Here is a 56,947-nt window from a genome sequence, read left to right as displayed (position 1 = left end):
GCACGGTTGCTCTGGGTCGGCCGGCAGGCCGGCTGGGTCGTGCTGGGCATCTTCGTCTACTTCCGCGTGCGCAACCTCACGGAGGGGTCCCGCGCGGCCGCGGTCGACCACGCCCACGACATCATGCGCCTGGAGCGGTCGTTGGGCTTCGCGGTGGAGGAGGAGCTCCAGGCCCTGGTGGCTCCGTCGGCGACGCTGCGCACGCTCGGCAACTGGATCTACATCTGGGGCCACTGGCCCGTCATCGTCGTCGTCATGGTGTGGCTGGCGTGGCGGCACCGGCGCGAGTTCCTCAGGCTGCGTGACGGGATGCTGATCTCCGGGGCCGTGGGGATGGTGGTCTTCGCGACCTATCCGGTCGCGCCGCCACGCCTCGCGGACGGGTTCATGATCGACACCGTGACCGAGCACTCACAGGCGTACCGCGTCCTGCAGCCCCCGATCTTCACCAACCAGTACGCCGCCATGCCGAGCCTGCACGCGGGCTGGGACCTGCTCGTCGGCATCGCCGTCTTCACCGCCGCCTCGACGACGATCCTGCGGGTCGTCGGCGCGGCGATGCCGGTGTTGATGACGCTCGCCGTCGTGGCGACCGCCAACCACTACGTCCTCGACGTCGTCGCCGGGGTCGCGCTCGTGCTCGCCGCGCACGCGGGGGCCCTGCTGCTCGAGCGCCGCCGTGCAGCCCGACAACCCGTGGTGCGGGGGACCTGATGCGCGCCCTCGCGATCGCCCACCGGGCGGGGAACTCGCTGGCCGGCCTCCACGAGGCCAACCAGCTGGGCGTCGACGTGATCGAGTGCGACGTCCACCACCACCGCGGGAGGCTCGAGGTCCGCCACCTGAAGACCGCTGGACCGCTCCCCTTCCTGTGGGACCGGTGGGAGCTGTCATCGGCCTCCGCTCCGCGCCTGGGCCTGTCCGAGCTCCTGGAGGCGGGCAAGCACGGAACAATGTTCATGCTCGACCTCAAGGGGCGTCGTACGGCAGCCGCACAGTCGGTCGCCCGGCTCCTCCACGAGGAGGGACACCACGCCCCCGTCCTGTGTTGCGGACGCTACTGGCGTTCGATCGATGTCCTCGCCCGGATCCCCTACGTGCTGCCCGTGCTCTCAGCGCGCACCCGCGGTGAGCTGGCGCGACTGCAGGTCCGCGTCGCGCAGGGAGATCCCGTGCATGGAGTCTCGGTCCACCGTCAGCTCCTCGACCGCGACACCGTGGCCCGGTTGTCACGCCATGTCGAGGTGGTGATGACGTGGCCGGTCAACGACATCGCGACGCTGGACCGGATGCTCGGCCTGGACGTCAACGGGATCATCAGCGACGAGCCGGCCGTGCTCGCGGAGCTGCTCACGCGCTGAGTCCCACGGCGGGGCTCGTCGGGTCAGTCCGCGGTGCGCGAGCGGAAGGTGCGGATGGCGAGCGGCGCGACCACGGCCGTGATCACGATGATCCAGCCGATCGTGAAGACGACCGGGTACCGCAGCGGGAGCTCCGCGTCGGCGTGGAGCGGCATGTCGTTGCCCCAGAGCTCGCGCACGGCCTGGGTGAGCGCGGAGATGGGGTTCCACTCGGCGACGGTGCGCAGCCAGTCGGGCATGGAGTCGGTCGGGGCGAAGGTGTTGGCCAGGAAGGTGATCGGGAACATCGTGGCGAACATGACGCCGTTGACGGCCTCGACCGACCTCATGGCCGAGCCCACCCAGATGCCGACCCAGATCATCGCGAAGGCCCAGCCCACGAGGAGCAGGTAGCCGAGCGCGGCGCGGAAGACGTCGGTGTGGATGCCCCAGCCGATGGTGAGCCCGGTGAGCGACATCACCACCAGGCCGATCGAGGAGTGCGCCACGCTCGAGAAGGAGCGCCCCACGAGCACCGCGGCGGGATTGATCGGCAGCGACCGCATCCGGTCGACGATGCCCTTCTCGAGGTCGGCCGTCAGGCCCACGGCCACGATGAAGGACGAGAAGGCGACGGTCTGCGCCATGATCCCCGCGAGCAGGAACGCCTTGTAGCCCCCGTCGATCGGGATGGCGATCGAGCTGCCGAAGACGAAGGCGAACAGCAGCACGAACATGACGGGCTGGATGGTGACGTCCATCAGCATCTCGGGCATCCGCTTGATGTGGATGAAGTTGCGGCGCGCGATGGCGAAGGACTGGGTCAGCAGCCCGGTCTGCCGGATGTCGGGCCTGCTGATCTGCGAGCGGCGGGTGGTGGTGCCGGTCTGGTCGTTCACGATGCCTCCTCGGTCTGGTCGTCGGCGAGGGCGTCCTCGGCCCGGTGGCCGGTCAGGTGCAGGAACACGTCGTCGAGGCTCGGGCGCTTGAGCCCGATGTCGTCGAGCTCGATCTGGCTCTCGGCGAAGATCCCCGCGATCCGGGTCATGTGGGTCAGCCCCTCCGCCGGAGCGGTGAGCTGCCGCGCGCCGGGGTCGGTGTGCACCTCCGCGACGTGGTCCCTCAGCATCTGCTCGGCGATCCCGAGGTCCTCGGGACGCGAGACGGTCACGACGAGCGCGGCGGCGCCGGACTGGTCCTTCAGCTGCAGCGGCGTGCCCTCGGCGATGACGGTGCCGCGGTCGATCACCACGATGTTGTCGGCGAGCTGGTCGGCCTCCTCGAGGTATTGCGTCGTCAGCAGGAGGGTCGTCCCGTCGGCGACGAGCTCGCGGAGCACGTCCCACAGCTCGACGCGCGAGCGCGGGTCGAGGCCGGTGGTCGGCTCGTCGAGGAAGAGCACCGGCGGGGTGGCGATCAGGCTGACGGCGAGGTCGAGGCGTCGTCGCATGCCGCCCGAGTAGGTCTTGGCGGTGCGGTCGCCGGCGTCGGCGAGGGAGAAGCGCTCGAGCAGCTCGTCGCTGGCCCGGCGGATGTAGGCCGGGTCGAGGCCGTAGAGGCTGCCGATGAGGCGCAGGTTCTCCCGGCCGGTCAGCAGCTCGTCGACGGTGGCGGCCTGGCCGGTGAGGCCCATGCTGCGCCGCACGGCTGCCGGGTCGGCCAGGATGTCGTGACCGGCCACCCGCCCGGTGCCGCCGGTGGGGCGGGTCAGGGTGGTCATCATCCGGACGGTGGTGGTCTTGCCGGCACCGTTGGGGCCGAGCAGGCCGAGCACCGTCCCCTCCGGGACGACGAAGGAGACCCCGTCGACCGCCACGGTGTCACCGAAGTGCTTGACGAGGCCCTCGGCCTCGATCGCATGGGAGCGAGTCATGGCGTCACGCTAGTCGCGGGGACCGACAACCGCTCCTCATTAAGGCGCACCTAGAATCAGGACGTGCCAGCCTCCCCCGCCGTCGTCGTCGACGGCTTGGTGATGGCCTACGGCGACAAGGTCGCCGTGGACGGGCTGTCGCTCGAGGTGGCCCGGGGCTCGATCACCGCGGTGCTGGGTCCCAACGGCGCGGGCAAGACCACGACGTTGGAGACCTGCGAGGGCTACCGCGTCCCGCAGCGCGGCACGGTGCGGGTGCTCGGCCTCGACCCGCAGCGCGAGCGCGCCGCGCTGCTCCCCCGGATCGGCGTCATGCTGCAGAGCGGCGGGGCGTGGAGCGGCGTACGTGCCGTGGAGATGCTGGAGCACATGGCCGCGCTGCACGCCCACCCGCTCGACACCAACATGCTCGTCGAGCGGCTGGGTCTGGCCGACTGCGGACGGACCCCCTACCGCCGGCTGTCCGGCGGCCAGAAGCAGCGTCTCGGGCTCGCGATCGCCCTCGTCGGGCGGCCCGAGCTGGTCTTCGTCGACGAGCCGACCGCCGGGATGGACCCGCAGGCGCGGCGCACGACGTGGGAGATGCTCGAGGAGGTCCGCGCCGACGGCGTGACCGTCGTGCTGACGACCCACCACATGGACGAGGCCGAGCACCTGGCCGACCGGATCCACATCATCGACCGCGGCACGCTCATCGCCTCCGGCACCCCGGCCGAGCTCACCCGCGGCGGGCGCTCGGCGACCATCCGGCTGGTCGTCAACCGGCCGTTCCCCGACGGCGCTCCGGAGTCGCTGCGTGCCGAGCTGGGCCCGCTCACGGAGGTCCGGCAGCTCGACGAGGTGAGCATGCTCATCCACGGCCCCGCCGACGCCAGCACGCTCGGCCGCGTGTCGAGGTGGTGCGAGGAGCACGGCGTGCTGCCCCAGACGCTGACGCTGGGCCAGCGCACGCTCGAGGACGTGTTCCTCGAGCTGACCGGGCGGGAGCTGGCGTCGTGAGCACCCCGTCGTCCAGAACCTTCACCCCCGCACCCGGTGGCGCCGGCCTCGGCCCGATGGTCCGCGCGCAGGCGCGGATGGAGGCGCGGCTGATGCTGCGCAACGGCGAGCAGCTGCTGCTCGCGATCGTGATCCCGGTGATCGTGCTCGTGGGCGGCGTCGCCGCGGCGGGCCGCCTCGGCAGCACCTTCGAGGGGCACGCGCCGGTCGACCTCCTCACGCCGGGGGTGCTGGCACTCGCCGTGATGTCGACGGCGTTCACCTCCGTGGCCATCGCCACCGGCTTCGAGCGGCGCTACGGCGTCATCAAGCTGCTCGGGTCCTCCCCGCTGCCGCGCCACGGCCTGCTGCTCGGCAAGGTCCTGGCCCTGCTCAACGTCGTCGCACTGCAGCTGGTGGTGCTCGTCGTCGTCGCGCTCGCCCTGGGCTGGGAGCCCTCGCTCGCAGATCCGGTCCCGACCGTGCTGGGCGTGCTGCTCAGCGTCGCACTGGGCACCGCGGCGTTCGCCTCCCTCGGCCTGCTCGTCGCCGGGGCCCTGCGTGCCGAGGCGACCCTGGCCCTGGCCAACCTGGTCTACCTGCTCCTCATGGCCGGGGGCGGCGTGGTGCTGCCGACCAGCACCTACGGCGCCGCCGGCGGACTGATCCAGTGGCTGCCGTCGGGAGCGCTGGGCGAGGCGATGCGCTCCGCGTTGGTGCACGCCGACATCGACGGCCGATCCTTGCTCGTGCTGGCGGCCTGGGCGGCGCTCGGCACGCTGCTCACGGCCCGGACCTTCAGGTGGGAATGATGGGACGCTCCCTGCTCGACCGGCTCGCCCGGTACCTCTGGCCGCTCGCCGTGGCCAACCTGCTCGCCAACATCGGCATCGTCGTCACCGGCGCGGCCGTCCGGCTGACCGGCTCCGGGCTCGGCTGCCCGACCTGGCCGCGCTGCACCGACGCGTCGTACGTCGCCCACGGCGAGCTGGGCATGCACGGTGCCATCGAGTTCGGCAACCGGCTGCTGACCTTCGTCCTCGCCGCAGTCGCCGTCCTGTGCTTCCTCGCCGCCCTCGGTGCGAGGCACCGCCGCGCGACCCGGCTGGCGCTGGTGATCGGGCTCGGCATCCCGCTGCAGGCGGTGCTCGGCGGCATCACGGTGCTGACCGACCTCAACCCGTGGGTCGTCGCCGGCCACTTCCTGCTGTCGATGGCGATCATCATGCTCTGCGTCGCGCTGGTCGACGAGCTCCGCAGCCCCTCGCGCGACCTGGCGCCGTCGCTGCCGCGCGCGCTCGCGTGGGCGACGTTCGCGTCCGGCTGGGTGGTCCTCTACCTCGGCACGGTGGTCACCGGTGCCGGGCCCCACGCCGGTGACACCGACTCCCCGCGCAACGGTCTCGACCCCGCCGCCGTGTCGCAGGTCCACGCCGTGTCGGTCTACGTCCTCGTCGCGCTGACCGTCGCCCTGCTGGTCGCCGCGCTGCGTGGCGGGCACCACTGGCTCGCCCGGGTCACCGCCCTGGTGCTGCTGATCGAGGTGCTCCAGGGCGTGCTCGGCTGGGTGCAGTACTGGCTCGACCTGCCGGTCGGCCTCGTCGCCCTGCACATGCTCGGCGCGGGTCTCCTCGCGGCGGGCCTGGCGCGCATCGCCCTCGCGGTGCTGCCCCACCGCGGTGCGGACGAGGCTCGCGCCGATGGTGAGCCCCAGCCGTACGCCGCCACCCGGATCGGGTCGTCGTAGCGACCTCGAGCCGGGCGGCGACAGGGCTCGGGGGCTAGGAGCGCCCGATCTTGCGCGCGAAGACCACCGTGCGCCTGGAGTAGTCGTCGGCCTTGCAGCCGACGAGCACGATCCGGGCGGGTCCGGCGACGGAGTAGAGCGAGCCCATCCGTCGCGAGGCCGGCCAGTACTCGCGCCTGGTGACCTCGAACCGGCAGCCCGCGACCTTGATCACGTCGCCGCGGCGCAGCGAGCCCCAGCGGTCGGCCACGCCGTTGCCGGCGCGCCAGGCGTGTCCGGCGTAGACGGTGCTGCCGGTGGGGTCGCAGGGCGGGTCGCCCTTCGACCAGGTGTAGACGGCGCCGCGGAGCCGGTCGCCGACGGCCAGCGTGTCGTTGCGCGCCGGCACCTCGATGATCGCCGCGTCGGTGCCGGTGCGGGCGATCGTGAGCCGGTCAGGGGCGGCGTGAGCCGCGCCCTGACCGGCCACCACGGTCACGCCGACGACCATCGCGGCGACGATCCCGGCAGCGCGGGAGCGGGTCACCGCGACCCGGTGCTGGGTGCGACCTCCGGGGCGCTGGCGCACGGACGGGTGCGGAAGGTCATCCTCCACACCTGCTTGCCCTGCAGGCGGTAGGACGCGTCCGCCGCCTGGGCCCGCACGGTGACGCGCGCGGAGCGCGCCTTCAGCCAGACTCCCTGTCGCAGGACCTGGCCCTTCGACGTGTAGACGACGCCTGAGCGCTTGACGACCTTGTAGACGTCACCGCTGGTGCCGCACTTGTCGAGCTTGCGGGCCCGGGCCGACACGGCGCGCGCCTCGGCGGGCAGCACCTCGGGCGGGGCGACGACGGGCGGCTGCTCCACCGGCGGGGTCACCACCGGCGGGGTCACCACGGGCGGCTCCACCGGCGGCTCGACCGGCGGGGTCGGGCACGGCTCGTTGCTGTCGGCCGGCGCCGCGTAGGTGACGCTCGTCCGACCGCCTGGGAACTGGTGACCCGGGTTGGCCGTCACCGTGACGCTGCCGTCAGGGTTGGCGACGGAGGTCCAGGGCCCCTGGGGGACCTGCCCGTAGTGGGCGTTGCCCGGGCCACAGTCGTCGATCACCGGGATCGTCGGCGGCTCCACGGTCTTGACCGCACAGTCGACGGAGAACTTCGCGACGGGGATCGAGCCGGAGCTGGTGTTGGTGGCCCCGTTGTCCCACTTCGCCGACAGGGTCAGGGTCAGCGGCGCGGTCGGCCTGGTGCTGACCGTCTCGGCGAACGTGCGCGTCTGGCGCGACGTTAGCTGGGTGCCGACCGGGACGACGCCCGGCCGGTTGGACGCGGTGATCTGCTCGGTACGCGTCTCGCTGTTCTCGACGCTCCAGGTGACGGCCCAGCCGCCACCCTCCTTGCAGCTGACGGATCCGTTGATGGTGTTGTGGTGTGCGCTCGCTGCGCCGGCGACGCCGACGACGGCGAAGCCCACACCGAGGACGAGGGTCAGCGCCCTCGAGACCCCACGATGGATCGGACGGCGACGAACCCCCAGTCCGGCCGCTCCCCCAGCGGTCCGGTGTCGTCGCTCACGTGATGAAGACATGCAGAAATACCCCCTGCTCCCGCGGGGGCGACCCAATGCCTCCCCCTGCGAGAAGTCAACGGGAGATCGCGTCAGCGGACGCGGCACGTTGCCTCAAGATGGTCTCCAGACTTGCCGAACTCTCCTGAGAAGACCTTGGAGATGCGCTAGCGACCCAGCAGCGGGTCGAGTGCGACGGCGACGAACAGCAGGGAGAGGTAGAGGTTGGAGGCGTGGAAGAGCCGCATCGGGTTGATGTCGGTGAGGGCCTCCGAGCCCTTGGCACGCTTCCACATCCGGTGCGCCTCGACGAGGAAGACCGCACCCAGGACGGCGGCGGCGACCGGGTAGACCAGGCTCGTCCCGGCGACCGGCCAGAGCAGGAGCGAGGTCGCCACCATCACCCAGCTGTAGACCACGACCTGTCGTCCGACCTCGGCCGCAGGCTTGACCACGGGCAGCATCGGCACGTCGACGTTGCGGTAGTCCTCGCGGTAGCGCAGGGCGAGCGCCCACGTGTGCGGCGGCGTCCAGAAGAAGACCACCAGGAACAGGACGACGGGCGTCCAGGCCAGCTCGCCGGTCACCGCGGTCCAGCCGATGAGCGCCGGGAAGCAGCCGGCCAGCCCGCCCCAGACGATGTTCTGCGTGGTCCGGCGCTTGAGCAGGATCGTGTAGACGATGACGTAGAAGGCGTTGGCCAGCACCGACAGCGCGGCGGAGAGCCAGTTGACCCACAGCGCGAGCACGACGGTCGACAGCACGGCCAGCACCGTGGCGAAGACGAGGGCCGAGACCGGCGAGACGATGTGACGCGGCAGCGCCCGCCGACGCGTACGCCGCATCTGCTCGTCGATGTCTCGGTCGTAGACGCAGTTGAAGGCCGACGCGGAGCCGGCCGACAGCGCGCCACCGACGACGGTCGCGGCGACCAGGCCCAGCGGCGGGATGCCGCGCGCGGCGAAGAACATCACCGGCACGGTCGTCAGCAGGAGCAGCTCGATGACGCGCGGCTTGGTCAGTCCGACGTAGGCACTGACCACGTCGCGCCACGTCTTCGGCGCGTCGGGTGCGGCTCCGTCGTCACCCGTCGACGGCCCGGCGGACGCGGCTGCGTGCGGGCCGGCATGGGACACGGTGGAGAACCTCGGGGGGACGGGAGCGGATGGGACGCGGACAGCGAGGGAACTGAGGAGAACGGCCAGCTGTTCCGGCGTCCGGGACGACCCTCGGGCACGGTCGAGTCTACTCCGCCACGACGATAGGGTCGCAGTCGAGGCCACCCCTGCTGGGCTGTGATCCTGACTGCACCCGGTTGCACTCCACCGAGAGGAACTGCGTTGACCAAGAAGTCCGCCCTGCCCACCACCCTCGAGTGGGACGACACCGACCGCCGGGCCGTCGACACGTCCCGGGTCCTGGCGATGGACGCGGTCCAGAAAGTCGGCAACGGCCACCCCGGCACGGCCATGAGCCTGGCCCCGGCGGCCTACCTGCTGTTCCAGAAGGTGATGCGGCACAACCCCGCCGACCCGCACTGGACCGGTCGCGACCGCTTCGTCCTGTCCTGCGGCCACAGCTCGATCACCCTCTACACCCAGCTCTTCCTCGGTGGCTGGGGCCTCGAGATCGAGGACCTCCGCTCCCTGCGCACCTGGGGCAGCAAGACCCCCGGCCACCCCGAGTACGGCCACACCCCCGGCGTGGAGACCACCACGGGCCCGCTCGGCCAGGGTGTCGCCAACGCGGTCGGCATGGCGATGGCGGCCCGCCGCGAGCGCGGGCTGCTCGACCCCGACACCGACGAGGCCGACTCCCCCTTCACGCACCACGTCTACGCGATCTGCTCCGACGGCGACCTCGAGGAGGGCGTCAGCGCCGAGGCCTCCTCGATCGCCGGCACCCAGCAGCTCGGCAACCTCACGATGATCTACGACGCCAACCAGATCTCGATCGAGGGCGACACCGACGTGGCGTTCACCGAGGACGTGGGCGCGCGCTACGAGGCCTACGGCTGGCACGTCCAGCACGTCGACTGGACCAACGGCGGGTCGGAGTACGTCGAGGACGTCCCCGAGCTCTACGCCGCCGTGCGCGCCGCCGACGAGGTCACCGACCGACCGAGCCTGATCGTCCTGCACACCGTCATCGCCTGGCCCGCGCCCAACGCGCAGGGCACCGGCAAGTCCCACGGCTCCGCCCTCGGCGAGGAGGAGGTGGCCGCCACCAAGGAGGTGCTCGGCTTCGACCCCGCCAAGCACTTCGAGGTGCCGACCGACGTGATCGAGCGCACCCGCTCGCTCGTCGCGCGCGGCAAGGAGCAGCAGGCCGCGTGGGAGGAGCGGTTCGACGCCTGGAAGGCGGCGGCGTCCGACGACGTCGTCCAGACCTTCGAGCGGATGCAGACCCGCGCGCTGCCCGCCGGGCTCGCCGAGGCGCTGCCGACCTTCGACGCCGACCCCAAGGGCGTGGCGACCCGCAAGGCCTCCGGCGCCGTGATCAACGCCGTGGCCGGCGTGATGCCCGAGCTGTGGGGCGGCTCGGCCGACCTCGCCGAGTCCAACAACACCACCATCGAGGACGCCCCGTCCTTCATCCCGGCGAGCCGCTCGACCGACCAGTGGACCGGCGACCCGCTCGCCGGCCGGGTGCTGCACTTCGGCATCCGCGAGCACGGCATGGGCGGCATCCTCAACGGCATCGCGCTCCACGGCGGCACCCGCGTCTTCGGCGGCACCTTCCTGACCTTCAGCGACTACATGCGCGGGTCGGTCCGCCTCGCGGCGGTGATGGGCCTGCCCGTCACCTACGTCTGGACCCACGACTCCATCGGCCTGGGCGAGGACGGCCCGACGCACCAGCCGGTCGAGCACCTCGCCGCGCTGCGCGCCATCCCCGGCCTTGACGTCGTACGCCCTGCGGACGCCAACGAGACGGCTGCGGCGTGGCACGCCGTCCTCCAGCGCACCGACCGGCCCGCCGGCATCGCGCTGACGCGCCAGAACGTGCCGGTCTTCCCGCGTGGTGAGGAGGGCTACAGCGACACGTCCAACGTGCACCGCGGTGGCTACGTCCTGCTCGACGTGGAGGGGGGCGACCCCGACGTGATCCTCATGGGCACCGGCTCGGAGGTCCAGGTGGCGGTCGCGGCCCGCGAGCTCCTCGCCGCCGACGGCATCCGCGCCCGCGTCGTCTCGCTCCCCTGCCTCGAGTGGTTCGAGGAGCAGGAGGAGTCCTACCGCGAGACCGTCCTGCCGCCCACCGTGAAGGCGCGCGTCTCGGTCGAGGCCGGCGTCAAGCAGGGGTGGCGCGACTACGTCGGCGACCACGGCCGCATCGTGTCCATCGACCACTACGGCGCCTCGGCCGACTTCGCGCGGATCTACGCGGAGTTCGACATCACCGGCGAGGCGGTGGCCAACGCCGCCCGCGACAGCCTGCGCACCCTGACCGACTGACGTACGTCCCCACAGCCCCACACAGGAGGCACGAATGAACGATCGTCTCAAGGCCCTGGCTGACGCCGGGGTGTCCATCTGGCTCGACGACCTCTCCCGCGAACGACTGGAGACCGGCAACCTGGCCGACCTGGTGAAGAACAGCCACGTCGTGGGCGTCACGTCCAATCCGGCCATCTTCCAGACCGCCCTGGCCGACGGCGAGCGCTACGACCCGCAGGTCCGCGAGCTCGCGGCCGCGGGCGCCGACGTCGACAAGGCCACCCAGGTCATCACCACCGACGACGTGCGCGACGCCTGCACGGTCATGCGACCGGTCTTCGACGCCACCGACGGGGTCGACGGGCGGGTCTCGATCGAGGTGTCCCCCGGGTTCGCCCACGACACCGAGGAGACGGTCAAGGAGGCCGCCGAGCTCTGGCGGATCGTCGACCAGCCCAACCTCCTCATCAAGATCCCCGGCACGAAGGAGGGGTGGCCGGCCATCACGGAGACCATCGCGGCCGGCATCTCCGTCAACGTGACGCTGATCTTCGGCCTCGAGCAGTACCGCAACGTCATGGAGGCCTACGTCGCCGGGCTCGAGAAGGCCGCCGACAACGGCCACGACCTCGCCGACATCCACTCCGTGGCCTCCTTCTTCGTCTCGCGGGTCGACACCGAGATCGACAAGCGCCTCGAGGCGATGACCGACGGTCCGGGCACCGACCCCGACCTGCGGGGCAAGGCCGGCGTCGCCAACGCGCGGCTGGCCTTCCAGATGTACGAGGAGTTCTTCCGCGGTGAGCGCTGGGAGGCACTCGAGGCCAAGGGTGCGCGCAAGCAGCGGCCGCTGTGGGCCTCGACGGGCGTGAAGAACCCCGACTACGACGACACGATGTACGTCGTCGACCTCGTCGTCGAGGACACCGTCAACACCATGCCGCAGAAGACCCTCGAGGCGGTCGCCGACCACGGCGAGGTCCGCGGCGACCGGGTGCGTCCCTTCTACGACGACGCAGCGGCGCACATGAAGGCGCTGGCCGACGCGGGCATCGACTACGACGACGTCATCCAGGTCCTCATCAAGGAGGGCGTCGAGAAGTTCGTCGTCGCCTGGGACGAGCTGCAGACCACGCTCGGGAAGTCTCTCGAGGCCGCGCGGGCATGAGTGCGGCTGATCCCACCACGACCGAGGCGTGGGCGCGGCTCGACGCGCTCGCGACGTCGTACGAGCCCGACCTGCGCACCACGCTGACGCCGGAGTGGGTCGACCGCCACACCCTCACCGCCGCCGACCTCCACGTCGACCTGTCGAAGAACCTCGTCGACGGTGACGTGGAGGCGGCGCTCCTCGCGCTCGCCGAGCAGGTCGACGTGGCCGGACGCCGCGACGCGATGCTGGCGGGCGAGCACATCAACGTCACCGAGGACCGCGCCGTGCTCCACACGGCGCTGCGGATGCCCGCCGACGCGACGCTGGTCGTCGACGGGCAGGACGTGGTGGCCGACGTGCACGAGGTGCTCGACCGGGTCTACGCCTTCGCCGAGCGCGTGCGGTCGGGCGAGTGGACCGGCGTGACGGGCAAGCGCATCGAGACGGTCGTCAACATCGGCATCGGCGGGTCCGACCTCGGGCCGGTGATGGCCTACGAGGCGCTCGAGCCCTACCGCCAGGACGGGCTGGAGTGCCGCTTCATCAGCAACATCGACCCGACCGACGCCGGGCAGACGCTGTCGGGGCTCGACCCCGAGACGACGCTCTTCATCGTCTCCAGCAAGACCTTCGGGACCCTGGAGACGCTCACCAACGCCCGGCTCTGCCGGGCGTGGCTCCTCGAGCACCTGCCGTCCGGCGCCGACAGGGACGCCGCGGTCGCCCAGCACTTCGTCGCCGTGTCCACCGCGCTCGACAAGGTCGCCGACTTCGGCATCGACCCCGACAACGCCTTCGGCTTCTGGGACTGGGTCGGCGGCCGCTACTCGATGGACTCGGCGATCGGGCTCTCGCTCGTCGTCGCCGTCGGGCCGGAGCGCTTCGCCGAGCTGCTCGCCGGGTTCCACGCGATGGACGAGCACTTCCGCACCGCACCGCCGGAGTCCAACGTCCCGCTGCGGATGGGCCTGCTCAACGTCTGGTACACCAACTTCCTCGACGCCCACACCCACGCCGTGCTGCCCTACGCGCAGCTGCTGCACCGCTTCCCGGCCTACCTCCAGCAGCTGACCATGGAGTCCAACGGCAAGGGCGTGCGCTGGGACGGCGAGGCCGTGGGCTACGACACCGGCGAGGTCTTCTGGGGTGAGCCCGGCACCAACGGCCAGCACGCCTTCTACCAGCTCATCCACCAGGGCACCCGCCTCGTCCCGGCCGACTTCATCGCCTTCGCGCGACCGGCGTACGACCTCACCGACCGCACCGACGACGGCGAGGTCGACGTCCACGAGCTGCTGCTGGCCAACTTCCTGGCCCAGACCAGGGCGCTCGCCCTGGGCCGGACCGCCGACGAGGTGCGCGCCGAGGGCGTGGCCGACGAGCTGGTCCCGGCGCGGACCTTCCCGGGCAACCGCCCGACCACCTCGATCATGGCCCCGGCGCTCACGCCGTCGGTGCTCGGGCAGCTGATCGCCCTCTACGAGCACATCACCTTCGTCCAGGGCGCCGTGTGGGGCATCGACAGCTTCGACCAGTGGGGTGTCGAGCTCGGCAAGCAGCTGGCCCAGGAGCTGCGACCGGCGATCTCCGGTGACGCGTCCGTGGCCGCCGAGCAGGACCCGTCCACGCAGTCGCTGATCCGCTACTACCAGGAGAACCGAGGCCGATGATGCACGCCAACCCGCTGCGTGACCCGCAGGACCGCCGGCTCCCGCGGATCGCGGGCCCCTGCGGCATGGTGCTCTTCGGCGTCACCGGCGACCTGTCGCGCAAGAAGGTCATGCCCGCGATCTACGACCTCGCCAACCGCGGCCTGCTGCCGCCGGGCTTCAGCCTGGTGGGCTTCGCGCGACGGGACTGGGCCGACCAGGACTTCGCCCAGATCGTCCACGACGCCGTCAAGGAGCACGCGCGTACGCCGTTCCGCGAGGAGGTCTGGAACCAGCTGTCCGAGGGCTTCCGCTTCGTGTCCGGCGACTTCGACGACGACGCCGCGTTCGAGCAGCTGCGACGCACCGTCGAGGAGCTCGACCAGCTGCGCGGCACCGGCGGCAACATGGCCTTCTACCTCGCGATCCCGCCGTCGTTCTTCGGCACCGTCGTGGGCCAGCTCAAGGAGCACGGCCTCGCCGACCCCGGACCCGACCAGTGGCGCCGCGTGGTGGTGGAGAAGCCGTTCGGCCACGACCTGGAGTCGGCGCGCGAGCTCAACCACATCCTCGACCGGGTGTTCCCGTCCGGCTCGGTCTTCCGGATCGACCACTACCTCGGCAAGGAGACGGTCCAGAACATCCTGGCGATGCGCTTCGCCAACAACATGTTCGAGCCGATCTGGAACGCCAACTACGTCGACCACGTGCAGATCACGATGGCCGAGGACATCGGCATCGGCGGCCGTGCCGGCTACTACGACGGCATCGGCGCTGCCCGCGACGTCATCCAGAACCACCTCCTCCAGCTGATGGCGCTGGTGGCCATGGAGGAGCCGGTCGCGTTCGACGCCGAGAGCCTGCGCATCGAGAAGCAGAAGGTCCTCGCCTCGGCGACCCTCCCGCCGCGCCTCGACACCACCACCGCCCGTGGCCAGTACACCGCCGGGTGGGCGGGCGGCGAGAAGGTGCAGGGGTTCCTCGACGAGGACGGCATCAAGAAGACCTCGACGACCGAGACCTACGCCGCGATCACCGTCAACGTCGAGACCCGCCGCTGGGCCGGCGTGCCGTTCTACCTCCGCACCGGCAAGCGCCTGGGCCGGCGGGTGACCGAGGTGGCCATCGTGTTCAAGAGGGCTCCCCACCTGCCGTTCTCGCAGACCGCGACCGAGGACCTGTCCCAGAACGCGCTCGTGATCCGGGTGCAGCCCGACGAGGGCATGACGATGCGCTTTGGCTCGAAGGTGCCCGGCACCGCCATGGAGATCCGCGACGTCAACATGGACTTCGCCTACGGCGGCTCCTTCACCGAGGCCAGCGCCGAGGCCTACGAACGCCTCATCCTCGACGTGCTGCTCGGCGACCCGCCGCTGTTCCCGCGGCACGAGGAGGTCGAGCTCTCGTGGAAGATCCTCGACCCGGTCATGGCCCACTGGGCGAAGAAGGGCAAGCCCGAGCCCTACGACTCCGGCACCTGGGGCCCGTCGTCCGCCGACAAGATGCTGGCGCGCGACGGCCGCACCTGGCGGCGGCCCTGATGTCTGACCACGCCGCCGTGCGCCCCGCTCCGTCCGCCCACACCGTCGAGGGGAACCCGAGATGATCGAGCTCACCGACACCAACTCGTCCAAGATCGCCGCCGAGTTCATCCGGTCACGCACCCGCGCGGGCAGCCCGGCGATGGGCATGGTGATGACCCTGGTCATCGTCGCCCCGGAGGAGGACGCGGTCGAGGCGATGGCCGCCGCCAAGCGGGCCTCGCGCGAGCACCCCTCGCGCGTCCTCGGCGTAATCCTCGGTGACGCCCGCGGCGCCGGCCAGGTCAACGCCCAGGTCGGCAGCGGCGACGGCTGGGGCGGTGAGACCGCCCTCATCCGGCTCAAGGGCGAGGTGGTCAAGCACGCCGAGTCGGTGGTGCTGCCACTGCTCCTGCCGGACTCCCCCGTCGCGATCTGGTGGCCGACGTCCGCACCGACCGATCCCGCCACCGACCCCCTCGGCGCGCTGGCGCAGCGGCGCATCACCGACTCCTCCGCCGTCCCGCGCGGCAAGGCCACCGCGATGCTCAACCAGTGCCGCACCTACGCGCCCGGCAACACCGACCTGAGCTGGACCCGGCTCACGCCCTGGCGTGCCCTCCTCGCGGCTGCGTTGGACCAGCACCCGCTCAAGGTGACCGGGGCCAAGGTCACCGCCGAGCGGGTCAGCCCGAGCGCCGACCTCCTCGTGGCCTGGCTCAGCGACCGCCTCAAGGTCGACGTCGCCCGCGGCACCTCCGACGGCCCCGGCATCACCGAGGTCAGCATGGACACCAAGGAGGGCCCCATCCGCATCGCGCGGGCCGACGGCCGGCTCGCGACGTTCACCTCGCCCAACCGCCCCGACCGACCGGTCGCGCTCAAGCGCCGGGAGGTGCCGGCGCTGCTGGCGGAGGAGCTGCGCCGCCTCGACGAGGACGACGTCTACGCCGAGGTCACCGCCCACCTGGTCAAGATGAGGAGCACGAAGTGACCGACGTCCACGTCCGCCGCCACGACGACGCCGACGTCCTCGTCGGCGACGTCGCCTCCGCCCTCCTCGACCGGCTCGAGGCCGCGCAGGCCCGCGGCGAGGTGCCGCAGATCGGCCTCACCGGGGGCAGCATCGCCGAAGAGCTGCACCGCGAGCTCGCCCGCCGCGCCCCCGACTCCGCCGTCGACTGGTCCCGGGTGGTCTTCTGGTGGGGAGACGAGCGCTTCGTGCCTGCCGACTCCCCCGACCGCAACGCCCGCCAGGCGCGCGAGTCGCTCCTCGACCACGTCCCCGTCGACCCGGCCAACGTCCACGAGGTCCCGGCGAGCGACGAGGTGGCGACCGCGGAGGACGCCGCCGCTGCCTACAGCGAGGCGATGCGCGAGCACGGCGTGGGATTCTTCGAGGTGCTGATGCTGGGCATCGGTCCCGACGGGCACTGCGCGTCCCTGTTCCCCGGCCATCCCGCGCTCGAGGCGGGCGACGCGATTGCCGTCGCCGTCCACGACTCCCCCAAGCCACCGCCCGACCGGGTCAGCCTCACCTTCGAGGCCATGGAGCGCTGCCGCGCGGTGTGGTTCATCGCCAGCGGCGAGGGCAAGGCCGAGGCCGTCGCGCGCGCCCTGGCCGACGACGGTTCGGTGACCGAGACGCCCGCCCGCGGCGTACGCGGTGACGAGACCGTCTGGTGGCTTGACGAGGCCGCCGCCTCCGCCCTCTGACACGCCGACCGGGCACTTCCTCGCGCTAGTGCACGCTGACCGGGCACTTCCTCGCGCTGGCGCACGCTGACCGGGCACTTCCTCGCGCTGGCGCACGCCCACCGGGCACTTCCTCGCGTGGGTCAGCGGGCGAGATCGATGACCGTCGCGCTGCGGACGGCGTACGACGCCCGCGCAGCCGCGAACCCGCGCCACAGGCGGTCACCCGCGCCCAGGTCCCTGCCGTAGACGTCGTCCCGCACGAACACGTCCATCGCCCACATGCGGTGGGAGGCCAACCATGCGAGTCGAGCCTCGTCGAGCTCCTCGACGTCGTCGCCGTGGAATGCCTCACCGAAGTACTCAGCGCCATATCGGACCTCGACGCTGCCGAGATCGATTCGGTACAGCGGTGTGCCATCGTCGGCGTGCTCCCAGATCTGCGTCTGCGGCGGCACCGGGATCCCGGACTCGTGCCAGTGCAGCCGGAGCGCGCTCTCTGGTGGGGACTCCGCCCCCGCGTCGGCCAGCGGTGCGAGGCGCCGCAGCTGCACCACGCCCCGATGGCCCTTGAACCGGTCGATCTCGGTCAGCAGCTCCGCGTGATCGACGCCGAGACGCAGGAACCCGTCGATCGCGCCGAGGGCGTCGTACCTCCACAGCAGGCGACCGAGGTCGCAGGCCGTCCGCAGCGGGGTGGTGATGCGCAACGAGCCGACCTCCTCGACGTCGCGCGCGGCCAGGTCTCGGATGCCGCTCGTCACTCCAGACCGGCGCATGCGGCTGGCGTTGGCGCTGAACAGGTCGAGCGACGGCATGGAGTGGATGGCGCTCCTCGGCAAGGCGTCCACGCCGTGCACCCACGCCGCTGTGCGATCGACGACGATGACGTGCGCAGGTACCACCAGGCTGATCGCCGACACGCGCAGGCGCAGTGAATCAGGGACCTGGGCTGCCACGAACACCCCGCGGACGAGCGGGCGGAGGAGCCCGCGGCAGACCAGCTTGTGGCGCAGGCTGGCCGGCACGCCGAAGGCTTCCGCCTCGCTCGCCGTGAAGGGACGGTCTATCGGGATGGGAGCAGCGGCATCGAGAAGCGCGACGTCGCGACACCAGGTGGGCAGCAGCGGCATGCAGCGAGCCTGCCGGGATCGCCGACGTCGTGCAGTCCGTCATCCACAGCGGCGCGTACCAGCGCGACGAAGTGCCCGGTCGGCGCGTTCCAACGCGAGGAAGTGCCCGGTCAGCGCCTTGCAGCGCGAGGAAGTGCCCGGTCAGCGCCTTGCAGCGCGAGGAAGTGCCCGGTCAGCACCTTCCAGCGCGAGGAAGTGCCCGGTCAGAAGATGATCTCGCCGGCCTTGCGGCGGCTGCGCAGGAGGGCGACGGCCTCGTCGAGGATGTCGGCCGCCTCGGTCTCGCTCCGCCGCTCCTTCACGTAGGCGAGGTGCGTCTTGTAGGGCTCGATCTTGGGCGCCGGGGGCGGGTTCTCCGAGTCGAGGCTCGCCGGCAGCCCGCACTTGGGGCAGTCCCACGAGTCGGGCACCGCGGCCTCGATCGCGAAGGTCACGACCGACCGGTGGTCGTGGCTGCAGAAGTAGGTGACCGCCTGCCGTGGCGCGGCCTCGCCGCGCTCGGCCTCGCCCATCGGCCCGGCACCGACCCGACTACCGCGGATCGCGTTCCCAGCACCAGCCATGACGACTCCTTCTCAGAAACGCTTAGGGGGTTCAGTTGCCCTGGTAGGCCATGAGCAGGCCCAGGGCGATGACACAGGCAAACCAGATGACGCCGACCCCGATCGTGAACCGGTCGAGGTTGCGCTCAGCCACCGACGATCCCCCCAGACTGCTGCTGACGCCGCCGCCGAACATGTCGGACAGACCGCCTCCGCGCCCCTTGTGGAGGAGCACCAGCAGAATCATGATCGCGCTCGTCAGGACGAGCAGGATGGTGAAGGCCGTAATCACGAGCGGAAGCCTACGTCACACCTCGGACGAACCGGAGAGCGCCTCACAGGACCGGCATGTCGTGGAATCGGCAGATGCCGCCGAACTCATCGACCTGCAGGCTGGCACCCCCGACGAGGCACCCGTCGACGTCGGCCTTCTCCATGATCCCGCCGACGTTGGCGGCCTTGACCGACCCGCCGTAGAGCACGCGTACGCCGTCGGCGGCACCGTCGCCGTGCACCTCACGGATGCGACCGCGGATCGCCGCGCAGACCTCCTGCGCGTCGTCGGGAGTCGCCACCTCGCCCGTCCCGATGGCCCAGACGGGCTCGTAGGCGACCACGAGGCCCGCGACCTGCTCGGCGGTGAAGCCGTCCAGCGAGCCGTCGAGCTGCGTGAGCGTGAAGGGCACATGCTCGCCGGCCTGGCGGACGTCGAGCCCCTCGCCCACGCAGACGATGGGCGTCATCCCGGCGCCGAGGGCCTTGTGGGCCTTGCCGTTGACGAGCTCGTCGGACTCGTTGTGGTACATCCGGCGCTCGCTGTGGCCGACCACGACGTAGGAGCAGCCCAGCTTGGACAGCATCGCCGCGGAGATCTCGCCGGTGTAGGCGCCGTTGTCGTGGACGGAGACGTCCTGCGCGCCGTAGCGGATCGACAGGCGGTCGCCGTCGACCAGCGTCTGCACCGAGCGGAGGTCGGTGAACGGCGGCACGACGACGACCTCGACCTTGCCGAAGTCGTGGCGCTTGTCGGACAGCGTCCAGGCGAGCTTCTGGACCAGCACCACCGCTTCCTGGTGGTTGAGGTTCATCTTCCAGTTGCCCGCCATCAGCGGCGTGCGGCTCGTCTTGCTCTCGGCCACGGTCAGCCCCTCTCGAGTACGGCGATGCCCGGGAGCTCCTTGCCCTCCAGGAACTCCAGCGACGCGCCACCGCCGGTGGAGATGTGCCCGAACGCGGCCTCGTCGAAGCCGAGCTGGCGCACGGCGGCGGCGGAGTCGCCGCCGCCGACGACGGACAGGCCCCCCGACGTCGTGACCTCGGTGAGCGCCTGCGCGACGGCACGCGTGCCCGCTGCGAAGGCGTCGGTCTCGAACACGCCCATCGGGCCGTTCCAGAAGACGGTCCGCGCGTCGGCCAGCGCCGCCGCGAAGGCGGCGGCCGACTCGGGCCCGATGTCGAGGCCGAGGGCGTCGGCCGGGATCTCCGAGGCGGGTACGACGGACGGCTGCGGCTCGCGGTCGTCCGACGGGAACGCCGTGTCGACCACGACGTCGGTCGGCAGCAGGATCTCGACGCCGCGGTCCGCGGCCTCGCTGAGGTAGCGGGTGCAAGTGTCGAGCTGATCGGCCTCGAGCAGGCTCTTGCCGACCTCGTGGCCCTGGGCCTTGAGGAAGGTGAACACCATGCCGCCGCCGATGAGCAGCTTGTCGGCCTTGTCGATGAGGTTGTCGATGACCCCGAGCTTGTCGGAGACCTTCGAGCCGCCCAGGACGACCACGTAGGGCCGCTCCGGCTCCTCGGTGAGGCGCCGCAGCACGTCGACCTCCGCCGCCACGAGCCCGCCCATGGCCGACGGTAGCCGCAGCGCGACGTCGTACACACTCGCCTGCTTGCGGTGCACGACCCCGAAGCCGTCGGAGACGAAGGCGTCGGCCAGCTGGGCGAGCTGGTCGGCGAACGCGCCGCGGACCTCGTCGTCCTTGCTGGTCTCACCGTCGTTGAAGCGGACGTTCTCCAGGAGGGCGACGTCACCGTCCTCCAGCCCGGCGACCGTCTCCGACGCGCTCGCGCCGACGGTGTCGGTCGCGAACGCGACCGGTCGCCCGAGCAGCTCGGATAGGCGACCGGCGACCGGCTCGAGGGAGTACTTCGGGTCGGGCTCGCCCTTTGGGCGGCCCAGGTGAGCGGTGACGACCACCCGGGCACCCGCCTCGGAGAGCTGCGTGATGGTCGGCACGCTCGCGCGGATCCGACCGTCGTCGGTGATGGTGGTGCCGTCGAGGGGCACGTTGAGGTCCGAGCGGACCAGGACGCGCTTGCCCCTCAGGTCACCGAGAGACTCGATGCCAGCAGTGGTCTCGGCCATCGGGGTCAGAGCGAGGTGCCGACGTGGGTGATCAGGTCGGCGAGGCGGTTGGAGTAGCCCCACTCGTTGTCGTACCAGCCGAGGACCTTGACCTGGTTGCCGATGACCTTGGTGAGCGGCGCGTCGAAGATGCAGGACGCCGGGTCGGTGACGATGTCGGTGGAGACCAGCGGGTCGGTCGAGTAGCGGAGGTAGCGACCGTCGGCGGCGGCCTTGACGATCTCGTTGACCTCGTCGACCGACGTCTCGCGGCTGGCCTCGAAGGTCAGGTCGGTGGCGGAGCCGGTGGGCACCGGGACGCGCATCGCGTAGCCGTCGAGCTTGCCCTTGAGCTCGGGCAGCACCAGGCCGATGGCCTTCGCCGCACCGGTCGAGGTCGGCACCATGTTGAGCGCGGCGGCGCGGGCGCGACGCGGGTCCTTGTGGATGTTGTCCTGGAGGTTCTGGTCGGCGGTGTAGGCGTGGATGGTCGTCATCAGGCCCTTGTTGATGCCGAGGCCGTCGTGCAGCGCCTTGGCCATCGGGGCCAGGCAGTTGGTGGTGCACGAGGCGTTGGAGATGACGGTGTGGGCCGAGGGGTCGTAGAGCTCGTGGTTGACGCCCATCACGATGGTGATGTCCTCGTTGGAGGCGGGCGCGGAGATGATGACCTTCTTGGCGCCCGCGTCGACGTGGGCCTTGGCCTTGGTCGCGTCGGTGAAGAAGCCGGTGGACTCGACGACCACGTCGGCACCGATCTCGCCCCACTTGAGGGCGGACGGGTCGCGCTCGGCGAACGCGGCGATGGTCTGGTCGCCGACCTTGATCGACGTGTCGTCGCTGGACACGTCGGCGTCGAGCCGGCCCAGGATCGAGTCGAACTTGAGCAGGTTGGCCAGCGACGCGTTGTCGGTCAGGTCGTTGACGCCGACGATCTCGATGTCGGCGCCCGAGGCGCGCACGGCGCGGAAGAAGTTGCGACCGATGCGGCCGAAGCCGTTGATGCCTACGCGGACAGTCATGATGCCTCCTTGGTGTGGGGGCCTTCGGTGACCCCCGTCGACAGCTGCGGCCTTTGGTGACCACCTCCGACCCTAGCGGGTGCGCCACGGCCCGCGACCCGAGGTCGCCCGCGGTACGGACCAGTAACTTTGGATCGATCCAAGAGCGTCGCCGCATCCACGTCCGCGGCGACCGGTGCATGATGTCCCAGCACTCCGGGTCGGCCGGGTGGCGATCCGACGAGACGGCTAGCAGGGGGTTTCGGTGCAGGACGGGGGTGGCATCGGCGTCCGGTGCTCAGGCGTGGTGCACCTCTACCGGACCTTCGAGGGGCACGACGTCGTCGCCCTGCAGGGCGTCGACCTCGAGATCGCCCCGGGCGAGCGGGTCGCGTTCCTCGGCCCGAGCGGCTCGGGCAAGTCCACCCTCCTCGCGCTGCTCGGCGGCATCCAGCGGCCCAGCGCAGGCCGGATCCTCCTCGGTGACGACGACATCTCGCGCATGGGCGAGCGCCACCTGGCGCGGCTCCGCGCCCGGCGGGTGGCGACGATGCTGCAGGGGGCGACGCGCAACCTCCTCCCCTACACGACGGCACGACGCAACATCGAGTTCGCCCGGGTCGGGATGACGGCCGAGGAGGCCGACCGCGCTCCGGGCGTCAACGACCTGCTCGACCGAATGGGGCTGACCGACCAGGCCGACCAGGTGGTGAGCACGATGTCGGGAGGCCAGCGGCAGCGCCTCGCGCTCGCGTGCGCCGTGGCCACCACACCCGGCCTGCTCCTCGCCGACGAGCCCACCAGCCAGCTCTCCCACGCCGACCGTGACGCCGTGGTCGGGCTGCTCCACGACCTCAACCGCGACTTCGGCACCACCGTCGTGGTCGTCACCCACCAGCCGGAGGTCGCGGCGACCTTCCCCCGCACGGTCACGATGAAGGGCGGCCGGGTCGGCTCGGAGGGTCACCACGGCGCCGAGTACGCCGTCATCGGCAGCGAGGGCGTCCTCCACCTGCCGTCCCACGTCACCACCCAGTGGCCGGCCGGGACGCTCGTCCGCGTCGAGGCCGAGCCACGACGGATCGTCATCACGCACCCGGCCGACGAGACCGGCATCCCGCGGGACGGCCTGCGATGAGCGCCGGGACGGGCGACCTGGTCCTCGACCACGTCAGCTACCAGCCCGGGCCGCTGCTGCTCGACGACGTGTCGGTCACGTTCCCCGCCGGACGCGTCACGGCGCTGTCGGGGCCGAGCGGGTCGGGCAAGACGACGATGCTCTCGATCGCCGGCGGCCTCGTCGCCCCCAGCACCGGCACCGCGACCTACGACGGTCGCCCCACGTGGCAGGGAGACGGCGACCCGCCCCCGGAGATCGCGTTCGTGCTCCAGGTCTACGGCCTGGTCCCGATCCTGTCGGCGCGCGAGAACGTCGCCATCGCCCTCCGGGCGCGCGGGACGTCGTGGACCGACGCCTCCGACCGCGCGGAGGCGGCGCTGGCCCGCTTCGACATCGCCGACCTCGGCGACCGACAGGTCGAGGAGCTGTCCGGCGGCCAGCTGCAGCGCGTGGCCTGCGCCCGGGGCCTGGTCGTGGGCGCCCCGGTGCTGCTCGCCGACGAGCCGACCAGCGAGCTCGACCAGGGCAACGTCTCCGTCGTCCTCGACGCACTGCGCGCAGAGGCCGAGCGCGGCTGCGTCGTCGTGATCGCGACGCACGACCCGGCCATCGTGGAGCTGGCCGACCACCACGTGGCGATCGACGAGGGCCGACTCGCATGACCTCGCGGCTCGTGGCCGGGTGGTGGGCCCGGCGGGGCACCCACCTGCCCCTGGCCGCTGCGATCGCCCTGGTCACCGCGGCGACCGTGCTCGCCGACGGGGGCGGGAGGCCTGCGCTGCTCGCCCCGCTGGTCCTCCTGGCGGCCGGGGTGCTGCCCGGCGCCGGCCTGGCCCTCGGCGCGGCCCGCCGGCAGGAGGCCGCGCTGCTGCGACTGCACGGCCGGAGGGGCGTCGGCTGGGTGACCGCCCTCGTCGCCGAGCCGCTCCTGAGCGCCGTCCTCGGCGGCCTGGCCGGCACGGCGGTGCCGCTGGCCCTCGGCGCCGGGTCCGCCTCCGCGGGGTTGACGGCCGCCGTGTGGCTTGCCGCCACGGTCACCGTGGTGACGGCCATGGTGGTCGCGGTGCGCGGGCCGCTCACCGACCTCCTCCGTCCCGGCGCCGCGGAGCGGGCCCGCAACGCCGGCACGCTCGCGGCGCTGGTGCCGGTAGTCGTCGCGGTGGCGGCTGTCGTCGCGCTCCTGCGCCGCTCCTCGACCGCGCCGGACGTGTGGGCCTTCACCGCGCCGGCCGTGGTGGGTCTCGCCGCGGGGCTGCTGACCACAGCGGCGGTGCGGCTGCTCGCCCGCCGGCTCGCGCAGCGCCCCGGGCTCGGTCCCTCGCTCGCCGGCCACCGGCTCGCGCTCCCGCGCGCCTCGGCCGGCCTGCCGGTGCTGGTCGGGTCCGCCGTGCTCCTCGGCTGCGCCGTCAACACCGCGCTGGCGGTCGACGACTGGGCCCGCGACACCGCCGTGGTCACGTCGCCGACACCGCTCGTGGTGACGTACGACGGCTCGGCCGAGGCGCTGGTCGAGGCGACCCGCGAGGCCGATCCGGAGGGCCGCTGGCTGATGGCGGCGATCCGGGTCTTCGAGGACGACCGACCGGTGTCGCGTCGGGTCTACCTCGACACCGAGCGCTACGAGCAGGTGGTGGGCGACGACCTCGACGGGACCGTCGCCGCCCGCGGCTCCGCGCTGGTCGGCGACCTGGGCACCGAGGCCGCCGCGACGGAGCCCGAGCCCACCAGCAGCGGACGGCGCCTGACCGCGCGCCTGACGCTCGGCGGCCCCCGTCCCCGTGCCCTGCGCCTCGACGTGCTGACCGTCAGTCCGTCCGGGGTGGGTCGCCAGACCGTCTTCGCCCGCCCGGAGCCGGGCCGGGCGACCACCGTGTCCGCCGACCTCGTCCGCTGCGAGACCGGCTGCCGGGTGACCGGCCTCGAGGTCGCGATCGGCTTCCCGTGCGGCGCCGACAGGTGGGCCCAGCCCCGCTGCCAGCGTCCCCCGCTGACGTTCAGCGAGCTCGACCTCGGCGGTCTCGACCTGCTGGCCCGCCCGTGGACGCTCGACGAGCCCGACGACCGGCCCCCGGGTGAGGTCACCGCCGCCCCGGAGCGCCTCCGCGTCCGGCCGAGCAGCGCCGGCACCAGCTACCTCGTCACCGACCGGTCGCCCTGGTCGGTACCGGTCCTCGCGACGGACACCGTCGTGTGGCCCGACGGGCCGGAGGCCCCGACGACGGCCGGCATGGCGCGGCCGGCCCGCGTCCTGGCGACCGCCGACGCGCTGCCCGTCGTGGGCGCCGCGGGCTCGGTGCTCGACCTGGCCACCTCCTCCGTCATGGGCACCGGCACGGTGGCGCGCGCCGAGCTCCTGGTGCTCGCCCACGGCGGCACCCCGGCCGACGTGCTGGCCCGGGTCGGCACGCCCCGACCGGGTTCCGAGCTGTCGCGGGAGGTCGTCCGTGCCGCCGACGACGGCGTGGCGGACAGGTTCGCACTGCTGGCCGCCGGGGGCGCGCTGCTGGGCCTGCTCGCCATCGTCCTGCCGGCCGCGAGGACGCGACGCGAGCGCACCCACGAGCGGGCGGTCCTCCGTCTGGTGGGCGTCCGCCGCGCCGACCAACGCGCCGCCGACCGCCACGGGCTGGTCGTGGTGGCCCTGGCGTCCGGGCTGGCGACCGTCGCGGCGACGCTGCTGGTCGTCGTGTCCCTCTCCGACGCCCTTCCCGTGCTGGCGGCCGGGCCGGGGCAGCTCCCCCTCGACACCGGCCCCCGCCCGCTCGCGATCCTCCTGGCGGGAGCGGTCGCGACGGCGCTCGCCGGCGTCACCACCTGGTGGACCGACCGCGTCCCCGAGCGGGCGAGCCTGCCCGCCCGGCTGCGCGAGGAGGTCACGACGTGATCCGTGTGGCGCTCGACGGACTGCGGTCCCGCGCCCTGCTGTCGGTCGGCACCCTCCTCCTGCTGGTCGTGGCGCTGGGCTCCGCCGTGCTCGGCCCGTCCTTCGCCGCGGCCGTCGGCAACGCGTACGCCGTCACCCGCCTCGCCGAGGAGCGCAACGTGCTGACGGGGCGCACGTGGGAGGTCCGGCCGAGCGGCTCCACCGACGACCCCGCCGCGCTGCTCGACGACACGCTCGCGCAGCTCGTCCTGCCCGAGGACCAGCACGCCCCGACGGCCCAGCTCGAGACCTCACGCGTGCTCGTCTCGCGCTTCCTCGGCGAGGTGATGCTGCTGGCGAAGCCGGACGCCTGCACCCACCTCGACCTGGAGGGACGCTGCCCCTCCGCGCCGGGTGAGGTGGCGGTGCTCGCCGGCGACGCGGAGGAGGACGGCCACGAGCTCGGCGACCGCATCGACCTGGGCGGACGGTTCGGCACGCTGACCCTCGTCGGCACGTATGCCTACCCGTCGGGTCCGACGGTCGCCGCCGACAGGCGGGAGGCGCTCGAGGACTTCTGGTTCGAGCCGGGCCGGCTGGCGTCGGTCCCGGCGACGGTGCGCACGGGCACGGAGGTCCCCCGCCAGCCGGCGCCGTACCTCGTCGCCCCCGAGCAGCTCGCCGGGCTCCCCCCGAGCCTGCTCGTCGTACGGGTGGACAGCCGCATCGACGTGCCGGCGGACCTCGACGCCGCCGAGCTGCCGGCGCTGGCCCGGCGCGCCGCCGCGGACCCGGCCCCCCAGCAGCTCGAGGTCGGCACCGCCGCCGAGATCTCCAACAACGACCTCGACGGCATCGTCGCCGACGTCGACCGCGAGCGCCGGGCGGCGCTCCTCGCCGTGGCGCCGGCCGTGGTCTCCCTCGTCCTCGTCGCCCTGGCCCTCCTCAGCCGCCTCACCTCGGCGGCCGGCGAGCTGCGCGTCCCCGACCTCGCCCTGGCCTCGCTCCGGGGCGCCGACCGACGCCGGACCTGGCTGCTCGCGCTGAGCGAGCCGCTCCTCCTCGTCGTCCTGGCGGTGCCGGTCGGCATCGCGGGCGGGGCGGCACTCACCTGGGCCCTGGTGCGCTCCTGGTTGCCGGCCGGCGTGCCGGTGCCGCTGCCGCCCTACGTCGTGGTCGCCTGCGCCGCGGTCGTCGCCTGCGCGGTCGCGGTCTGCGTCGTCTCGACGCGCGCGGTGCTCGCCCGCAGCCTCGCCGACCAGCTGAGCGGCCAGGCCCGCCCCCGCCCGGCGGGTCGTCTCGCGGTGCTGGGGTCGGTGGCGCTCGTGGCACTGACCGTCGTCCTCGTCGTGGCCGCCCTCACCCGCCCCTCGGGCGGTGCCACCGACGCGGCGGACCTCGCGCTGCCGCTGCTGATCGCGGCCGTGCTGGGCCTCGGTGCGGCCGGTGGGGCGCGCGCGGCCGCACGAGCGCTCGCCCGGCGCCCGGCACGCGGCGTCGCCGGCTTCCTGGCGGTCCGGGCGGTCGCGCGGCGCGCGGTCGGCACGTTGGTCGTGCTCCCCCTGACCATCGCCATCGCCGTCGTCACCTTCGGCGCCGGCACCTTCGACGCGGCCGCCGCGTGGCGGGGCAGCGTCGCCGCCACGCAGGCCCCGGCCAGCACGGTCTGGTCGAGCGAGCTGCCGATGCGCGAGGCCGTGGCGCTCACCCGCCGCCTCGACCCCGACGGCCGCTGGCTCATGGCCACCGGCACCTGGAACGCCCAGGACGGCGTGTACGTCGTCGCCGACGCGCCCCGGCTGCCCACCGCCTCGCTGTGGGACCCGTCGTGGACGCCCGGTCGCAGCGTCGACGACGTGGTCGGCCTCATCACCCGTCCGTCCCCGCCCGCGCTCACCGGCACCCGCCTGCGCCTCGACCTCACCGTGCCCCGGGACGCCGGCGAGGTCACGGTCGAGATGCGGCTGCGCACCTCCGGCGGGAACGACTTCAACGCCTACGTGGGACCCTTCGCGGCCGGCACGTCCACCGCCACCGAACGCGTCCCCTGCGACAAGGGCTGCACCGTCGAGGGCCTCGCCCTCGCCGGACCGGCCGGCCTGCCCACGGAGCTCGCCGGGGACTACGCCGTCGGCCCACTGGCGGTCGACGACCGCCCGGCGTCCGAGGTCCTCACCGAGGGCGACTGGCAGCTCGTCGACGCGGGCATCACCCAGGCCGCGCAGGAGGTCGACGTCACCGCGACGGGACTCGTCGTCACCGCCGAGGGCAGCGGCAAGGCCGGCCTCACGTCCGGAACCGGCGGGCTGCGCCCCGTGGTGGCCGGGCGCGAGGCCGTCGACCGGCTCGGTCGCGTCGCCGCCGGTGCCGCGACCTCCACGGTCGGTGGTCCCCCGCCGTCGGAGGCCGCGCTCGTCGCGGAGAGCGTCCCCTTCCTGGGCCCCGAGGGCGTGCTGATCGACTACGCCGTCCTCACGACCAACCGGACGGTCTACGAGGAGGAGTTCGAGGTCCGGGTCCTGGCCGCGGCGGACACCCCCGAACGGATCTCGACCGAGCTCGCGCGCCGGGGGCTGGCGGTCGAGCGCCTGCACGCCCAGGAGCGCGAGCGGCTCGATGGCACGGCGTACGCCCTCGCCCTCCGCCTCTACCTCGTCGCCGCGGTCCTCGTGCTGCTGATGGCGGTGGCCGGGCTCGTGGTCACCACGGCGATCCAGCTGCCGGGGCGCCGGATGGACGCCGCGGCGCTCAGCGTCGTCGGCGTACGACGCCGCTCCGTTCTGCTGGCGGTCGGCGTGGAGCAGGTCGTGGTGCTCGGCGCCGCGGCCGTCGCGGGCCTGCTGGCCGGGGCGGCCGCCCAGCTCATCGTGCTGGGCCGCATCACCCTCGGGCAGGTCGAGGAGGCGTCGTGGCCGCGGGTCGTCGCTCGGGTCGACCCCGCGCTCCTGAGCGCGACCGCGCTGGTCGTGGCCGTCCTGCTCGGCACCGTGGCGCTGCTGAGCGCCTGGGCGACCGTACGACGTGCCCGCGGCGCCTCGCTCCGCGAGAAGGCGCGCTAGCGACCCCGTCGCCTCAGGCGTCCTCGGCCAGCATCTCCGGGGTCAGCGACGACTCGGTGTCGGGGATGCCCAGCTCCTCGGCGCGCTTGTCGGCCATCGCCAGCAGACGGCGGATCCGGCCGGCGATGGCGTCCTTGGTGAGGACCGGCTCGTGCAGCTGGCCCAGCTCCTCGAGCGAGGCCTGCTTGTGCTCCAGGCGCAGGTGTCCGGCCTGGCGCAGGTGGTCGGGGATCTCCTCGCCGAGGATCTCCAGGGCCCGCTCGACGCGCGCGCCGGCGGCCACGGCGGCGCGCGCCGAGCGGCGGAGGTTGGCGTCGTCGAAGTTGGCGAGCCGGTTGGCGGTGGCGCGCACCTCGCGGCGCATCCGGCGCTCCTCCCACGCCATCAGCGACTCGTGGGCGCCGAGCCGGGTGAGCAGCGCGCCGATCGCGTCGCCGTCACGGATCACCACGCGGTCCACGCCACGCACCTCGCGCGCCTTGGCGGAGATGCCGAGGCGACGGGCGACGCCGACGATGGCGAGCGCGGCCTCGGGGCCGGGGCAGGTGATCTCCAGCGAAGACGAGCGGCCGGGCTCGGTGAGCGAGCCGTGGGCGAGGAAGGCACCGCGCCACGCGGCCACGGCGTCGCACCCGCCGCCGCTGACCACCGCCGGCGGAAGCCCCCGCACGGGGCGGCCGCGCTGGTCGAGCAGGCCGGTCTGGCGTGCGAGCGCCTCGCCGTCCTTGGTGACGCGCACGATGTAGCGGCTGCCCTTGCGGATCCCGTTGCCCTGGACCATCACCACGTCGGACGGGTGGCCGTAGACCTCGGCGATGTCCGTACGCAGCCGGCGCGCCGCGGCGCCGGTGTCGAGCTCGGCCTCGACGACGATGCGGCCGCTGACGATGTGCAGGCCGCCGGCGAAGCGGAGCATGGACGCCACCTCGGCCTTGCGGCAGCAGGTCTTGGTGATCTGGGTGGAGGCGAGCTCTGCCTTCACCTGTGCCGTCATAGCCATGGGGCGCATCCTGCCACGTAGGTCAACGACCCTCGACGGCTTCGGTCGGGCCTCACCCGTGGGCGTGACTCAGGCCTCGTCCACGACCTGCCGGAACGCCTCCGCCAAGCGGTCCGGATCGTGGCGCGGCTCACCCGGGACCGCGATGTCGGCGACCACCAGACGGGCCCCGCGAGCGGCGACCTCACGCTCGAGCCGCTCGTGGTCGTCGGCCAGCGCGGACGCGTCCACGAGCACCGCGTGGACGGTGAGGTCGGGGGCGTGCTCGAAGAGCGCTGCCAGGTGGTCGACGGGGCCGAAGCCGGTCGTCTCCCCCGCTTGCGCCTCGAGGTTGAGCACGACGACGAGCCGGCCCGCGGTCTCGGCCAGCGCCCGGCGCAGGCCGGGCACCATCAGGTGCGGGATCACCGAGCTGAACCACGACCCCGGGCCGAGCACGACCCACTCGGCGGCGAGGATGGCGTCGACCGCCTCGGCGCAGGCCTGCGGGTCCTCCGGGACGAGGGCGACCGACTCGATGCGCCCGGCGGTCGTGGCCACCTCGACCTGACCGCGTACGACGGTGACGGCCGCGGGGTCGTCCTCCTCGACGCCGCGCACCCGCGCGGTGATGTCCATCGGCGTGGTCGCCATCGGCAGCACGCGACCGTGGGCGCCCAGCAGCCGCCCGACCCAGTCGAGGGCCCGCACCGGCTCCCCCATGAGCTCCCAGAGCCCGACGATCAGCAGGTTTCCGACGACGTGGCCGTTCATCTCCCCCTGGCCGGCGAACCGGTGCTGCAGGACGTCGGCCCAGGTGCGGCCCCACTCGTCGTCGCCGCACAGCGCGGCGAGGGCCATCCGCAGGTCGCCGGGCGGCAGCACGCCGAACTCCCCGCGCAGCCGCCCCGAGGAGCCGCCGTTGTCGGCGACGGTCACGACCGCCGTCAGGTCGTCGATGGTGAGGTCGTCGTGGAGCCGCCGCAGCGCCGACAGGGTCGCGAACAGGCCGTGCCCGCCGCCCAGGGCCACCGCGGCCTGCGCGGTGTCGCGGGCCACGTCACTCCCTGCCGAGGTCGCGGTGGGCGGTGCTGACGTCGTAGCCGGCGTCGCGGAGCAGACCCGCGATCGCCTCGGTCATCGCGACGCTGCGGTGCTTGCCGCCGGTGCAGCCGACGGCGACCTGCATGAACCGCTTGCCCTCGGTGAGGTAGCCCTCGGCGACGGTCCTGAGGACGGGGAGGTACTGCTCGAGGAACCGCCCGGCACCGGGCTGGGAGAGCACGTACGCCGACACGTCGGGGTCGCGGCCGTTCTGCGGGCGCAGCTCGGGGACCCAGTGGGGGTTGGGCAGGAAGCGCATGTCGGCCACCCAGTCGGCGTCGACCGGGATGCCGTACTTGAAGCCGAAGCTGATGACGGTGACCTTGAGCCGCGTCGAGGCGGCGGTGCCGAACAGCTCGGCGATGCGGTCCTGCAGCTGGTGGACGTTGAAGTTGGTGGTGTCGAGCAGCACGTCGGCGTCGCCGCGGATGTCGGCCATCACGCCGCGCTCGCGCTGGAGGCCGTGGAGGAGCCGGCCGCCGCCCTGGAGCGGGTGCGGCCGGCGCGCGGCCTCCTGGCGCCGCACCAGCACGTCGTCGGTCGCCTCGAGGAACAGCAGGGTCGTCGGCCGGCCGGTCACCTGCTGGTGGCGGTTGGCCTGCAGCGAGTCGAAGAACGAGCCGGACCTGACGTCGACCACGACGGCGATCGGCTGGTCGATCCCGCGGCTGTCGTCGACGAGCCGGACGACGTCGCGGACAAGGGTGGGCGGGAGGTTGTCGACGACGAAGTAGCCGAGGTCCTCCAGCTCCTTGGCCGCCGTACTGCGCCCGGCGCCGGTCATGCCGGTGACGATGACGAGCTCGCCGGGGGTCGGCTCGGGCATTCAGTCCTCCAGGATCTCGCCGGTGGCGGTGTTGATCGTCGGCTCCTTGGGAGCAGTCTTGCGGGTCGCGTCGGCGTGCGCGACGGCGTCCTTGATGGCCGACGCGGTGCGCGGCCCGATGCCGGGGACGAGCGCGATCTGGTCGACGTCGGCCTCGCGGAGCTTCTTGAGGGACCCGAAGTGCTTGAGCAGCGTCTTGCGCCGCACCTCGCCCAGGCCGGGGACGTCGTCGAGCGCGCTCTCGACCATCGACTTGGACCGCCGGCCGCGGTGGTGGTTGATGGCGAAGCGGTGGGCCTCGTCGCGGATGCGCTGGAGGAGGTAGAGGCCCTCGCTGGTGCGGGCCATGATCACCGGGTCCTCCTCCCCCGGCAGCCACACCTCCTCGAGCCGCTTGGCCAGCCCGCACACCGGTACGTCGTCGACGCCGAGCTCGGCGAGCGCCTGCTGGGCCGCTGCCACCTGGGGCGGCCCGCCGTCGACGACGACCAGCGACGGGGCGTAGGCGAACTTGCGGGGGCGTCCCGTCTCTGGATCGACGAGCATCGGCCCGGAGTCGGTCGAGACCGTCTCGCTCCTGGCCTGCTCGTCGAGGAGCCGCTTGAAGCGCCGGGTGATCACCTCGTGCATCGAGGCGACGTCGTTCTGGCCGTCGACGCCGCGGATGACGAAGCGCCGGTACTCGGACTTGCGGGCCAGGCCGTCCTCGAAGACGACCATGGAGGCGACGACCTCGGTGCCCTGCAGGTTGGAGACGTCGTAGCACTCGATGCGCAGCGGCACCTCGTCGAGGTCCAGCGACTTCTGGATCTCCTCCAGGGCGCGGTTGCGGGTCGTGAGGTCGCTGGCCCGCTTGGTCTTGTGCAGCGCCAGCGCCTGGGCGGCGTTGGTCGCGACGGTCTGCTGCAGGTCGCGCTTGTCACCGCGCTGCGGGACCCGGATGGCGACCTTGCTGCCGCGTCGTTCGGTGAGCAGCTGCTCGAGCACCTCCCGGTCGGGCGGCAGGGCCGGCACCAGCACCTCGCGCGGGATGCTGTCGCCCCCCTCGTCCGCGCCGACGCCGCCGTAGAGCTGGAGCAGGAACTCCTGGACCAGACCGGCGGTGTCGCTGTCGTCTGAGCGGTCGGCGACCCAGCCCCGCTGGCCGCGGATGCGCCCGCCGCGGACGTAGAAGATCTGGACAGCGACCTCGAGCGGGTCCTCGGCCAGGGCGATGACGTCGGCGTCGGTGCCGTCGCCGAGCACCACCGCCTGCTTCTCCAGTGCCTTGGTGAGCGCGCCGAGGTCGTCACGGAGCCGGGCGGCCTTCTCGAAGTCGAGCGCCTCGGAGGCGGCGTACATCTCCCGCTCGATGCGCCGGGTGAAGGCGGTGGTGTTGCCGGCCATGAAGTCGCAGAAGTCGTCGACGATCGCGCGGTGCTCCTCGGGCGTCACGTTGCCGACGCAGGGGGCCGCGCACTTGTCGATGTAGCCGAGCAGGCAGGGCCGGCCGATCTGCGCCGAGCGCTTGAAGACGCCGTTGCTGCACGAGCGCATCGGGAAGACGCGCAGCAGCTGGTCGACGGTCTCGCGGATGGCCCAGGCGTGGCTGTAGGGCCCGAAGTAGCGGGTGCCCTTGCGTTTGGCACCGCGGCCGACCATCACCCGGGGGAACTCGTCGCCGACCGTGACCGCCAGCCACGGGTAGGACTTGTCGTCGCGGTACTTCACGTTGAAGCGCGGGTCGAACTCCTTGATCCAGCTGTACTCCAGCTGGAGTGCCTCGACCTCGGTGTCGACGACGGTCCACTCCACGCTCGCGCCGGTGGTGACCATGCTGGCCGTGCGGGGGTGGAGGTTGCCGATGTCCTGGAAGTAGGACGAGAGCCGCGGCCGCAGGCTCTTGGCCTTGCCGACGTAGATGACGCGGCCCTTGGCGTCGCGGAAGCGGTAGACCCCCGGCTTGGTCGGGATCGACCCCGGCGCAGGGCGATAGGAGCTCGGGCTGGCCACCCGCCAACCCTACGGGCGGCCCCCGACACCGAAGACCGCCTGGTCACGCATCAGGTGCGTGCGAACGTCAGGCCTCGGTGATCGAGTCGCCGTCGACGGTGATCTCGACCGCGGCCAGGGCAGCCGTCGCCGGCCCGTTGACCGGCGAGCCGTCCTCGAGGGAGAAGCGGCTGCCGTGGCACGGGCACGGGATGTCGCCCTCGCTGCTCGACTCCACGAGGCAACCCTGGTGGGTGCAGACGGCCGAGAACGCCTTGAAGTCGCCCTCGGTCGGCTGGGTCACCACCACCTTGGCGTCGGCGTTGACGAAGCAGCCCCCGACCGGGACGGCCGAGGCGCTCGCCAGCGCCGCGCCGGCGCCGGGGGTCTGCGTGCCGTCGGAGCTGGGCTCCGAGGGTGACGCGTCGCTCGGCGACGGGCTGCTGGACTCCGTGGGGTCGGTGGCCGTCGAGCCGTCGTCGGACCCGCAGGCGGCGAGGACGGGGACACCGACGGCGATCGCCGCCGATCCGGTGAGGGCGCGACGTCTGTTGATGGCGGTCATGGGGCGACCCTAGCCAGCGGACCTGTGAGGAACCTGATGGCCGATCAGGCGGACGTGTCGCCGGCGCTCTTCCTGGCCGGCGACTTCTTGGCCGCGGTCTTCTTCGTGGCCGTCTTCTTGGCCGGTGCCTTCTTCGCCGGTGCCTTCTTCGTCGTCCTCGACGCCGTCGCAGACTTCGCGGCCACGACCTTCTGACGCCGCGGCGCACCCGGCTGCTCGGCACCACGACCCTCGAGGATCGGGGCGAGGAACGAGCCGGTGTGGCTCTCGGCCACCGCCGCGACCTCCTCCGGCGTGCCCTCCGCCACGACCGTGCCGCCGCGCGAGCCGCCCTCCGGACCCATGTCGATGATCCAGTCGGCGGTCTTGATGACGTCGAGGTTGTGCTCGATCACCAGGACCGAGTTGCCCTTGTCGACCAGGCTCGACAGCACGCCGAGCAGCTTGCGGATGTCCTCGAAGTGGAGGCCGGTCGTCGGCTCGTCGAGGACGTACACCGTGCGGCCGGTGGAGCGCTTCTGCAGCTCGCTGGCGAGCTTGACGCGCTGGGCCTCACCGCCGGAGAGCGTCGTCGCGGGCTGCCCGAGGCGGACGTAGCCGAGGCCGACCTCCTCCAGCGTCTTCATGTGGCGGGCGATCGCGGGCACCGCGGCGAAGAACTCGGCGGCCTCCTCGATCGGCATGTCGAGGACCTCGGCGATGGTCTTGCCCTTGTAGTGGACCTCGAGCGTCTCGCGGTTGTAGCGGGCGCCGTGGCACACCTCGCACGGGACGTAGACGTCCGGCAGGAAGTTCATCTCGATCTTGATCGTGCCGTCGCCGGAGCACGCCTCGCAGCGTCCGCCCTTGACGTTGAAGGAGAAGCGGCCCTGCAGGTAGCCGCGCATCTTGGCCTCCGGTGTGGAGGCGAAGAGCCGGCGGACGTGGTCGAAGACGCCCGTGTAGGTCGCCGGGTTGGAGCGCGGGGTGCGGCCGATCGGCGACTGGTCGACGTGGATCACCTTGTCGACGTGCTCGAGGCCGGTGATCTTGGTGTGGCGACCGGGGACGGTGCGGGCGTTGTAGATCTGCTTGGCCAGGGACGTGTAGAGGATGTCGTTGACCAGCGTCGACTTGCCCGAACCCGAGACGCCGGTGACGGCGGTGAAGACGCCGAGCGGGAAGCTGACGTCGACGTCCTGCAGGTTGTGCTCGCGGGCGCCGTGGACCGTGAGCTCGCGGCCCTTGGTGCGCGGACGGCGCACCGCGGGGACCGGGATCTCGCGGCGGCCGCTGAGGTATTGGCCCGTCATCGAGTCCGGGTGGGTGAGCAGGTCCTCGACCGTGCCGGAGTGGACGACCTGGCCGCCGTGCTCGCCGGCACCGGGACCGATGTCGACGACCCAGTCGGCGACCCGGACGGTGTCCTCGTCGTGCTCGACCACGATCAGTGTGTTGCCGAGCTCCTTGAGCCGGAGCAGGGTCTCGATGAGGCGCTTGTTGTCGCGCTGGTGGAGGCCGATCGAGGGCTCGTCGAGGACGTAGAGGACGCCGACGAGGCCGGCACCGATCTGGGTGGCGAGGCGGATCCGCTGCGCCTCACCGCCGGAGAGCGAGCCGCTGGGCCGGTCGAGGGAGAGGTAGTCGAGGCCGACGTCGAGCAGGAACTGCAGGCGCTCCTGGATCTCCTTCAGCACCCGCTCGCCGATCTGGCGCTCGCGCACCGACAGGTCGACGGTGCGGAGGTAGTGGGCGGCCTCGTTGATCGGCAGCGCGCAGACCTCGGCGATGTTCTTGCCGCCCTGGTCGCGGGCGCCCAGCGTGACGGACACCGAGACCGGCTTCAGGCGCGTGCCGCGGCAGGCCGGGCAGGGCACCTCGCGCATGAAGCCCTCGAACCGCTCGCGGCTGGTGTCGGACTCGGCCTCGCGGTGGCGACGCTCGACGTAGGGGCGGACGCCCTCGAACGCGGCGTAGTACGCACGCTGGCGGCCGTAGCGGTTCTTGGTGACGACGTGGACCTTGGTCTTGTGGCCCTCGAGCAGGGAGGTGCGCGCCTTGGGCGTCAGCTGCTCCCACGGGGTGTTGAGGTCGAAGCCGAGCTCCTCGCCGAGCGCGTTGACGAGGCGGAGGAAGTAGTCGGCCACGTGCGCGCCGCTCCACGGAGCGATCGCGCCCTCGCCGAGGGTGGCGCCGGGGTCGGGGACGACCAGCTCGGGGTCGACCTCCATCCGGGTGCCGAGGCCCGAGCAGACGGTGCACGCACCGAAGGGCGAGTTGAAGGAGAACGAGCGGGGCTCGAGGTCGTCGGTGTCGATGGTGTGGTCGTTGGGGCACGCCATCTTCTCGGAGAACTTCATCTCGCGACCGGGGTCCTTGGCGTCGAGGTCGACGAAGTCGAAGACCACGAGGCCGCCGGCGAGGCCGAGCGCGGTCTCGACCGAGTCGGTCAGGCGGCGCTTGGACGACTCCTTGACCGCGAGGCGGTCGACCACGACCTCGATGGTGTGCTTGAGCTTCTTGTCGAGCGTCGGCGGGTCGTCGAGGGTGTGGGTCTGGCCGTCGACGCGCGCCCGGCTGAAGCCCTGCTGCTGGAGCTGGCGGAACAGCTCGACGTACTCCCCCTTGCGGCCCCGGATCACCGGTGCCAGCACCTGGAAGCGGCGACCCTCCTCCAGCGCGAGGATGCGGTCGACGATCTGCTGCGGGGTCTGGCGCTCGATCGGCGCACCGCAGGTCGGGCAGTGGGCCCGGCCGGCGCGGGCGTAGAGCAGGCGGAGGTAGTCGTAGACCTCGGTGATCGTGCCGACCGTCGAGCGCGGGTTCTTCGACGTGGACTTCTGGTCGATGCTGACGGCCGGGCTCAGGCCCTCGATGAAGTCGACGTCGGGCTTGTCCATCTGACCGAGGAACTGGCGCGCGTAGGCCGAGAGGGACTCGACGTAGCGGCGCTGGCCCTCGGCGAAGATCGTGTCGAAGGCGAGGCTCGACTTGCCCGAGCCCGACAAGCCGGTGAAGACGATGAGCGAGTCACGCGGGAGGTCGAGGGAGACGTCCTTGAGGTTGTGCTCCCGGGCGCCCCGGATGATGAGCTGGTCGGCCACAGTGGTCCTCGTTCTGGGTCCTCGTCTTGGCGGTGACGATCTGATGGGGACGGAGTCGAACACATGTTCGTCCCAGGGCGGCGTCGCGCGCAAGCCGACGCACCGTTCCACCTTCTCACGCAGCACCGACAGCGGGCCCATCGTCCACCCGGCAGGGTGGAGGCTGGGCAGTCCGTCGAAGTGGCACGATGGGCGGGTGATCGACGTCCCGAGACCCGACCCGGACACCATCGCCCGAGCCGATCGAGCGCTCGTCCGCACGGTCGACGCGCTCTCCGACGCCCAGTATGCCGAGCCGTCCCAACTCCCCGGCTGGACGCGGGCGCACGTGGTGGCGCACCTCACGCTCAACGCCGAGGGGCTCGCAGGCGTGCTGCACGGCGCGCACGTGGGCCATCCGCAGCCGATGTACGCCTCACCCGAGAGGCGCGACGCCGACATCGAGGAGCTCGCCGCTGCCGCCCCAGCCGAGCTGCGTGACCGCTTCCTGGCCTCCACCGCGCTCTTCGGCGAGGCGCTCGCCGCGATGCACGAGCAGGACTGGGAGGGCCGCTTCGAGCGCACCCCAGGAGGGCCCGACTTCGCGCTGCACAACGTCGTGCTGATGCGGCTGCGCGAGGTGGAGATCCACCACGCCGACCTCGGCTGCGGCTACACCGCCGACGACTGGCCCGAGGACTTCCGGGTGATCCTGCTGGAGTCGATGACCAAGCGCCCCTACCCGGCGCCCTTCGACGTGAGACCCACCGACCTCGACCGCGCCTGGCACTACGGCCCACCGCTGGAGAACGACGACGGCGGGACGGTCCCCGTGATCACCGGTACGTCGGCGGCGCTGGGCTGGTGGCTCACCGGCCGCGGCTCCGGCGAGGGCCTCACGTCCGACACGCACGAGCTCCCGGAGGTGGAGTCATGGTGAACGAGTCCTACACAGGCGAGGTCTCCCCCGGCGGCGAGCCCGACGTCCGCCCGCTCGGCGAGCTGACCGTCACCAAGGTCGCCGTGGACCCCGAGATGTCCAACAACTGCTACCTGCTGCACTGCGCGGTGACCGACGAGGTCGTGCTCATCGACGCCGCGGCGGAGCCCGAGCGGCTGCTCGAGCTGATCGGCGACCGCTCGCTGCTGTCGATCGTGACGACCCATCAGCACCGGGATCACCACCGGGCACTGGCCGCCGTCAAGGCCGCGCACCCGTCGGCGCTCGTCGTCGCAGGCGCACCCGACGCCGACGCCATCGAGGAGCAGACCGGCGTCCGCGTCGACCGCCGGGTGGGCGAGGGCGACAAGGTGGCCGTCGGCCCGTGCGACCTCGTCGTCATCCCCGTCGCGGGACACACGCCGGGCTCGATCTGCCTGCTCTTCGACGACCCCGACGTCGCCCCGTCCCCGCACCTGTTCACGGGCGACTCCCTCTTCCCCGGCGGCGTGGGCGCGACCTTCGGCGACGCCGACGCCTTCGCCCAGCTCCTCACCGAGGTGGAGACGAAGATCTTCGACCGGCTCCCCGACGAGACCTGGTTCTACCCCGGCCACGGCGACGACGGACGGCTGGGCGAGGAGCGGCCCCACCTCGCGGAGTGGCGCGAGCGCGGCTGGTAGTCCGTGGCAGGCTTGGGTCATGAGCACGCGTGAGCTGACCCTGGCCGACTTCGAGCAGACCGTGAGCGGTGAGGGCATCGTCCTCGTCGACTTCTGGGCTGCCTGGTGCGGGCCGTGCCGCCAGTTCGCGCCCGTCTACGAGAAGGCGTCGGAGGACAACCCCGACATCGTGTTCGGCAAGGTCGACACCGAGGCCGAGCAGCAGCTGGCGCAGATGGCCGCGATCACCTCGATCCCGACCCTGATGCTCTTCCGCGACGGGATCCTGCTGTTCAACCAGGCCGGCGCGCTGCCGCCGCAGGCCCTGGCCGGCGTGATCGAGCAGGCCCGCGGCCTCGACATGGACGCCGTACGCCAGGAGGTGGCCGCCGCGCAGGAGGCCGCCGCCAACGGCCCGCAGGACGAGGTGGGCCTCGACGAGTTCGCAGCCGCCCACAGCCAGGGGGCCTACGTCCTCGACGTCCGCGAGGCCGACGAGGTGGCCGGCGGCCGCGTCCCCGGTGCGGTGCACATGCCGATGAACGACGTCCCCGCCCGGGTCGCCGAGCTCCCGCAGGACCAGCCGGTCTTCGTCATCTGCCAGGCGGGCGGCCGCAGCCGCCAGGTCGTGGACCACCTCCGGGCGCAGGGCATCGCGGCGATCAACGTCGCCGGCGGCACCGGCGGCTGGGCGCAGCGCGGCTGGCCGCTCGAGGCCTGACGCCAGCCGCGCCTCAGAGCATCCGGCGGAGGACGACCGGCCTGAGGTTGGTCGACAGGTGCGCCGCGAGCGCCACGAAGAACGCCACGTGGGCGCCGACGTGCAGCGGCAGCCAGGCGTCGTCGCCGGTGGCGACCAGCACGATCCCGCTGAGCGGGACGACGACGAGCAGCAGGAGCAGCGCCCGCTCGGTCCAGTGGACCAGGCGTCGCTGGCCGGCCGAGAGGTGCTCGGACCACGGCGGCAGGCCGGCGACCCGGCGCCAGAGCGGACGTACGACGCCCAGCGCCAGGACCGTCAGGCCGAGCGCGAGGTGCAGCTCGGCGAGGTCGAACCCTCCACCGAGCAGGTCGTAGTCGTCGGCGCGGGCCTCGCACTGGTCCTCGAGCCGGTCGAGGCGCTCCTCCTCGGCGTCGCTGGTGTCGCCGCCGCTCCGGTCCTCCCCCGCCGGGTCGCAGTCGCCGTCGAGGTCGAGCAGGTAGCCGACCGCGAGCTGGGCGGCCACGGCGAGCACGGTGAGCCAGTGCAGCGCCTTCTGCGAGGCGCGGTAGCCACGCGCGTCCCCCGTCGTCGTCACGCCGCGATGCTAGGGGCATCGGGCGCGCGAGGAGCGCCGCCACCGTGGGATAACCTCGCCGCGTGCTGATCAGCGACTCGCGCAAGGTGCTCTTCGTCCACGTCCCCAAGACGGGTGGCGTGTCGGTCGAGGAGACCGTCAAGGAGGCCTGCCCCGACGCCCGCAAGGCGCGGATCCCGATCGGCCGCCACGCGACGCTCGGCAAGATCATCAAGACCGAGCCCCAGGTGATCGACTACTGGACCTTCGGCTTCGTCCGCAACCCGTGGGCCCGGATGGTGTCGTGGTACTCCATGATCTCGGCCTGGGACCGCCGGCACGGGCCGAGCAGCGGCAAGCCGCAGGACGTCCGGCACGGCTCGATGCGCGACGGCAACGCGATGTGGCGCGCGGCCGCGGCCTACTCCGGCTTCGACGAGTTCGTGATGCGCGGCACCGAGGAGCTGCCTCGCGTCGGGACGCCGCAGATCACCTACCTCCGCGCCCCCAAGCGCGGCCGGGAGGTCGACTTCATCGGCCGCACGGAGAACTTCGTCGAGGACCTGCAGCGGGTGCAGGTCCAGCTCGGCCTGGAACCGTCGACCCCGGTGCACAAGAACAAGTCGAAGCACGGCACCTACCACGACTACTACACCGACGAGACCCGGCAGCGGGTCGCCGAGGTCTACGCCGAGGACATCGAGCTGTTCGGCTACACCTACGACTGAGCGAGGGTCCGCAGGGCGGTTCCGCGCGCGCCCGACCACTCGCCGGTCGCCTCGAGCCGTCGCCACACCTCGTACTCCGGGGCGAAGTGCGCGACCAGCGCCTCCCGGGTGGCGAAGCCCAGCTCCCCGTGCTCGGCGGTGGAGGCGTTGCGCCGCTCGAAGTCGAGCGGACGGCCGATCCGCTCGCTGAACCAGGCCGACCACACGTCGGGCCGCTCGACGGCGAAGACCCGGTCGACCGCAACGGCGCCCTGCGCGTGGATGAAGCGTGCCGGCCGCCCCTTCGGGACCGGGGCGTCGTCGTGGCCGGCGAGGTAGTGGAGCGCGAACTCCTCGAAGGTCATGTCGGCCGTCGACTGCCGGCTGTCGTCGCGCGCCCGGTAGCGCCACCACGACTCCAGCCAGGAGATCGGCTCGCGGAACATCGTGACGAGCTCGTAGGACTCCCGCGGGTGCCCCTGCTCGGCGAGCTCGTGCGCCCTGGTGTGCACGAAGCCACGTGCCGGCAGGTGCTTGCGTCCCGGCGGCGCGCTGACCACCTCGGTGGCGTACGGCGCCAGCGTCCGCTCGAGGGCGGTGCTCGCCGTCTTGGGCAGGGCGAGGAGCACGAAGTCCCGCCCGGGCCCGAGCTCGAGGAAGGTCATCACCGGCCGATCATCCCGCACCACGCCTGTCACCGGTGCGTGGGCTAGCCTCGCGCCGTGCTGATCTCCGACGCCAAGCGCGCGCTCTTCGTGCACGTGCCCAAGACCGGCGGCGTCTCGGTCGGGGTGGCGTTCGAGCGCTGCTGCCCCGACGCCCGGAGCAAGGCACCCGGCGTCACTCCCCCGCTCGGCCGGCACGCGCCGTACGCCCGGATCCTGCGCGCGGAGCCGCAGACGGCCGACTACTGGTCCTTCGCGTTCGTGCGCAACCCGTGGGCGCGGATGGTCTCGTGGTGGTCGATGATCCAGGACTGGGACCGCGAGTGGGGTCCGTCGAGCGGCCGGCCGCAGGGAGCGGCGGCGACACGGATGCGCGGCAACGACATGTGGCGGGCGGCGGCGGCCTACTCCGGCTTCGACGAGTTCGTGCTGCGGGGCACCGACGAGCTGCCCCGGGTCGGCCGGCCGCAGGTGGACTACCTGAAGGCGCCCGACCGCGAGGTCGACTTCGTCGGCCGCACCGAGCGCTTCGCCGACGACCTGGCCGAGGTCGAACGGCGGCTGGGCGGCGACTCGGTCCACGTGCCGCACCGCAACAAGTCGCCGCACGGCAGCTACCGCGACTACTACACCGACGCGACCAGGGCCAGGGTGGCCGAGGTCTACGCCCCGGACCTCGAGGCCTTCGGCTACACCTTCTAGCGTCGCCCTCCGGCCGGCCCCTTCCGCTGGGGGTCTCCGGGCTGCGACATTCCTCCCGTGGACACACTCGAGGGCTGGACCCGCAGCACGCACACGGCCGACGTCGCCGGCCGGCCGACGACCCACACCGTGTGGCGCAGGGGCACGGGCCCGGGTGTCGTGGTGGTCCACGAGATCCCCGGCATCACCCCGGCGGTGACGGCGTTCGCCCAGGAGGTGGTCGACGCCGGTCACACGGTCGTGATGCCTAGCCTCTTCGGCACCGACGGTGCGCCCGCGAGCGCGGGCTCGATCGTGCGGGCGATCGGCCAGGTGTGCGTCAGCCGGGAGCTCACCAAGCTCCGCGTCGGTGAGACCTCCCCGGTCGCGACCTGGCTGCGCTCGCTCGCCCGCGAGCTCCACGAGGAGCTCGGCGGACCGGGCGTCGGCGCCCTCGGCATGTGCTTCACGGGAGGCTTCGCCCTCGCGATGATGGTCGACGACTCGGTCACCGCACCCGTGCTCTGCCAGCCCAGCACGCCCGCCGCCCTCACCCCCGCGCGGTCACGTGACGTCAACCTCTCCCCCGGCGACCTCGATGTCGTCCGGGGCCGCTGTGCCGCCGGCCAGCAGGTGCTCGGCATCCGCTACCGCTCTGACCCCGCGGTCGGCAGGCGCTTCGACACCCTCACCACCGAGCTCGGCGACGCCTTCATCCGCGTCGAGCTCGAGGGCAAGGGTCACTCCACCGTCACCGAGCACCGCTCCCAAGTGGCCGTCGACGCGGTCCTCGCGTTCTTCGCCGAGCACCTGCACTAGCCGGTCGCCCGCCCACCTCGTTGGCCGAGCAGCCCGCGCGCCAGCTCCTTCCTCGCTGGTCGATTAGCCCGCGAGGAACCAGCGGGCGTATCGACACCCGCACACCCTCTGGTTCCTCGCTGGTCGAGTAGCCCGCAAGGTACGAGCGGGCGTATCGAGACCCGCACACCCGCCCTCTTCGCTGGTCGAGTAGCCCGCGAGGAACGAGCGGGCGTATCGAGACCCCCGCGCCCGCCGGCCCCCGCTGGTCGAGTAGCCCGCGAGGAACGAGCGGGCGTATCGAGACCCCTCGCCCGCCGCCCTCGTTGGTCGAGTAGCCCGTGAGGAACGAGCGGGCGTATCGAGACCCGCACACCCTCTGGTTCCTCGTTGGTCGAGTAGCCCGCGAGGAACGAGCGGGCGTATCGAGACCCAGCACCCGCCACCCTCGCTGGTTGAGGAGGGACGAAGTCCTTCCCGAAACGCGTCCGAAAGTCGCCCAGCGACCGTCCACACCCGGGCCGTTTCGACAGCGGCCGCTGTCGGTGGCCCACCGTACAATCGAACACATGATCGAAACGCTGGCAGGGCCCGGAGCAGGTGAGGTCGAGGACCTCACCGCCTCTGGTCTGCTCGCGACGATCAAGGCCTCCCGCGACGTCGAGCAGGCCGAGGCCGCCCGCCAGCTCCTCCTCGCCGCGCAATGGGCCGACCTCCACCCGCCGGAGTCGATCCACGACGCGGCCGTGTTCTCCCTCCCCGCCGGCGGCCGCGAGCACGAAGAACCCATCGCCGGTGAGGGATGCCCGCTCGTGGCCGAGTTCTGCGTCGCCGAGCTCGGCAGCGTCCTCGGGGTGTCGACGACGGCGGCGAAGAAGCTCGTCGGCCACGCCCTCGAGCTGCGCCACCGCCTCCCACGCCTATGGGCACAGGTGCACGCCGGCGCCGTGCCAGCGTGGCGGGCCCGGCTGGTCGCCGAGACCACCATCCACTCGTGCCCGTCACTGACTCCTGAGGCTGCGGGGTTCGTCGACGCGCAGGTCGCGGCCGTGGCGGGGAAGGTCGGCCCCGCCCAGCTCGACCGGCTCGTCGCCGAAGCCATCAAGCGGTTCGACCTCGCCGAGCCTGACCCGACAGCGGACCCGGAGGACGGCTGGCTCCACGTCGACCCCCGCCACGCCAGCATCGACACCCAGGACGTCCACTACGCCGGCACGATGCGGATGGAGGCCGAGCTCGACATCGCCGACGCCCTCGACGTCGACCGCGCCCTCGTCCACGGCGCCGCCACGTTGAAGACACTCGGGTCCACCGAGTCCCTCGACGTCCGCCGGGCCAAGGCCCTCGGTGACCTGGCCCGCACCCAGACCGCGCTGGACCTCCACACCCGAGGCACCGGCACCGCGGCCCAGACCACCGCCACCAGCACCGACACCAGCACCGACACCAGCACGAACCCCGACACCAGCACCAACAGCGACAGCGACACGGGCGCCGACCCGCAGCGCCTGCCGGCCGCGCGGGAGGTCGTGCTGCACGCCCACTTCGCCGCCCACCTCGACGGACTGTCGACGGTGTTCGGTCCCACCGGACGGCTCGAGGAAGGCCAGCGGCTGGTCCTGCTCGACCAGATCAAGTCCTGGTGCGCCGACACCCGCACCAAGGTCACCATCAAGCCCGTCATCGACCTCAACACCCAGCTGGCGACCGACGCCTACCAGGTGCCGGACAAGATGCGCGAGCAGGTCATTCTCCGCGACCGCACCTGCGTCTTCCCGTGGTGCACCCGCCCCGCGCGGCGAGCCGACATCGACCACGTCATCCCCCACGACCCCGACGCCGAAGCCGAAGGCCGACCCCAACCCGGACCCACCGCCACCTGGAACCTGGCCTGCCTGTGCCGCTCCCACCACCGGCTGAAGACGCACTCGGCCTGGCGCTACGCGATGGTCGCGCCAGGGGTCTTCGAGTGGACCAGCCCCCACGGGCACGGCTACCGCCGCGACCACACCGGCACGAGCTCGATCGACCCACCGCCCACCAGGTCGGCCGACCCGCCGGACCCGCCCGGCATCCCACGCCCCCGCCGACCATGACCCCGCCCCGCACCCCGCCACCACCCAGGTAGCGGGGCCACAGGCACGTGCAGGGAGGGTTCGCCTGGCCCTGCGGACCGACTCACTCGATGAGCAGCAGCTCCAGCCGACGTCTGGTGACTGAATCCACGCCGGCCGCGGTGAGGTAGGACTGCGCATCGAAGGTCTCGACCCAGTCGAGCAGGGCCGGACGGCGGTCGTCCAACGCCGCGTCGAGCTCGTCCCCGGTCCACACCTCGCCGGCAGAGGACACCCACTCTCCAGCGACCTGGTCGAAGGACCACCCGTGCCCGCGGTGCTCTGCTGCGCCACGAAAACCCGCCTCGTAGTTCGCCACGATCGACGCGGAAGCGGCCCCTGCGAGCAGCAGCAGGAGCGAGCCGATCATGCCAGTGCGGTCGCGTCCCCCGGCACAGTGGATGAGGACGGGAGAGGTGGCTCGTACGACCACGTCGAGCACGCGCGAGATCTTCTCCGGGTACATCTGCATGTTGGTGGTCCAGGAGCAGGGGTGATCGAGCCACGGCCCGCACTGCCGCAGGAACTCCGCGTCGCGCGGGTTCTCGGTGGGGGCGTTCACGAATGTGATCCCGGCCGTGGCACCGGCGTCGAGGACCGGATGCTCACTGGTCCGGCCGATCTCCATGTCGTTGCGCAGGTCGACGACGGTCGTCACCCCAGCCTGACGCGCATGGACCCATCCACGTCCCGTGATCCACTCGTGCGCGGCCGACCGATAGATCCGGCCACGCGCGGTCTCGCCTCCCGCAACGAGCGCAAGTCCGCCCAGGTCGCCGACGTTGCGGGCCCCGTCCCACAGGAGCGTCACGACAGGTCGACCACGATGATCGTGTGGTTGTCGGGCTCACCGGCGGCGGCCACGGCGTTCGCGACGTCATCGGCGACCTGCTGGGCCGTCACTTGCGAGGCCAGCAGCGCCGCGAGGTCCTCCACGGGCGAGTGGACGCCGTCCGTGGTGAGCACCAGACGGTCCCCGGGCTCGAGCCCGACCTCGACCTCGTCCGGGACGACGCCCGGCCCGAGGGCCCGGTTGAGCAGGTTGAGGTGCGGGTGGGAGCGGGCCTCGTCCGCCGTCAGCTGACCGCTGTCGAGCAGCGCCGCCACCACCGTGTGGTCGTGGGTGACCTGCCGCACCTGCTGCCCGCGTACGTGCCACACGCGTCCGTCCCCCACGTGCGTCACCGAGGCGGTACGACCCTCGATCGCCACGGCGGTCAGCGTCGTGCCCGACCTCGGCGCATCGGGCAGGGCGTCGGTGACCTCGGACGCCACGACCGCGACGGCGTCGTCGAGGCCACCCGACTCGTACGCGGCCAGCACCGCGGCGGCGAGGTCGGAGCGTTCGCCGAACCCGTCGGCGACGGCCAGGAGCCCGGGTGTGGCGATGAGTGCGTCCTGCTGGCGCGCCCGGCCGCCCAGGCGGTGACTGGTGCCGATCTCGCTGCGCAGGGTGTGGGTGGAGGTGGTCATGGTGGGTTCCTCGCTCTCGAGCTGATGGACGAGGACGGCGACGATGTCGCGGCGGCTGGACGTGTCCTGCTCGACCTGCAGCCAGTAGGCCTCGACGAGCCTCGCCGCCGCGGCGGGCCGCGCCTGCAGGACCTCCTGGATCCGGACCAGCGGCATGCCGACCAGCCGGAGCGTCGCCACCAGGCGGGCCTGCGTGAGCTGCGCCGGCGCATACCGGCGGTAGCCCGAGCCCGGGTCGACCTCAACCGGCCGCAACAGGCCCAGCTCGTCGTACAGCCGCAGCGCCTTCGGCGTCAGGCCCGACTCGCGGGCGAAGTCGCCGATCGTCCAGAGGTCCGTCGTCATCGTCCCCATCCTCCCCGGTGTCCGTCACCGGTGCGACGACCCTGCGGCCTCCCGTCGGGGCAAGGTCAACAACCCGGTCGCACCCGTTCGCCCGGCGGGTCTACGTTGCCCCCATGCCGTCCTTCGTGAAGTCCGTGACCTTCGACTGCAACGAACCCCTGGTCGTGGCGGCGTTCTGGGCTGAAGCGCTCGGTTCCGACGTCGACGAGGAGAGCAGGGCTGAGCGGGCTTGGGTCGAGCCTGCGGGCTGGGGTGGCCCGAACCTCTGGTTCCAGAAGGTGCCCGAGGGGAAGTCGGCCAAGAACCGTCTGCACTTCGACCTCCGCGTGATGGGCCCGCTCGAGGCCGAACGAGACCGGCTGGCCGCACTGGGCGCCAGGGTGATCGTCGAGCGGGACGAGCTCGTCGTGATGGCAGACCCGGAGGGCAACGAGTTCTGCCTGGAGACCTGAGCGTCAGTCCAGCGAGGCGATCAGCCGCTGCACGGTCTCGAGCGCGCCGCGGGAGGTCTCGGGGGCGGTGTCGCGGTAGTAGGTCCAGCCGCTGATCGCCGGGGCCAGCGCGAAGCCGCGAGCACGCCGGTAGGCGGCCTCGTCGAGCCCGACGGCCTCCCGGTAGGGCTCGGCGGCCGCGGGCGGGACGTAGCCCCACATCGCGTTCAGCTCGATCGCCGGGTCTCCGCGACCGGCCGCACCCCAGTCGATGACGGCGATGAGATGGCCGTCGCGCACGAGGATGTTGCCGTCGTGGAGGTCGCCGTGGAACCAGCAGGGCTCTCCGTCGTACGCCGGTGCCGCGAGGGCGTCCTCCCACACGGCGAGCACCGCGTCGCGGGAGACCGCGGCGGGGTCCGCCTTCTCCGTCCACTCCCGCACCCAGGCGTCGAGCGCGGGAAGCGGCCCGCCCCTGCCCTCGGTCACCACCGGTCCGTCCATGCCGGGCACCGCGCGGCACGCCCGTACGAAGGCGCCCAGCTCGGCGCCCCACTCCTGCGGGTCGTACGACGACTCGGTCGGGGTCGAGCCCTCGATCCACGGCACGACCGTCCAGGGCCACGGGAAGCCGTCGCCCGGCTCGCCCAGCCCCACGGGGGCGGGGATCGTCACGGGCAGGTGGGGCGCGAGGCGCGGCAGCCACGTGTGCTCGAAGGCCACCGCCTCGGCCGGCCCCGGGATGCGCGGCATCCGGACGAGCAGGTCGTCGCCGAGGCGGAACAGCTGGTTGTCCGTGCCGAGGGGCGGGAGCCGACGTACCGGCAACGAGGACCACTGGGGGAACTGGTCGGCGACGAGGCGCCGGACGGTCTCGTCGTCGGCCACGAGCTCGTCCGCGTGCATCCCCGTCGTCATCACGCAGGACCGTAGCGGGCGCCGGCCATCGAGGCACCTGGGTTTCCGACGCCCGCGCAGGGGTGAGGCGGAGGGATCGGGTCGAGCGGGGTGGGTACGGCGTCGTCGTCCGCACGCCCGTCTCGATGGAGGCACCGATGTTCTTCTTCTTCAGCAACCGTCTCGGCTGCATGGGATCCGTGCTGGTCTCGCTGCTCGTCACCGCGATCCTGGTCGTCGTCTTCGTGCTGTGAGGCATACCGGCGAGTAACATGACGGGCGTGAGCTTCCTGTCGCGCCAGACCGTGATCGCCGCTCTGACCGCCAACGCCCTGCGGCCGCCGCGGGGCCGGCGCAGTGGGCTGTCGTCGTTCGCCGCCGGGTGGCTCTTCGGCGAGACCGCGCCGCAGGTGCTGGCGCTCACCGCACTCGACGCCGCCGCCCACCTGACGAAGGGGCGCCGGCAGGGCGTCCGCGCCAAGGCCGGTCTCGCCCTCGCCGCGGCCAGCACGCTCGGTCTGACCCACATGGTGCGGCAGAGCCACCGGGCCGCCGGCGTCCTGGACGAGGCCCTCGTCGAGGGCCTGGGCGTCGACTACGTCGAGCAGCTCGACGAGGCTCCCGACCCGGCCGACCTGGCCACCACGTGGCGCCGGCTCGCGCGGCCCTTCGACTTCCGCGACGACGCCGTCCGGGTGATCCGCAACCTGCCCTACTCCGAGGCCGGCCGCCGCGGCCACCTCGACATCTACCTCCCCGCGGCCGAGGACGCGATCACGGACGCGCCGGTGCTGCTGCAGGTCCACGGCGGCGCCTGGTCGGTCGGCCAGAAGGAGCACCAGGCCCGCCCGCTCATGAACCGGATGGCAGCCAAGGGCTGGGTCTGCGTCGCGATCAACTACCGACTCTCCCCGCGCGACCCGTGGCCCGCCCACATCGTCGACGTCAAGCGCGCCATCGCGTGGGTGCGGGACAACATCGCCGACCACGGCGGCGACCCCGACTACCTGGTGATCACCGGCGGGTCGGCCGGAGGGCACCTAGCCGCCCTGGCCGCGCTGACGCCGGGCGACCCGGAGTTCCAGCCCGGCTTCGAGGACGCCGACACCTCCGTGCGGGCGGCGGTGCCGTTCTACGGGGTCTACGACTTCGCCGGGTCGACCGGTCTCGCCAACGCGATCGAGATGCGCGACGCCTTCCTCGGCCCGCGCGTCCTCCAGACGACGTGGGAGGACGCGCCGCACGTCTACGAGGCCGCCTCCCCGATCCTCCGCATCACGCCCGACGCACCCGACTTCTTCGTCATCCACGGCGACCTCGACAGCCTCGTCGCCGTCGAGCAGGCGCGGTTGTTCGTCGCCGAGCTGCGTCGCACGTCCGCGAGGTCGGTGGTCTACGCCGAGCTGCCGGGGGCGCAGCACGCCTTCGACGTCTTCCACTCCGTGCGCAGCACCCACGCGGTGCGCGCGGTCGACCGCTACCTCACCTGGCACTGGAACACCTGGCGCCAGGGCCTGAGCGCCGACAGCGGGGCCGAGCCCGGGCAGCTCGACGACGCTGCCGGCGGCTCCTCGGTCAGCCCTGGGTGATGAACCCGACCTGGTTGCCCGCCGGGTCGGTCATCAGCGCGAGGGACGTCCCGCCACCGACCTCGGTCACGGGGCGTACGACGGTGCCTCCCGCAGCCTCGACCTCGGCCACCTTGGCGGCGAGGTCGTCGGTCTGCCAGTAGACGACCGGGCCCGTCATGCGGTCGCGCTCACCGGCGGGGTTGAGCCCGATCTCCTGGCCGTCGAGGTTGAACCCCACGTAGTAGGGCGTCTCGGTGTGCGGCTCGGCGCCCCAGGCGGTGCGGTAGAACGCCGTCGCGGTCTCCAGGTCCGGGGCGGGGATGACGATCGTGTGGTTGCTCATGACTGCTCCTCTGTGGGTGGGTGTGCCTTCACCCACCCGACGTGTGCCAGGACGTCGGTGTGACCGCACTAGGGTCGTCTCCCGTGATGCCCGCCGACCTGCTCGCCCACGCCCGCGCCGCGAAGGGCTTCATGCCCGAGGACGAGGGCGAGCTGCTGCACCGCTGGGCGCGTGAGCGGCTCCCGCACGGCCCGGCGCTGGAGGTCGGGACCTACTGCGGCAAGTCTGCCGTCTGGCTCGGCGCGGCCGCCCGCGAGGTCGGCGGCACCGTGTTCACCGTCGACCACCACCGGGGCTCCGAGGAGAACCAGGCCGGCTGGGAGCACCACGACGACAGCCTCGTCGACCCCGACCTCGGCCTCATGGACACCCTGCCGACGTTCCGCCGGACCATCGCGGCTGCCGGGCTGGAGGAGCACGTGGTGGCGGTCGTCGGCCGCTCCGAGACGGTGGGCGCGTGGTGGCGCACGCCGCTCTCGCTGCTGTTCATCGACGGGGGTCACGGGGTCGAGCCCGCGCGGACCGACTTCCGCACCTGGCCGCGCTGGGTCATGGCGGACGGGGTGCTCGTCATCCACGACGTCTTCCCCGACCCGGCCGACGGCGGCCGGCCGCCGTACGAGGACATCTACCTCCCCGCGCTCGCCAGCGGCGCCTTCACCGAGGTCGACGTGGTCGGCTCGATGCGGGTGCTACGCCGTACGACCGGCGGCGCCGGCGACCCGCTCGGCTGACCCGTCGGGGGACGGGCAGCCGCACTCCAGGCCGATCTCCGCGAAGTCGGCACCGAGCGTCGCTCCCCGCATGATGTCGGCGCCGGGGGTGCCCCCGCCGAGTGCGTCGACCGCCAGGACCACCGCGGCCGCGGTGTAGGTCGTCTGCTCGACGGGCCAGTTCACGCCCGGCTCGCCGGGGCCGGAGGGAAGGACGTAGCCCGTCCAGTAGGACCCGTCGGCGGTGCGCAGGTGCTGCATGTCCGCCAGCATCTGAAGGGCCCGGGCGCGGTCGCCGAGGGCGTCGAGCGCCATCACCAGCTCGCACGTCTCGGCTCCCGTCACCCACGGGTTCTCCGACACGCACCGGATGCCGAGGCCGGGCTCGACGAAGATGTCCCAGCGCTCGGCGAGGAGCGCGTGGGCCTCCGGTCCGCGGACCGCCCCGCCCAGCACGGGGTAGTACCAGTCCATCGAGAAGTTCGACTTGTCCAGGAAGAGGTCGCGGTGCTCCCGCAGCGCGTGGGCGAGGCGACCCCCGGCCAGCTCCCACTCGACCTGGGTCTCCCCCACCAGCTCCGCGAGCGCGACGCCGGCGCGCAGCGAGTGGTGGATGCTCGACGAGCCTGCGAGCAGGGCGTCCTCGTTGACCCGCGCGGGCTCGTCGTCGGCCCACTCCTGCGACCAGGCGATGCCCCCGAAGGGCAGCTGCATCGAGACCACGAAGTCGAGGGCGCGCCGCACCGTGGGCCACATCAGGCGGACGAACGCCTCGTCGCGCTCGACCAGCCAGTGGTGCCACGTGGCCACGGCGACGTAGGCCGACATGTTGGTCTCGCCGGAGTGGTCCTCGACCTCGCCCGCGACGACCTTCATCGGCCACGACCCGTCGGCCCGCTGCGTGGCGCGCGCCCACGCGAAGGCGCGCTCGGCGGCGTCGCGCTGCCCGCCGACCATCAGCGCCATCGCCGACTCGAGGTGGTTCCAGACGTCGGTGTGCTCGCCCGGGCACCACGGGATGGCGCCGGACGGCTCCTGCGCCGCCGCGATCGACGCGGCGGTCTGCTCGACCTGGCCGCGGGTGAGGACGTCGGTCATGCCGGCTTGCGGAAGTAGAGCACCATGCTCTTCCCGATCAGCGGGTCGAGCACCTTGCCCGCCACCTGCAGCGCCCTGGGGTTCTTCATGATCTCCCACACCAGGAGCCGGTGGTAGGCCTTCGCGAGCGGGTGGTCGTCGTTGGTGACGCCGACGGCGCACTTGATCCACCAGTAGGGCGTGTGGAGGCCGTGGGCGTGGTCGCGCCCCGTGAAGACCATCGCGTCGCCGGGGGTGCCGTCGTTGGGGCGACCGGCCTTGGTGACCTTGTCGACGAGCTCCTGGGCGGTGTAGATGCGGATGTGACCGCCCTCGGCGTTGTGGTAGTCGTCGGAGAGCTTCCAGTTGACCACCTCGGGCAGCCAGCGGGGCACGGAGATCGCCAGGGTGCCCCCCGGGCGCAGCACCCGGACCAGCTCCTTGATCGCCTCGACGTCGGCGTGGATGTGCTCGAGCACCTCGGCGGCGACGACCCGGTCGAACTCGCCGTCGGCGAAGGGCAGCGCGAGCGCGTCGCCCTCCTTGACGTCGGCCTCGGCACCGGCCGGCACCTCACCGGCCTCGCGCATGGCGGCGAACCACTCGCGCACCGTCGCGAGCTCGTCGGCGTCCTGGTCGAAGGCGATGACGTCGGCGCCCCGCTTGTACATCTCGAACGCGTGGCGCCCCGCGCCGCAGCCCATGTCGAGCACCCGGTCGCCCGGGCGCAGGCCGAGCCGGTCGAAGTCAACGGTCAGCACGGCGGCTCTCCTCCTGGCTGGCCCTCTCGGCGTGGAAGGCGGCGATGGTCTCCTGGTAGGCGGCTGCGGTGGCCTCGGCCACGGCCCGCCAGCTGAACAGCTCCTCGACGCGGGCGCGTCCCGCCGCGCCCATCGTCGTACGTCGCTCGGGGTCGTCGAGCAGCGCCGCGATCGCCTGCTCAAGCTCGCCCACGTCGCCCGGGGTCACCAGGTCGGCGCACTGGCCGTCCGGCCCGACGACCTCCGGGATCGCGCCGGCACGCGAGACGACCAGCGGGGTCGCGCAGGCCATCAGCTCGGCGGTGGGGAGCGAGAAGCCCTCGTAGAGCGACGGCACGCAGGCCACCTCGGCCGACCCCATCACCTCGACGAGCTCGGCGTCGCTGACGCCGTTGACGAAGGACACCTTGTCAGCGATGCCGAGCTGGTCGACGAGCCGCTCGGTGCGCCCGCCCGGCTCCGGCCTGGTCACGAGCACGAGCGACACGTCGCGCTCGACGGCGAGCTTGGCGAAGGCCTCGAGCAGCGTCGCGATGCCCTTCATCGGGGCGTCGGCGCTCGCCATGGCGAGGATCCGGCCGGGCACCCGCGGGGCGGTGGGCGGGGCGAACACGTCGTCCACGCCGAGCAGGACGGTCCGGATGCGCGCGGGGTCCACCCCGAAGTCGCGCGCGACGTCGCGGGCAGAGGACTCCGACGGCGTCAGCACCGTGCGGTAACGCCTGGCGACCTTGGTCTGCATGCGCAGGAAGCCGTACCACCGGCGCAGGGTGAGCCGCTTGCGACGGGTCGGCGCGGTCTCGAGGTCGATCCGGCGGTCCATCGTGATGGGGTGGTGGATCGTCGCGACGACCGGGAGGCCGAGCGACTCGAGCTCGAGGATGCCGGTGCCGAGCACCTGGTTGTCGTGGGCGACGTCGAAGTCGCCGGCCCGCTCCTTCATCAGCCGGGCGACACGCGAGCTGAAGGTCTTCGGCTCGGGGAACCCGGCCGTGCACATGGTGAGGAACTCCTCGACGTCGATCAGGTCGCGGAACTCGCGCACGTGCGGCACCCGGAACGGGTCGGGCTCGCGGTAGAGGTCGAGGCTCGGCACCTTGGTGAGCCCCACGCCCTCGTCCAGGTCCGGGTAGGGCTGGCCGGAGAACACCTCCACCTCGTGGCCGAGACGGACCAGCTCGCGGCTCAGGTGCCGTACGTAGACGCCCTGCCCTCCGCAATGAGGCTTGCTCCGGTAGGACAGCATGGCGATGCGCACCGGGCCATTATGCCTACTCGCGGGTAGTCACCCCTCGCTGGAGTGGCCGGGGAAGACGTGGGCCGACGGGTCGAGGACGACCGCGGCGTTGTTGACCGCGGTGGCCGCCTCCCCGAAGCCCACCGCGATGAGTCGCACCTTGCCGGGGTAGTCGGTGATGTCGCCGGCGGCGAAGACGCGCGGCAGGTTGGTCCGCATCGACGAGTCGACGACCACGTGGCGCTTCTGCGTCTCCAGGCCCCACTGCTGGATCGCCCCCAGGTCGGCGATGAAGCCGAGGGCGGCGACGAGCGCCTGCGCCTTGCGGACCTGCGGCTCCTGCCCGTCGACGCTGACCACGACCTCCTCGAGGTGGGACTCCCCCCGCAGCTCGGTCACCTGGGCGTTGGTGATGATCTCGACGCTCGAGTCCTTGACCGCGGCGACCGTGCGCTCGTGGGCGCGGAACGCGTCGCGGCGGTGCACGAGCGTCACCGAGGCGGCGATCGGCTCGAGGTGCTGGGCCCAGTCGAATGCGCTGTCGCCACCTCCGACGATGACCACGTCCTTGCCGGCGTAGGGCGCGAAGCTGGGCACGAAGAACTCCATGCCGCGTCCGACCCACCCGTCGCCCGCCGGCAGCGGGCGCGGGCTGAACTTGCCGATGCCCGAGGTGATCAGCACCGCGCCGGCCGTCACGGTCGTGCCGTCGTCGAGTGTGACGACCACCTGGTCCTCACCGTGCTCGAGCGTGGTCGCGGTCCGGTCGAGGAGGTACGTCGGATCGGCGGTGGCCGCCTGGGCCACCAGTCCCTCCACGAGGTCGCGGCCCTTGACGCTCGGGAAGCCGGCGACGTCGAGGATCGCCTTCTCGGGGTACATCGCGGTGATCTGGCCGCCGAGCTCGGGCAGGGAGTCCACCACCGCGACGCTCAGCCCCCGGAAGCCGGCGTAGTAGGCGGAGAACAGGCCGGTCGGGCCCGCGCCGATGATCAGCAGGTCGGTCGTCACGTCGTCCACGTCGCGGATCCTTCCGTCGGGGCGGCCCCGCCACAAGGGCCGGTCCGCGGCTTGCCCGTGTCCCTACAGAGCGTCGAGCTCGCTGACCAGCCAGTCGCCACCCACCCGCTCCACCGTCACGAGCACGCGGTCGAGGTCGAGCCGCGGGCGCTCCAGGCCCCTGCCGGACGTGCGCTGGTTGACGAACACCAGCACCCGCGCGTACGTCTGCGAGGCGGTCACCAGCGCGGTGTCGACGACCTCGGCCCGGACCACCGTGTGGTCGCGCCGGCTCGAGGTGGTGACCCCGGCCATGGTGCGGTCATAGCGCTCACGCATCGACGGCGTCATCAGCCTGCGGGCGGCGGCCTTGTCGTAGCTCAGCGACTTCCAGGAGTAGCTGTAGGCCACTCGTGCGCCTGTAGCGGCGCCCCGTCGCGCGGACTCCTTGATCGTGGACGACGCCACGGCGGCGTCCGCCGCGTCGGCGGCGGTGACGTCGGCGCCGGCGACGTCGCGCGAGTCGCGGAGCACCCACACCAGGGCGGCGGCCGCGAGCACCACTAGAGCAGCGAGCACCACCACCCACCGGGTCGTCGTCCTGCTCGTCGCGCTCGTCCCGTCGGTCATGGCGGTCACCTCACGAACCGCAGGTCGCTGGTGAGCCAGCGCCCGTCCTCGCGGACGAGCCGCAAGCGCAGCCGGTAGTAGCGGACCTGGCCGTCGCTGCCAGTGCCCGCGTTGGTCACCGTGCTGTTGGCGGCCACCAGGACCGTGGCCGAGTCATCGTCCTGGTCGCCCACGCCGAGCGCGACGACCTCCGGGGTCGACCTCGCCTCGGTGCGGACGGCCTCGCTCGTCAGGGTCTCGCGCTGTGCGGCGTACTGCTCCGCGAAGTCGCCGGTCGCACCGTCGAGGACCGCGTCGACGAGCGGGTCCATGTCGCGGTGGTCGACGGTGAGGAAGGCGAGCGCCTCGGTGCGCGCGGCCGCGGCGACGTCGTGCTGGGCGGTGGTGAGCCCCTCGTCGACCTCGTCCCGACCGGCGACCACGAGCCCGGTCGCGACCAGCAGCGCGAGGAGCACGACGGCCAGGCCGCCGGCCACCCATCGCCCCGCTCGCTCGCCCACGGGGCGAACCTAGCCCAGCGGAGCGTCGCCGTGCCGGTGATCCGCGCGTCCCTAGACTGCGTCGTCGTGAGCAGACCACTTCGCCAGGTGACCGCGCACCCGTCCGCGATGCTGCTCGCCGCGCAGCTGCTCCAGGTGCTCGCGTGGCCGTTCCTCGGGGGGTCGCGGATCGGTGGCGCGCTCCTGGGCGTCATCGGGATGCTCGCCGTCGGGTCCGCGGTGCTCGCGGTCCGGCGTACGCCGCACGTGAGCCGCGTCGTCTTCTTCCTCGGCGCCCCGACGATCGTGTTCACGCTGCTGGAGGCCGTCTTCCCGGACACCGACCAGGTCGTCCTGGTCTCGGGCCTGCTGCACGCGCCGTTCTACTTCTACGTGTCCTACGCGATGCTGCGCTACCTGTTCCACGACGACGAGGTCACCACCGACGAGTACTACGCCACCGGGGCGGCGTTCACCGTGGTGGCGTGGGGGTTCGCGCACGTGTTCGCGGTCGTGCAGGTCGTCTGGCCCGAGTCCTTCACCAACGCGTCGGGATTCGACCAGTCGTGGTTCGAGTTGCTCTACCTGTCCTTCTCGACGCTCACCAGCGTGGGCCTGTCGGACATCGTCGC

At 72.4% G+C, this 56,947-nt stretch carries 55 protein-coding genes (2 of these 55 running past the window's edge); 26 read left to right on the top strand and 29 right to left on the bottom strand.

Annotated features, from left to right (window positions below):
- Both NCI01_RS06515 and NCI01_RS06510 read left to right on the top strand, forming a co-directional pair.
- Positions 1-714 carry the 3' portion of a phosphatase PAP2 family protein gene (locus NCI01_RS06515; RefSeq protein ID WP_254180654.1) on the top strand. It extends 9 nt beyond the left edge of the window, so only the last 714 of its 723 coding nucleotides appear in the window; the start codon falls outside the window, past its left edge; the stop codon is at positions 712-714.
- Positions 714-1,361 carry a glycerophosphodiester phosphodiesterase gene (locus NCI01_RS06510; RefSeq protein WP_254180653.1) on the top strand — a complete coding sequence of 216 codons (648 nt, stop codon included), beginning with the start codon at positions 714-716 and terminating at the stop codon, positions 1,359-1,361. The genes NCI01_RS06515 and NCI01_RS06510 overlap by 1 nt, the downstream gene beginning before the upstream one ends.
- 23 nt (positions 1,362-1,384) lie before the next feature.
- On the opposite strand, the gene NCI01_RS06505 is transcribed toward NCI01_RS06510, so the two are convergent.
- Positions 1,385-2,239 carry an ABC transporter permease gene (locus NCI01_RS06505; protein WP_254180652.1) on the bottom strand — a complete coding sequence of 285 codons (855 nt, stop codon included), beginning with the start codon at positions 2,237-2,239 and terminating at the stop codon, positions 1,385-1,387.
- Complete coding sequence (locus NCI01_RS06500) at positions 2,236-3,213, bottom strand: ATP-binding cassette domain-containing protein (protein ID WP_254180651.1); 978 nt, start codon at positions 3,211-3,213, stop codon at positions 2,236-2,238. Before NCI01_RS06500 ends, NCI01_RS06505 begins: the two co-directional genes overlap by 4 nt.
- Before the next feature lie 63 nt (positions 3,214-3,276).
- Here NCI01_RS06500 and NCI01_RS06495 point away from each other — a divergent pair, with 63 nt between their 5' ends.
- Genes NCI01_RS06495 through NCI01_RS06485 form a run of 3 tightly spaced genes read left to right on the top strand, consistent with a single transcriptional unit; the run spans position 3,277 to position 5,938 of the window.
- Positions 3,277-4,212 (top strand): ABC transporter ATP-binding protein, encoded by a 936-nt coding sequence (locus NCI01_RS06495; protein ID WP_254180650.1) that lies wholly within the window; start codon positions 3,277-3,279, stop codon positions 4,210-4,212.
- Positions 4,209-5,003, top strand: coding sequence for an ABC transporter permease (locus NCI01_RS06490; RefSeq protein ID WP_308213193.1), 795 nt, complete (start codon positions 4,209-4,211; stop codon positions 5,001-5,003). Before NCI01_RS06495 ends, NCI01_RS06490 begins: the two co-directional genes overlap by 4 nt.
- On the top strand, positions 5,003-5,938 hold the full coding sequence (locus tag NCI01_RS06485) for a COX15/CtaA family protein (RefSeq protein WP_254180649.1): 936 nt from the start codon (positions 5,003-5,005) through the stop codon (positions 5,936-5,938). The genes NCI01_RS06490 and NCI01_RS06485 overlap by 1 nt, the downstream gene beginning before the upstream one ends.
- A 34-nt stretch (positions 5,939-5,972) precedes the next feature.
- Here the strand turns inward: NCI01_RS06485 and NCI01_RS06480 are convergent, their stop codons facing one another.
- From NCI01_RS06480 to NCI01_RS06470, 3 genes are all read right to left on the bottom strand, one after another.
- Positions 5,973-6,464 (bottom strand): class F sortase, encoded by a 492-nt coding sequence (locus NCI01_RS06480; RefSeq protein WP_254180648.1) that lies wholly within the window; start codon positions 6,462-6,464, stop codon positions 5,973-5,975.
- Positions 6,461-7,396, bottom strand: coding sequence for a hypothetical protein (locus NCI01_RS06475; protein WP_254180647.1), 936 nt, complete (start codon positions 7,394-7,396; stop codon positions 6,461-6,463). Before NCI01_RS06475 ends, NCI01_RS06480 begins: the two co-directional genes overlap by 4 nt.
- Before the next feature lie 260 nt (positions 7,397-7,656).
- Positions 7,657-8,625 (bottom strand): heme o synthase, encoded by a 969-nt coding sequence (locus tag NCI01_RS06470; RefSeq protein WP_254180646.1) that lies wholly within the window; start codon positions 8,623-8,625, stop codon positions 7,657-7,659.
- Between the two features lie 222 nt (positions 8,626-8,847).
- Here NCI01_RS06470 and tkt point away from each other — a divergent pair, with 222 nt between their 5' ends.
- The 6 genes from tkt (at position 8,848) to pgl (ending at position 16,967) form a co-directional block, all read left to right on the top strand.
- Positions 8,848-10,947 (top strand): transketolase, encoded by a 2,100-nt coding sequence (gene tkt, locus NCI01_RS06465; protein WP_254180782.1) that lies wholly within the window; start codon positions 8,848-8,850, stop codon positions 10,945-10,947.
- A 34-nt stretch (positions 10,948-10,981) separates the two neighbouring features.
- Entirely contained in the window at positions 10,982-12,097 is a 1,116-nt protein-coding gene (gene tal, locus NCI01_RS06460) for a transaldolase (protein ID WP_254180645.1), read from the top strand.
- Positions 12,094-13,752 carry a glucose-6-phosphate isomerase gene (gene pgi / locus NCI01_RS06455; protein ID WP_254180644.1) on the top strand — a complete coding sequence of 553 codons (1,659 nt, stop codon included), beginning with the start codon at positions 12,094-12,096 and terminating at the stop codon, positions 13,750-13,752. Before tal ends, pgi begins: the two co-directional genes overlap by 4 nt.
- Positions 13,752-15,272, top strand: coding sequence for a glucose-6-phosphate dehydrogenase (zwf, locus tag NCI01_RS06450; RefSeq protein WP_254180781.1), 1,521 nt, complete (start codon positions 13,752-13,754; stop codon positions 15,270-15,272). Before pgi ends, zwf begins: the two co-directional genes overlap by 1 nt.
- Positions 15,273-15,333: 61 nt before the next feature.
- Positions 15,334-16,245: a glucose-6-phosphate dehydrogenase assembly protein OpcA gene (locus tag NCI01_RS06445; RefSeq protein ID WP_254180643.1), complete on the top strand. Its 912-nt coding sequence runs from the start codon at positions 15,334-15,336 to the stop codon at positions 16,243-16,245.
- Entirely contained in the window at positions 16,242-16,967 is a 726-nt protein-coding gene (gene pgl, locus NCI01_RS06440; RefSeq protein ID WP_254180642.1) for a 6-phosphogluconolactonase, read from the top strand. Before NCI01_RS06445 ends, pgl begins: the two co-directional genes overlap by 4 nt.
- Before the next feature lie 122 nt (positions 16,968-17,089).
- Here the strand turns inward: pgl and NCI01_RS06435 are convergent, their stop codons facing one another.
- From NCI01_RS06435 to gap, 6 genes are all read right to left on the bottom strand, one after another.
- Entirely contained in the window at positions 17,090-18,079 is a 990-nt protein-coding gene (locus tag NCI01_RS06435; RefSeq protein ID WP_254180641.1) for a type IV toxin-antitoxin system AbiEi family antitoxin, read from the bottom strand.
- A gap of 203 nt (positions 18,080-18,282) precedes the next feature.
- Entirely contained in the window at positions 18,283-18,642 is a 360-nt protein-coding gene (locus tag NCI01_RS06430; protein WP_254180640.1) for an RNA polymerase-binding protein RbpA, read from the bottom strand.
- Between the two features lie 31 nt (positions 18,643-18,673).
- The gene (secG, locus tag NCI01_RS06425) at positions 18,674-18,913 is read right to left on the bottom strand and encodes a preprotein translocase subunit SecG (RefSeq protein ID WP_254180639.1); all 240 of its coding nucleotides are present in this window, start codon (positions 18,911-18,913) and stop codon (positions 18,674-18,676) included.
- Positions 18,914-18,956: 43 nt separating this feature from the next.
- Entirely contained in the window at positions 18,957-19,727 is a 771-nt protein-coding gene (gene tpiA, locus NCI01_RS06420; protein ID WP_254180780.1) for a triose-phosphate isomerase, read from the bottom strand.
- Positions 19,728-19,762: 35 nt separating this feature from the next.
- Positions 19,763-20,986: a phosphoglycerate kinase gene (locus NCI01_RS06415; protein ID WP_254180638.1), complete on the bottom strand. Its 1,224-nt coding sequence runs from the start codon at positions 20,984-20,986 to the stop codon at positions 19,763-19,765.
- Positions 20,987-20,991: 5 nt separating this feature from the next.
- Entirely contained in the window at positions 20,992-21,987 is a 996-nt protein-coding gene (gene gap, locus NCI01_RS06410) for a type I glyceraldehyde-3-phosphate dehydrogenase (protein WP_254180637.1), read from the bottom strand.
- Positions 21,988-22,231: 244 nt separating this feature from the next.
- On the opposite strand from gap, the gene NCI01_RS06405 reads away from it, so the two are divergent.
- The 4 genes from NCI01_RS06405 to NCI01_RS06390 are packed head-to-tail and all read left to right on the top strand — an operon-like array spanning position 22,232 to position 29,008.
- Positions 22,232-23,104 (top strand): ABC transporter ATP-binding protein, encoded by an 873-nt coding sequence (locus NCI01_RS06405; RefSeq protein ID WP_254180636.1) that lies wholly within the window; start codon positions 22,232-22,234, stop codon positions 23,102-23,104.
- The gene (locus tag NCI01_RS06400) at positions 23,101-23,748 is read left to right on the top strand and encodes an ABC transporter ATP-binding protein (protein WP_254180635.1); all 648 of its coding nucleotides are present in this window, start codon (positions 23,101-23,103) and stop codon (positions 23,746-23,748) included. The genes NCI01_RS06405 and NCI01_RS06400 overlap by 4 nt, the downstream gene beginning before the upstream one ends.
- Positions 23,745-25,970 carry a hypothetical protein gene (locus tag NCI01_RS06395; protein ID WP_254180634.1) on the top strand — a complete coding sequence of 742 codons (2,226 nt, stop codon included), beginning with the start codon at positions 23,745-23,747 and terminating at the stop codon, positions 25,968-25,970. The genes NCI01_RS06400 and NCI01_RS06395 overlap by 4 nt, the downstream gene beginning before the upstream one ends.
- Positions 25,967-29,008: an FtsX-like permease family protein gene (locus NCI01_RS06390; protein WP_254180633.1), complete on the top strand. Its 3,042-nt coding sequence runs from the start codon at positions 25,967-25,969 to the stop codon at positions 29,006-29,008. The genes NCI01_RS06395 and NCI01_RS06390 overlap by 4 nt, the downstream gene beginning before the upstream one ends.
- A 13-nt stretch (positions 29,009-29,021) precedes the next feature.
- Here NCI01_RS06390 and whiA read toward each other — a convergent pair whose 3' ends face one another.
- The 6 genes from whiA to uvrA form a co-directional block, all read right to left on the bottom strand.
- Positions 29,022-30,008, bottom strand: a complete 987-nt coding sequence (gene whiA, locus NCI01_RS06385) for a DNA-binding protein WhiA (protein ID WP_254180632.1) — start codon at positions 30,006-30,008, stop codon at positions 29,022-29,024.
- Positions 30,009-30,077: 69 nt separating this feature from the next.
- A complete protein-coding gene (locus tag NCI01_RS06380) occupies positions 30,078-31,046 on the bottom strand; it encodes a gluconeogenesis factor YvcK family protein (protein ID WP_254180631.1) in 969 nt (322 codons plus the stop codon).
- Position 31,047: 1 nt separating this feature from the next.
- Positions 31,048-31,917, bottom strand: a complete 870-nt coding sequence (rapZ, locus tag NCI01_RS06375) for an RNase adapter RapZ (RefSeq protein ID WP_254180630.1) — start codon at positions 31,915-31,917, stop codon at positions 31,048-31,050.
- Complete coding sequence (gene uvrC / locus NCI01_RS06370) at positions 31,918-33,909, bottom strand: excinuclease ABC subunit UvrC (RefSeq protein WP_254180629.1); 1,992 nt, start codon at positions 33,907-33,909, stop codon at positions 31,918-31,920. It abuts the gene before it with no gap.
- 67 nt (positions 33,910-33,976) lie between these two features.
- Positions 33,977-34,453: a Rieske (2Fe-2S) protein gene (locus NCI01_RS06365; protein ID WP_254180628.1), complete on the bottom strand. Its 477-nt coding sequence runs from the start codon at positions 34,451-34,453 to the stop codon at positions 33,977-33,979.
- Positions 34,454-34,497: 44 nt separating this feature from the next.
- Positions 34,498-37,536 (bottom strand): excinuclease ABC subunit UvrA, encoded by a 3,039-nt coding sequence (gene uvrA / locus NCI01_RS06360; protein WP_254180627.1) that lies wholly within the window; start codon positions 37,534-37,536, stop codon positions 34,498-34,500.
- Positions 37,537-37,732: 196 nt separating this feature from the next.
- Here uvrA and NCI01_RS06355 point away from each other — a divergent pair, with 196 nt between their 5' ends.
- The 3 genes from NCI01_RS06355 to NCI01_RS22635 are packed head-to-tail and all read left to right on the top strand — an operon-like array spanning position 37,733 to position 39,838.
- On the top strand, positions 37,733-38,455 hold the full coding sequence (locus tag NCI01_RS06355) for a maleylpyruvate isomerase family mycothiol-dependent enzyme (RefSeq protein ID WP_254180626.1): 723 nt from the start codon (positions 37,733-37,735) through the stop codon (positions 38,453-38,455).
- Entirely contained in the window at positions 38,449-39,138 is a 690-nt protein-coding gene (locus tag NCI01_RS06350) for an MBL fold metallo-hydrolase (protein ID WP_254180625.1), read from the top strand. Before NCI01_RS06355 ends, NCI01_RS06350 begins: the two co-directional genes overlap by 7 nt.
- A 19-nt stretch (positions 39,139-39,157) precedes the next feature.
- Positions 39,158-39,838, top strand: a complete 681-nt coding sequence (locus NCI01_RS22635) for a thioredoxin domain-containing protein (protein ID WP_308213192.1) — start codon at positions 39,158-39,160, stop codon at positions 39,836-39,838.
- 13 nt (positions 39,839-39,851) lie between these two features.
- Here the strand turns inward: NCI01_RS22635 and NCI01_RS06335 are convergent, their stop codons facing one another.
- Entirely contained in the window at positions 39,852-40,415 is a 564-nt protein-coding gene (locus NCI01_RS06335; RefSeq protein WP_254180624.1) for a cytochrome b, read from the bottom strand.
- A gap of 62 nt (positions 40,416-40,477) precedes the next feature.
- On the opposite strand from NCI01_RS06335, the gene NCI01_RS06330 reads away from it, so the two are divergent.
- On the top strand, positions 40,478-41,122 hold the full coding sequence (locus NCI01_RS06330; RefSeq protein ID WP_254180623.1) for a sulfotransferase family 2 domain-containing protein: 645 nt from the start codon (positions 40,478-40,480) through the stop codon (positions 41,120-41,122).
- On the opposite strand, the gene NCI01_RS06325 is transcribed toward NCI01_RS06330, so the two are convergent.
- Positions 41,113-41,769: a sulfotransferase family protein gene (locus tag NCI01_RS06325; RefSeq protein WP_254180622.1), complete on the bottom strand. Its 657-nt coding sequence runs from the start codon at positions 41,767-41,769 to the stop codon at positions 41,113-41,115. The genes NCI01_RS06330 and NCI01_RS06325 overlap by 10 nt on opposite strands.
- Before the next feature lie 54 nt (positions 41,770-41,823).
- Here NCI01_RS06325 and NCI01_RS06320 point away from each other — a divergent pair, with 54 nt between their 5' ends.
- From NCI01_RS06320 to NCI01_RS06310, 3 genes are all read left to right on the top strand, one after another.
- Complete coding sequence (locus tag NCI01_RS06320) at positions 41,824-42,468, top strand: sulfotransferase family 2 domain-containing protein (RefSeq protein ID WP_254180621.1); 645 nt, start codon at positions 41,824-41,826, stop codon at positions 42,466-42,468.
- A 57-nt stretch (positions 42,469-42,525) separates the two neighbouring features.
- Positions 42,526-43,266 carry a dienelactone hydrolase family protein gene (locus tag NCI01_RS06315; RefSeq protein WP_254180620.1) on the top strand — a complete coding sequence of 247 codons (741 nt, stop codon included), beginning with the start codon at positions 42,526-42,528 and terminating at the stop codon, positions 43,264-43,266.
- 548 nt (positions 43,267-43,814) lie between these two features.
- A complete protein-coding gene (locus NCI01_RS06310) occupies positions 43,815-45,341 on the top strand; it encodes an HNH endonuclease signature motif containing protein (protein WP_254180619.1) in 1,527 nt (508 codons plus the stop codon).
- Positions 45,342-45,423: 82 nt separating this feature from the next.
- On the opposite strand, the gene NCI01_RS06305 is transcribed toward NCI01_RS06310, so the two are convergent.
- Positions 45,424-46,170: a tyrosine-protein phosphatase gene (locus NCI01_RS06305; protein ID WP_254180618.1), complete on the bottom strand. Its 747-nt coding sequence runs from the start codon at positions 46,168-46,170 to the stop codon at positions 45,424-45,426.
- Positions 46,167-47,177, bottom strand: a complete 1,011-nt coding sequence (locus NCI01_RS06300) for a MerR family transcriptional regulator (RefSeq protein WP_254180617.1) — start codon at positions 47,175-47,177, stop codon at positions 46,167-46,169. Before NCI01_RS06300 ends, NCI01_RS06305 begins: the two co-directional genes overlap by 4 nt.
- A gap of 113 nt (positions 47,178-47,290) precedes the next feature.
- On the opposite strand from NCI01_RS06300, the gene NCI01_RS06295 reads away from it, so the two are divergent.
- A complete protein-coding gene (locus NCI01_RS06295; RefSeq protein WP_254180616.1) occupies positions 47,291-47,629 on the top strand; it encodes a VOC family protein in 339 nt (112 codons plus the stop codon).
- Between the two features lie 3 nt (positions 47,630-47,632).
- On the opposite strand, the gene NCI01_RS06290 is transcribed toward NCI01_RS06295, so the two are convergent.
- A complete protein-coding gene (locus tag NCI01_RS06290; RefSeq protein WP_254180615.1) occupies positions 47,633-48,526 on the bottom strand; it encodes an aminoglycoside phosphotransferase family protein in 894 nt (297 codons plus the stop codon).
- Positions 48,527-48,786: 260 nt separating this feature from the next.
- Here NCI01_RS06290 and NCI01_RS06285 point away from each other — a divergent pair, with 260 nt between their 5' ends.
- Positions 48,787-50,094 carry an alpha/beta hydrolase fold domain-containing protein gene (locus NCI01_RS06285; protein WP_254180614.1) on the top strand — a complete coding sequence of 436 codons (1,308 nt, stop codon included), beginning with the start codon at positions 48,787-48,789 and terminating at the stop codon, positions 50,092-50,094.
- On the opposite strand, the gene NCI01_RS06280 is transcribed toward NCI01_RS06285, so the two are convergent.
- Positions 50,081-50,419 carry a VOC family protein gene (locus NCI01_RS06280; protein ID WP_254180613.1) on the bottom strand — a complete coding sequence of 113 codons (339 nt, stop codon included), beginning with the start codon at positions 50,417-50,419 and terminating at the stop codon, positions 50,081-50,083. The two genes, NCI01_RS06285 and NCI01_RS06280, sit on opposite strands and share 14 nt — an antisense overlap.
- An 86-nt stretch (positions 50,420-50,505) precedes the next feature.
- On the opposite strand from NCI01_RS06280, the gene NCI01_RS06275 reads away from it, so the two are divergent.
- Positions 50,506-51,153: a class I SAM-dependent methyltransferase gene (locus NCI01_RS06275; protein WP_254180612.1), complete on the top strand. Its 648-nt coding sequence runs from the start codon at positions 50,506-50,508 to the stop codon at positions 51,151-51,153.
- Here the strand turns inward: NCI01_RS06275 and NCI01_RS06270 are convergent.
- From NCI01_RS06270 to NCI01_RS06245, 6 genes are all read right to left on the bottom strand, one after another.
- Positions 51,112-52,230 carry a prenyltransferase/squalene oxidase repeat-containing protein gene (locus tag NCI01_RS06270; protein ID WP_254180611.1) on the bottom strand — a complete coding sequence of 373 codons (1,119 nt, stop codon included), beginning with the start codon at positions 52,228-52,230 and terminating at the stop codon, positions 51,112-51,114. The two genes, NCI01_RS06275 and NCI01_RS06270, sit on opposite strands and share 42 nt — an antisense overlap.
- On the bottom strand, positions 52,227-52,970 hold the full coding sequence (locus tag NCI01_RS06265) for a class I SAM-dependent methyltransferase (protein ID WP_254180610.1): 744 nt from the start codon (positions 52,968-52,970) through the stop codon (positions 52,227-52,229). The genes NCI01_RS06270 and NCI01_RS06265 overlap by 4 nt, the downstream gene beginning before the upstream one ends.
- Complete coding sequence (locus tag NCI01_RS06260; RefSeq protein WP_254180609.1) at positions 52,957-54,228, bottom strand: glycosyltransferase family 4 protein; 1,272 nt, start codon at positions 54,226-54,228, stop codon at positions 52,957-52,959. The genes NCI01_RS06265 and NCI01_RS06260 overlap by 14 nt, the downstream gene beginning before the upstream one ends.
- A gap of 27 nt (positions 54,229-54,255) precedes the next feature.
- On the bottom strand, positions 54,256-55,227 hold the full coding sequence (locus NCI01_RS06255) for an NAD(P)/FAD-dependent oxidoreductase (RefSeq protein ID WP_254180608.1): 972 nt from the start codon (positions 55,225-55,227) through the stop codon (positions 54,256-54,258).
- A 63-nt stretch (positions 55,228-55,290) separates the two neighbouring features.
- Positions 55,291-55,836 (bottom strand): hypothetical protein, encoded by a 546-nt coding sequence (locus NCI01_RS06250; protein ID WP_254180607.1) that lies wholly within the window; start codon positions 55,834-55,836, stop codon positions 55,291-55,293.
- A gap of 5 nt (positions 55,837-55,841) precedes the next feature.
- Positions 55,842-56,336: an Rv1363c family protein gene (locus NCI01_RS06245; protein ID WP_254180606.1), complete on the bottom strand. Its 495-nt coding sequence runs from the start codon at positions 56,334-56,336 to the stop codon at positions 55,842-55,844.
- Between the two features lie 66 nt (positions 56,337-56,402).
- On the opposite strand from NCI01_RS06245, the gene NCI01_RS06240 reads away from it, so the two are divergent.
- Positions 56,403-56,947, top strand: partial view of an ion channel gene (locus NCI01_RS06240; RefSeq protein ID WP_254180605.1) — the 5' portion only. 115 nt of this gene lie beyond the right edge of the window; the window shows 545 of its 660 coding nt (coding positions 1-545); the start codon lies at positions 56,403-56,405; its stop codon lies beyond the right edge, outside the window.

The sequence above is a fragment of the Nocardioides pinisoli genome (assembly GCF_024199985.1).
Taxonomy (GTDB): Bacteria; Actinomycetota; Actinomycetes; order Propionibacteriales; family Nocardioidaceae; genus Nocardioides; species Nocardioides pinisoli.
This window is presented reverse-complemented; position numbering and strand designations above follow the sequence as displayed.

Bases quoted from the DNA above. Each gene is read 5' to 3' on its own strand.
- NCI01_RS06445 (WP_254180643.1), top strand. From the start codon at position 15,334: ATGATCGAGCTCACCGACACCAACTCGTCCAAGATCGCCGCCGAGTTC.
- tpiA (WP_254180780.1), bottom strand. From the start codon at position 19,727: ATGGCGGGCAACTGGAAGATGAACCTCAACCACCAGGAAGCGGTGGTG.
- NCI01_RS06250 (WP_254180607.1), bottom strand. From the start codon at position 55,836: ATGACCGACGGGACGAGCGCGACGAGCAGGACGACGACCCGGTGGGTG.
- NCI01_RS06400 (WP_254180635.1), top strand. From the start codon at position 23,101: ATGAGCGCCGGGACGGGCGACCTGGTCCTCGACCACGTCAGCTACCAG.
- NCI01_RS06435 (WP_254180641.1), bottom strand. From the start codon at position 18,079: ATGCCGCTGCTGCCCACCTGGTGTCGCGACGTCGCGCTTCTCGATGCC.
- NCI01_RS06270 (WP_254180611.1), bottom strand. From the start codon at position 52,230: ATGACCGACGTCCTCACCCGCGGCCAGGTCGAGCAGACCGCCGCGTCG.
- NCI01_RS06310 (WP_254180619.1), top strand. From the start codon at position 43,815: ATGATCGAAACGCTGGCAGGGCCCGGAGCAGGTGAGGTCGAGGACCTC.
- pgi (WP_254180644.1), top strand. From the start codon at position 12,094: ATGAGTGCGGCTGATCCCACCACGACCGAGGCGTGGGCGCGGCTCGAC.
- tal (WP_254180645.1), top strand. From the start codon at position 10,982: ATGAACGATCGTCTCAAGGCCCTGGCTGACGCCGGGGTGTCCATCTGG.
- NCI01_RS06510 (WP_254180653.1), top strand. From the start codon at position 714: ATGCGCGCCCTCGCGATCGCCCACCGGGCGGGGAACTCGCTGGCCGGC.
- NCI01_RS06300 (WP_254180617.1), bottom strand. From the start codon at position 47,177: ATGACGACGGACCTCTGGACGATCGGCGACTTCGCCCGCGAGTCGGGC.
- NCI01_RS06275 (WP_254180612.1), top strand. From the start codon at position 50,506: ATGCCCGCCGACCTGCTCGCCCACGCCCGCGCCGCGAAGGGCTTCATG.
- NCI01_RS22635 (WP_308213192.1), top strand. From the start codon at position 39,158: ATGAGCACGCGTGAGCTGACCCTGGCCGACTTCGAGCAGACCGTGAGC.
- gap (WP_254180637.1), bottom strand. From the start codon at position 21,987: ATGACTGTCCGCGTAGGCATCAACGGCTTCGGCCGCATCGGTCGCAAC.
- NCI01_RS06365 (WP_254180628.1), bottom strand. From the start codon at position 34,453: ATGACCGCCATCAACAGACGTCGCGCCCTCACCGGATCGGCGGCGATC.
- NCI01_RS06350 (WP_254180625.1), top strand. From the start codon at position 38,449: ATGGTGAACGAGTCCTACACAGGCGAGGTCTCCCCCGGCGGCGAGCCC.
- rapZ (WP_254180630.1), bottom strand. From the start codon at position 31,917: ATGCCCGAGCCGACCCCCGGCGAGCTCGTCATCGTCACCGGCATGACC.
- whiA (WP_254180632.1), bottom strand. From the start codon at position 30,008: ATGGCTATGACGGCACAGGTGAAGGCAGAGCTCGCCTCCACCCAGATC.
- NCI01_RS06295 (WP_254180616.1), top strand. From the start codon at position 47,291: ATGCCGTCCTTCGTGAAGTCCGTGACCTTCGACTGCAACGAACCCCTG.
- NCI01_RS06500 (WP_254180651.1), bottom strand. From the start codon at position 3,213: ATGACTCGCTCCCATGCGATCGAGGCCGAGGGCCTCGTCAAGCACTTC.
- NCI01_RS06485 (WP_254180649.1), top strand. From the start codon at position 5,003: ATGGGACGCTCCCTGCTCGACCGGCTCGCCCGGTACCTCTGGCCGCTC.
- NCI01_RS06395 (WP_254180634.1), top strand. From the start codon at position 23,745: ATGACCTCGCGGCTCGTGGCCGGGTGGTGGGCCCGGCGGGGCACCCAC.
- NCI01_RS06415 (WP_254180638.1), bottom strand. From the start codon at position 20,986: ATGGCCGAGACCACTGCTGGCATCGAGTCTCTCGGTGACCTGAGGGGC.
- NCI01_RS06280 (WP_254180613.1), bottom strand. From the start codon at position 50,419: ATGAGCAACCACACGATCGTCATCCCCGCCCCGGACCTGGAGACCGCG.
- NCI01_RS06290 (WP_254180615.1), bottom strand. From the start codon at position 48,526: ATGACGACGGGGATGCACGCGGACGAGCTCGTGGCCGACGACGAGACC.
- NCI01_RS06430 (WP_254180640.1), bottom strand. From the start codon at position 18,642: ATGGCTGGTGCTGGGAACGCGATCCGCGGTAGTCGGGTCGGTGCCGGG.
- zwf (WP_254180781.1), top strand. From the start codon at position 13,752: ATGCACGCCAACCCGCTGCGTGACCCGCAGGACCGCCGGCTCCCGCGG.